Below are 57,671 nucleotides of genomic sequence, written 5' to 3' on the forward strand. Positions count from 1 at the left end.
ATTTTGATGCTGTGATAAAGCAAGCATATTAATATTGTGGTGCTATAAGTGTGTTTTTTCTCTAAAATCGCTCAGATAGACTATTGATTTTATTGAATTTTTGCCTCCAATCAAATCAAACGGTTATAGTTGACTGTGGTGTTGTTTGAGTTGTGATTTTAGCGGCTTTTGCATTGGTTTTATCTCTTTCGAGGTAGAAAATAGTGTATATTAGGTTTAAATTGATTATAACCATTTTGAACCAAGAAATAATGAATATAAAAAAAACGCTCGCTATTTGTGGTTACAGTGGTAGTGGTAAAACTACCTTGTTGGCAAAGGTTATTCCGCTACTTGTTGAGCAGGGCTTTAAGGTGGCGACTTTAAAACATACGCATCACGATGTTGAATTTGATATTCCAGGAAAAGATAGCTATAAATTGCGTAAAGCTGGATCGTTACAAACAATTGTGGCTTGTGATAACCGTTACGCTTTAATTTGTGAAACACCCAATAAACCTGCCAATTTGCAGACTTTAATTAATCAATTTTCTGATGTTGATATTATTTTAGTTGAGGGCTTTAAAGATGAGCAAATTCCTAAAATTATTTGTCACCGAAGCTCCGTTAAAAAACCGTTTTTTATTGATGATTTTACTTTGGCTATTGCTAGTGATGAGCCGTTAGATGCTTTTTTACCCATTTTGGATATAAACAACCCACTTCAACTTGTTGAATTTATAAAAAGTTATTTATTTAATCAATAATATATCGTATCTTATTTGCTAATTTTTTACGTTATTTTATCTAAATCAGCATGAAGCCCTTATTCAGAAAATTTTTAAACATAACTAAAAAAGCGATAATTGGATTTATGCTATTATCTATCTTTTCGACCTTAGTAATGCGTTGGGTGAATCCACCTTTCGGTTCTATGTTAATGATAGAACGTAAGATAATGCATTGGAATACACCACAACAACGAATCTGGAAAGACTTGGACGAAATTTCAGATAATATAAAAATTGCGGTAATCGCTTCAGAAGATCAAAATTTTCCTGTGCACTGGGGATTTGATTTTAACGCTATCCGCCTAGCGCTAAATCATAATCAAAATAGCAAAAATATTAAAGGTGCTAGCACAATTACTCAGCAAGTCGCTAAAAATATCTTTTTATGGCCAACTCGTAGTTGGATTCGCAAAGGAATGGAGTCTTGGTTTACATTATGGATAGAACTTTTTTGGTCAAAAGAGCGTATTCTTGAGGTCTATTTAAACTGTGCAGAATGGGGAGAAGGTATTTTTGGCATTGAAGCTGCTTCTCAGTATTATTTTAATGTAAGTGCCAATCAATTAACTTCACAGCAAGCAAGTTTACTTGCGGCAGTATTACCTAATCCTAGACGCTGGAGCCCAATTAAACCAAGTGAACGAGTAAAAAAGAGAACCAAATGGATTCATGCCCAAATGAGTAATTTAGGCAACAAAAATTATCTTAAACAACTAAAGTAGCAATTTGCTTTAGATGAATTTTTTGATAAATTCAGGAACAATTTTACTTGCTGGTCCGTAAATTTTGGTTTGAAACAGACTTTCACCTAAGCTGGGCTCTAAATTAAGTTCAACCGTTTTAGCACTTGTTTGGTTAGCGATTTGTACAAAACCAGCAGCAGGATAGACATTACCTGATGTGCCAATGGATATAAAATAATCAGCTTGTGAAAGCGCATCATAAATTTGTTCCATTTGTAGCGGAATTTCACCAAACCAGACTATATGTGGGCGAATGAATTTGTTTTGTTGATAATCCACATCGTTAAAGCAATCAATTATCTGTCCTGTTTTTTCATTACGCACTTTTAATAATTCACCATGCATGTGAATAATATTTTTAGATCCAGCTTGTTCATGTAAGTTATCCACATTTTGTGTCACAATTAAGAGGTTATCACTACCTAATTTCTGTTCTAATTCAGCTAGCGCAAAGTGGGCTGCATTAGGCTTAACATCTGGATTTTGTAATTTACGGCGTAACATATTATAAAAATCATGTACCGCTGTTGGGTTGCGTATATAGCCTTCGTAAGTTGCTACATCATTAACATCATAACCTTCCCATAATCCATTTTGGGCACGAAAGGTTGATAAACCCGATTCAGCCGAAATACCGGCACCGGTTAGAATAACTATTTTTGGTATCTTCATAATTGGTATATGCTCTTTTTTCAGATTTTCGCCAAAATAAATATTAAGCAGTATTCACCTTATATAACTTAATTTCATTTTTGTGTGACAATATTCAACCATTGGCGGAATGTCGATGAACTTGATTATAATAGATTTCAATATATTCAAATAGCGCTTTATTTGCTTATTCTCGTTTGTGTCAATGTTGATTTCTATTCCGGCTTTGTGTTTATGGCATGATTGGCTTATCAAAAGATGATTATACGACATTATTTGTAATGTCTTGTATTATTGGGTGGTGTGCTCATTGGATTGAAGAACTCAATTTTGATGATTGTCAGTTATTCGCCATGCCTATAAAGATATCGTTGAATTCGTGCTGTTTACACCTTAAGAAGATCGTTAAACCAAACATTCGCCAGTATTTGCTGTCGGTATCAATAAAATTAAGTTTATTAAAAAAGCATGGTTATTTAAAGTAATAGTTTGTAGACTATGCTTCATTATCAGTTTTAGGCTGTATACTTTGTATATAATTTGAATATGAATCTTTTAAAATCTTTAGCTACTGTCAGCTCAATGACGATGGTGTCTCGTGTATTAGGTTTTGTGCGTGATGCCATTATTGCACGCTTTTTTGGCGCAGGTATGGCCACCGACGCATTTTTTGTTGCTTTTAAACTTCCTAATTTACTCCGCCGTATTTTTGCAGAAGGCGCTTTTTCACAAGCGTTTGTACCAATTTTGGCTGAATATAAAAATCAACAAGGAACTGAGGCAACTCGCACATTTATTGCTTATATTGCTGGATTATTAACTTTAGTCTTGGCGTTGGTCACGCTAATTGGAGTTATCACTGCGCCTTTTATCATTATGCTAACTGCGCCTGGATTTATGCAAGAATCAACTGAAAAATTTGAACTTGCAACTACCATGCTACGCATAACCTTTCCTTATATCTTTTTTATATCGTTGGCATCACTTGTTGGAGCCATCCTTAATACATGGAATCGGTTTTCTGTCCCTGCTTTTGTTCCAACACTACTCAATGTGAGTATGATTGTATTTACCCTATTTTTAACGCCTTACTTTAATCCACCAGTATTGGCACTTGCTGTATCTGTTGGTGTTGGTGGGATTTTACAATTGCTTTACCAGCTACCTTATTTAAAGAAAATTGGCATGCTAGTATTACCGCGTATTAGCTTAAAAGATAGCGGTGTTTGGCGGGTTTTAAAACAAATGGGACCAGCAATTTTAGGGGTGTCTGTAGGGCAAATATCTTTAATTATTAATACTATTTTTGCTTCATTTCTAGTTTCAGGCTCGGTTTCGTGGATGTATTATGCTGATCGCTTAATGGAGTTTCCTGCTGGAGTGCTTGGTGTAGCATTAGGCACCATTTTACTGCCATCATTAGCAAAAAGCTTTTCTAAAGGTGATCATAAACAATATTGTGAATTGTTAGATTGGGGATTACGCCTTTGTTTTTTATTGGCTCTACCGAGTACAATTGCATTAGGGGTTATTTCTCGCCCACTTATATCAACGCTATTTGAATATGGACAATTTACCTTAAATGATACCTTAATGACACAGCGAGCCTTAGTTGCTTATTCTATAGGTCTACTTGGATTGATTTTGATTAAAGTGCTAGCTCCAGCCTTTTATTCGCGTCAGGATATTAAAACACCAGTTAAAATTGCAATTATTACATTAATTTTAACACAGCTAATGAATCTTGCTTTTATTGGTCCATTACAACATGCTGGTCTTTCGCTATCAATTGGCTTAGCCGCTTGCTTTAATGCTGGATTATTATATTGGCAGTTGCGTAAAAAACAGCTTTATCAACCCCAACCTGGTTGGCGTTGCTTTTTGAGTAAAATCGTCATTGCGGTAATTCTAATGTCTGCAATATTGTGGTTCGGTTCACAGTTATTACCTGATTGGTCAACTGGTTCAATGTTGATTCGTATCGGGCGATTATTTTTATTGGTTATTGTGGGTATTTTAGTCTATTTTGCATCATTGATTGCCATGGGATTTAAGATAAAACACTTTATTAAACGAATTGATTAATAATAAGCATTGGATAAAAATAAATTGACTTTTTGTCAAAAAGTTTCAGGTTACTATGTGTTTTAGTAAAAAATTAATAAAGATATAAGATAAAAGTCTCTTTCTTTACTCTATTCATTATAGGTAGTCTAATTTAATCTACTCATAGTTTAGTGGTAAAGACTTTAGTGAGTTTAATTCTGTTTGGATTTTGTTGTATCACTTTAAACTGTTAATCTGTTATCAAGAAGATTTATCAACTTTACCTATTCAGTCAGTTTAAGTATATAATAGTCGCCTTGCTGATAAAATAGTCAAATGGAGGTTGTAATGATCACCCATATTAGCCCATTAGGATCAATGGATCTACTTGCTCAGGCAGAAGTCGATATTCTGAAAAAATCGGCCAATAGCGAACTTTATAAATTATATAGAAATTGTTCGTTAGCAACACTAAATGCAGGTAGTAAAACCGATAATACGAAAGATCTATTAGATAGATTCCAGTCTTTCGAAATTAATGTGATTAGTAAAGAGCGAGGCGTCAAGTTAGAGTTGGTTAATGCTCCAGAAAGCGCTTTTGTTGATGGTCGGATTATTCGTTCAATTCAAGCTAATTTGTTTGCAGTATTACGCGATATCCTTTTTTTGAATAGTCAAATCAGTGCAGTTAAAGAGCTTATTTCCGATTTCAAATTTGAACGGGATCATTCGTTTTATATTACAAACCTTGTTTTTTCTATTTTACGCAATGCCAATGCGCTCCATGTGGGTGAAGAGCCAAATTTGGTTGTCTGCTGGGGTGGACATTCGATTAATGAAAATGAATACTATTATGCTCGTCAAGTCGGTATGCAACTTGGTTTGCGTGAACTTAACATTTGTACTGGTTGTGGTCCAGGTGTTATGGAAGCACCAATGAAAGGTGCTGCTGTCGGTCATGCGCAACAACGTTATAAAGAAAGCCGTTTTATTGGCATGACCGAACCGTCAATTATTGCAGCAGAACCGCCTAATGCATTAGTCAATGAATTGATTATTATGCCCGATATCGAAAAACGCCTTGAAGCGTTTGTACGAATGGCTCATGGTATTATTATCTTCCCTGGTGGACCAGGCACCGCTGAGGAGTTGCTTTATATTCTGGGTATTTTATTAAACCCTGCAAATAAACACCAAACCCTACCTCTTATTCTGACTGGACCTAAAGAATGCGAAGATTATTTTGCTTCAATAGATAATTTTATTCGTAGCACATTAGGCGATGAGGCAACTAAACTTTATCAAATTATTATCGATTCACCTGAACAAGTAGCTCGTATTATGAAAGAGGGTGTTAAACATGTTAAAGCTTCACGCTTAAAAACAGGCGATGCTTATGGGTTTAATTGGCTATTAAAAATCGATGAATCGTTACAACATACTTTCGAACCTACTCACGCTAATATGGCTTCATTAAATCTTCATCGTGAGCAACCTGTCGAGCTGTTAGCCGCTGATTTGCGTCGTGCGTTTTCTGGTATTGTTGCAGGAAATGTTAAAGAATTTGGTATGAAGCAAATTGCCGAAAATGGTCGATACAAATTACAAGGTGATATTGAAATTATGCAGCAACTTGATAATTTATTGCGTAGTTTTGTTAAACAAAACCGAATGAAATTGCCAGGAGGAAGCGCTTATCAACCTTGTTATGAAATTTGTTATTAAACAATAATATTAACCCATTTAATAAAATTGAATCCAACTTTAATCCGCCGATAATCTTATTGGCGGATTAATTTTAACTATTACTATTTTATCTGGTTTTTAAAAATCACCTAAAATATCTAGTGCTTCTGACACTTTTTTAACTGCAAAAATCTGCATATTTTCGGGCTTCTTCTTCGGCATATTGGCAATAGGTACAATTGCTTTTTTAAAACCATGTTTAGCCGCTTCAGAGATTCGTTCTTGTCCGCTTGGTACTGGTCGAATTTCGCCACCAAGACCAATTTCACCAAAAATAACGATATCTTGTGGCAACGGGCGATTGCGAAAACTTGATACAAGTGCTGCAATCAATGCCAAATCAGCACTTGTTTCGGTAACTTTTACACCACCAACAACGTTAACAAAAATATCTTGATCGGCCATTTGCAATCCCCCGTGCCTATGCAATACTGCAAGCAATAATGCAAGCCGATTTTGATCTAATCCTACAGTCACACGTCTTGGATTACCATACATCGAGTGATCGACTAGTGCTTGGATTTCGACCAGTAATGGGCGAGTACCTTCCCACAATACCATTACCGAACTACCCGGTAGCATTTCATCTCCACGGCTTAAAAAGATTGCTGATGGGTTGCTAACCTCTTTTAAACCTTGTTCTGTCATAGCAAATACACCCAGCTCATTTACTGCTCCAAAACGGTTTTTATGGCTGCGTAGAGTTCTAAAACGAGAATCAGCATCACCATCTAATAAAATTGAACAGTCAATACAGTGCTCAAGTACTTTTGGACCAGCAAGAGAGCCATCTTTAGTAACATGCCCAACCATAATAATGGCAATACCTTTTGTTTTGGCAAAACGAGTTAAATAAGCCGCTGTTTCGCGTACTTGTGCAACACTACCAGGCGAAGATTGGATATCAGTAAGGTGCATCACTTGGATAGAGTCAATCACCATTAATTTAGGCTGGGACTGATCAGCCAATAAACAGATTTGCTCAATACTGGTTTCGGACAACATATTAATATTATCCGCAGGTAACCCTAATCGATGGGCACGCATTGCAACTTGTTGGAGTGATTCTTCACCAGTAACATAAAGTGTATTCATTTGTGATGAGAGTTTACTCATGGTTTGCAGTAATAACGTACTTTTACCTGCTCCGGGATTCCCTCCTATGAGAATGGCACTCCCTGGTACAACACCACCACCAAGCACACGATCAAATTCTGAAAAACCGGTTGAAAATCTTGGCAGTGCCTCTAAACTGATTTCGGACAATTTTTGAATTTTGGCTTGCCCAATCCCGCTACCTGCATAACCCGTTAATCTGTCGTTACGTGAAGAGGTGCTTGCAAGCCTAACTTCGGTAATGGTGTTCCAAGCATGGCATGAGCTACATTGCCCTTGCCAACGTGGGTAATCTGCTCCACAATCATTACAAACATAAGCACGTTTTACTGCTTTTGCCAATTTAATCTCCTAACCTTCACTTAATAAACTAGTGGATAAAATACACCATAAACCTGTTAAATCTGCATAATTAATACTAATTCGTGCTTTTTCGACAACTTTAGGTTTACCATGATAAGCAACACCTAGACCAGCAATACGAATCATCATCAAATCATTGGCTCCATCACCAATTGCGACAGTTTGTTCAATGGGAATTTCCAACGATGCTGCTAGTTGTTGTAATGTCCTTGCTTTATATTTTGCATCAACAATTTGACCAGAAACTTTACCAGTTAATTTTCCATGTTTGATTTCTAATTCATTAGCATAAACGTCAACTAATTTTAACTTTTGCTTTAAATGATCCGCAAAATAGGTAAAACCGCCTGAGGCAATAGCTACATGCCAATTTTTTTTATGCAGTTCTTTTACTAAATAAGTAAGCCCAGGAGTAAGTGGTAAATTATCTTTAACTTGATCTAAAATAGCTTGATGTGCGCCTTTTAAGGTTGCCACACGTTTTCGCAAACTTGTGGCAAAATCAAGTTCACCACGCATAGCTTGTTCAGTTACCGCTGCAACTTGCTGCCCTACACCATGCAATTTGGCCAGTTCATCAATACATTCAATGCCAATCGCTGTCGAATCCATGTCCATAACAAGTAACCCCGGGGAGCGTAGCGTGGGTAAATTATCGATTGGGGCAACATCAATACCTAATGCTAATGATATCGATTTAGCTTTTTTAGGTATCACCCCTGCAATACGAACAATCTGATAAGTTTTGATTTTCCATGATGAAACAATCACCATTGGCATAGCAAGTTGATCTTGGAATTTTGATAAGACTGTTTTATTTAACTTTTTACCATAAATAATCCAGCCTGTTTTACCTGCATTATAATCTAAAGGAACCACTTCACAGCCATTTAATGACAGCGGTAAACCTTGCCAATGTTGGATATTTTCAGGTAAATCATTGTAGGTGAGAGTATAAGCCATATCTGAACATCTTTATAAGATAAAACAAGCCCAAAATTTATCACAACTACTAAAGATTGTCCAAATTAGGATTGTGTGATTTTTTTAGTTTTTTATACTTAAACACATAGTTACCTGAAACTTTTTAACAAAAATAAAAGGGCAAATTATACTTTCTTTAATACTGCATAAAAGAAACCATCACCACCATTTTCAGTAGGTAAAAATTGTTTAAGTTCACCTTGTAATTTGGCACTGGTGTTTTCATGCAAAAAACGCTCAATTTGTAATTTATTTTCGTCTGGTAGGATTGAACAAGTGGCATAAACCAAAGTACCACCAGTTTTTAAATAAACCCAGATTTTAGTTAAAATAGCGTATTGTAATTCGGTCAACTGCATGATATCACTATCTCGGCGTAACCATTTTATATCTGGATGACGGCGGATAACGCCTGTTGCTGAACAAGGCGCATCAAGTAAAATGCGATCAAATTGTTGCCCTTCACACCATAGTTCTGGGGTTAATCCATCACCAACTTTAACTTCGGCATGTAAGTTTAATCGAGTTAAATTTTCGTGAATGCGCTTCACTCGGCTAGGCTCAATATCCACCGCTAAAACTTGTGCTTTTGGAGCAACTTCTAAAATATGTGTGGTTTTACCACCAGGTGCTGCGCACATATCCAAAATGAGCTCGCCATTTTGCGGTGCTAACAAATAAGCGGCATATTGAGCAGACAGATCTTGTACCGTGACAGCACCCTCATCAAAATAGGGTAATTTATTTACATTGACAGGCGACAATAATCGCAGAGCACTAGGTAACTCTGGAAAGCTATCAGATTCAATTTGTCGTTCAGCAAGTAGTTGTTGGTAATCACTTACTGAATATTGGTTAAGATTAACTCGCAACCACATTGGTGGCTTTTGATTATTAGCATGAACAATAGCTTGCCACTGCTCTGGATAGGCCTGCTTAAGGCGTGTTAATAACCAACTTGGGTGTAATGTCTGCTGGTTTTGTTGCTTGCTGTCTTGCATAAATTGTTGCTGTAATGATGTTTGTTGGCGCAAAAACTTACGCAATACACCATTTACAACCCCTTTAAGCTGTGTTTTTTTGAGAGTATTGACCGCATTAACTGTCTCACCAACTGCAGCATGTGCAGGAATACGGGTATAAAGAATCTGGTAAATACCCACTAACAATAGGTCATGTAAAATTCTATTTTTACCCGTTAACACTTTACTCATCAAGGTATGAATATAAAAGTTGAGTTCTGGTAATACTCGCATCACACCAAAACAGATTTCTTGTACTAACGCCTTATCTTTATCGGCTATTTTGTGGTTTAAAGTTGTCAATGTAGCGCCTAATGACTGTCCTTCTTCTAGCACATTAAAAATAGCTTGCGCACAAATAGCTCTAATATTTTGGGATGATTTTTTATTCATAATGAATAACGACCTTAATTCATTTAATTGGATTAACTTATAAAATTAACGAGCCAACCCAACCAGCAATAAATAATGGAATATTAAAATGGGTAAATGTTGGAATAACACTATCACGAATATGATCATGTTGCCCATCACTATTTAGCCCAGAAGAGGTCGCTAAAATAGTATCTGATGGTGGCGATCCCGCATCACCAATTGCACCTGATGCACCAATTAAGCATACGGTGGCAATTGGTGAAAAACCGAGTTGTACACAAAGTGGGACATATACTGCAGCAATGATAGGAACTGTCGAAAATGAAGATCCAATACCTAATGTAATAACCAGCCCAATTAGCATCATCACAAAAGCGGCAATCACTTTATTACCAGCAAATAATGCTGCACTGTTGTTAACCAAAGGTTCTATTTCATGAGTCTGTTTTAACACTTCGGCAAAACCTTGCGCTGAAATCATTACAAACCCAATCATAGCCATCATTTTGATGCCGTCCGTAAAAACGCCATCAGCTTCGCCCCATTTAATCGAACCCGATACAATAAAGCAAATAAAACCAATTAAGGCACCTAAAATCATTGAACCAGTATAAAGTTGAACAGTAAAAGATAGAATAATCGCCAATAATGAAACAATAAGAGAGCGCTTACTCACATCTTTTAAAGCATCTTGATTTGCCTCTCCACGAATAATTTTATATTCTCTAGGCTTACGATAACTAACAAAAATAGCCCATAATAGACCAGCAAACATGCCTAATGCAGGAATTGCCATTGCATGCATTACATTTACATGGCTAACATCCATTCCTGATGCGGTAATATTTTTTAATAAAATTTGATTTAAAAAGATATTCCCAAATCCTACTGGTAAAAACATATAAGGCGTAATTAATCCAAATGTCATAATACAAGCAATCATTCTTCTATCAAGCTGTAAGCGGGACATCACGTATAAAAGCGGTGGAATTAAAAGCGGAATAAAAGCAATATGAATAGGAATAACATTTTGCGATGAAATACTTACTAACCCAATAATAACAATCAAAATCCACTTGATACGTTTTTTTGCATCGCTTGATGTAAGTTGCTTAATAGCTTTATCAGCCAATAATTCGGGTAAGCCAGATTTTGATATTGCCACTGCAAACGCACCTAACATAGCATAAGAAAGTGCAATATTAGCTCCATTGCTGATCCCAGTATTAAATGCATCAATGGTTTCTTTTAACGATAAATGGCTAAATAGTCCACCAACAAATGCGCCAATTATTAAGCTAATAACGACATGAACACGGCAAAGAGATAAAATTAACATGCAAATTACCGCAACTACAACCGCATTTATTGAAGAAAACAAATCAAGCACTGTATTCATAAAATAAATTCTTATTTAAGAAGAAAACTTATTATTTTAGGCGATAGATGTTGAAAGTGCAATCGATAGTGTATACTCACTCTTTCATCTATATATAAATATATATAAAATTAAAAATGTGTTAATAAAAAATTCTAAAAATAGAACCCTTAACTAAACTGTAGGGCTATTGTGGAGAGTTGTTAATGAGAAATAATATCGACGGACATTTTTTATTGATTGGTTTAATGGCTTACCCTATTCGCCATAGCTTATCCCCTCAAATGCAAAATACCATTTATTCTAAATTAAAGGTACCTTATGTTTATTTAGCATTTGAAGTTGACCAAAAAAAACTCCCTGACGCAATTAAAGGAATTCGAGCATTAGGATTACGCGGCAGTGCCGTGTCCATGCCCAACAAGCAACTAGTCTGCCAATACCTTGATAAGTTAACACCTGCTGTGGAAATGAGTGGTGCGTGTAATACTATTTCAAACGATAATGGTGTTTTAACAGGCTATAACACAGATGGAATGGGCTACATGCGCATGCTCAAAGAAGCCAACATTGATGTGATAGGCAAAAAAATAACCATCCTAGGCGCTGGAGGGGCTGCAACAGCCATTGTTGTGCAAGCTGCTCTTGATGGCGTAAAAGAGATCACTGTCTTTAATCAAAAGGATGAGTGCTATACAAAAATAGAAGCTATTGCGAAAAAATTAAATCAAAATACTCAATGTTATGTACGCGTTATCGATCTGGCCGATAAAGATAAGCTACGCAAAGAAATTTCAGATAGTGTCGTACTTTGCAATGCTACAGGTGTAGGAATGAAACCATTAGAAGGAAAAAGCTTAATTACAGATCCAACAATGTTACCCCCCGATCTTGTTGTTACAGATTGTATTTATAGTCCGCGTAAAACAAAACTACTTGAAATAGCTGAGCAACAAGGTTGTAAAATATTAAATGGTATTGGCATGATGTTATGGCAAGGTGCAGCTCAAATAAAAATTTGGACAGGTGAAGATGCCCCTATTGAATATGTGAAAGAGCAAATGGGTTTTAATGATTAATAAATAATTTCTTATGCTAATGACTTCATTCTACTGTTTTATTTAATACAAAATTAAAACCAGATAAAATTATGGTCTATTAACGGAATTTTTAGCTAACAGGATACAAAATGAAAACACTTACCATCAAAAAACTTGAAATCGGTTCAGGCGCACCCAAAATTATTGTGCCAATTATCGGTAAAACTGAGGCAGAATTAATTGATGAAGTACAGTTTTTACAATCAATTGATTTTGACGTTTTAGAGTGGCGTGTTGATCACTTTATCCACGTTGATAATCTTAATACTGTAAAGTTAGTCGCTAAAAAAATAGCAGATTTACTACCAAATAAACCTATTTTATTCACTTTTAGAACCGCAAACGAAGGTGGAGCTAAGCCATGGCCATTAACATCTTATATCCAATTGAATAAAGAAATGGCTTGTAGTGGGCTTATCGATCTGATTGATGTTGAGATGTTTATTGGTGATGACTATGTAAAAGATATTATCGATGTCGCACACAAACATCAGATATTTGTTGTGGTATCAAATCATGATTTTGAAAAAACGCCATCTAAGAGCGATATCGTCTATCGACTAAAAAAAATGCAAGAACTTGGCGCAGACATTCCCAAAATTGCAGTTATGCCCAACACCGAGGATGATGTATTAACCTTACTAGCTGCCACCACAGAAATGAACAAAAAACACTCAACCACGCCGATTATTACCATGTCAATGGCTGGGCTTGGAACTGTTAGTCGTATTTCTGGTTCGACATTTGGTTCAGCAATGACTTTTGGAGCGGCTAAGAATGCATCGGCACCAGGTCAATTAGATGTTAAACAATTACGATATATTTTAGATGCATTATACCAAAGTCGTAGTTAATTCAACTGAAACTATTTTATTAATCAATTAGCTAAAGAAGGCAAAAAACAGAGAGAGCCATGTAGTTGATATCAATAAACCTTTATATTAGACTTGGATATTGTTATATAAGTTGTTTTTATCAGCTAATTACATGGACTAAAGATTGTGCAAATTTACTAACAGATAAGCAGTAAGAAGTATATACTGCATTAACTATTAAATGCTTTTGCAGACTAAAAACAAAACTGCTTTAAATTTTTAATTTAAACATTCATTTCTCAGTTTAGTTAGAAAGTGCAGAATCTAAGTTAGTTAAATGGATAATTAATAAAAACGTATGAGGTTTATTTTTTTATGTTTTCTTGGTGGACTAAAGTTTATTTTTTTCTAATCCAAATTTTGGTGAAGCTTTTTGTTAAAAGCAAACCAATTCCTACCGATCCAATAACAGAATTAGACCTCGATACCAACAAGCCAATTTTATACGTACTTCCTTATAACTCTCAAATTGATTTGATGGTGGTTCGATCTCTTTGTTTGCAATATAGTTTACCTGATCCATTAGTTGGCATAGATATTAATGGTAAAGTTATTCCAGCTTATATCTATATTGATAAAGGACCTGGTATTTTTGCATCCAATCAACAAAAAAATAAAGCGATTGAAATTTTAAGGGATTATATTTCTGCACATCAACAAAATCATGATCTTGATATTCAGATGCTACCTATTTCGGTCATGTTTGGTCGCCGCCCTGATAAAGAAGGAGAAAAAAAACTTTCACTGCAAGTACTTGGTGCACCTAGTAAATTATTAAAAATAATGACATCAGGCAGAGACTGTTATACACGCTTTTCTCGTACTGTTTCGTTTAAAGATATTCATGTCGATAAACAAGATCTTTCAGTGTTAGCACATAAATTGGCTCGCGTTGCGCGTATTCATTTTGCAAAGCAAAGGATAGCTTCTGTCGGCCCCAAACTGCCCATTCGCCAAGAAATGCTTAATAAATTATTAAATAATCCTGGACTGTCAGAAGCAATACAAGAAGAGGCTAAAAGCAAAAATATTGATATTGACAAAGCGAAAAAAAATGCTTTAGCAATGCTAAACGAAATTGCCGCAAATTTTTCTTATCGTATGTTAAGAATAACTGATTTTGTTCTCACTTGGGCATGGAATAGGCTCTATCAAGGTCTTAAAGTGACAAACGCAGATCCAGTTCGTGAGCTTGCGCAAAACGGACACGAAATTGTGTATGCTCCTTGTCATCGTAGTCATATGGATTACCTTTTATTATCCTATGTGCTTTATCGACAAGGTTTAGTTCCTCCTCATATTGCTGCTGGCATTAATTTAAACTTTTGGCCAGCAGGTCCTATTTTTAGGCGATTAGGTGCATTTTTTATTCGCCGCTCATTTAGAGGAAATAAGCTCTATACTGCCGTTTTTCGTGAATATTTGGCTGAACTATTTATCCGTGGTTATTCTGTTGAGTATTTTATTGAAGGTGGACGCTCACGCACAGGCCGGTTACTCGATCCTAAAACAGGCATGTTGATGATGACAATCCAAACATTATTGCGTGGTGATGCACGCCCAATTACTGTTGTTCCTGTTTATATTGGTTATGAACATGTTTTAGAAGTTGCAACTTATGCCAATGAACTCCGTGGTGCAAAAAAAGAAAAAGAGAGTTTAGGACGCACAATTAAAGCATTTTTCAAATTAAAAAAATTAGGGTTTGGCTATGTTAATTTTGGCCAACCTATACCTTTGAATCAATTTTTAAACCAACAAGTTCCTGATTGGCGAAATGAAATAGAACCAACTGGTACACAGCGCCCTAGTTGGTTAACACCAACAACCAATTTACTTGCTAAACAAATTATGGAGCATATTAACTCTTCAGCTGCAATTAATGCGATGAACTTATGCTGTTCAATATTATTGGCCGCAGACCAACGCGCACTAACCAAAGTAAGGTTACTGGAACATATCGATTATTTTTTAAAATTATTAAAAAATATTCCTTATTCAGATTTGATAACTATTCCAGATCAAACACCTGAAGAATTATTTGAACACGCCAAACAAATGGGTAAATTCATTATTACTACCGATGAAGTTGGTGAAATGGTTGGACTTACAACTGAACAAGCAGTATTAATGACCTATTACCGAAATAATATTCAGCATTTACTGATTATTCCTGCAATCGTAGCTAGAATTGTGCTCAAATATAACCAAATATCATCTGGCGAAATATTAGAACAAGTAAGACGATTTTTCCCTTTAATAAAATCAGAACTATTCCTTTATCATAATAACGAACAGCTAACTGTATATGTACAACAAATCATAGCAACTTATGCCAAATTGAATTTAATTAGCGACTCGACAGATAAATTGACAGTAAATTCTTTAAAAATTTCGGGATTACAATTAATTGCTTCATCTTCTAAAGATACTTTACAACGTTATGCTATTGCGTTTTCTTTATTGCAAAAAGATCCAACTATTAGCCGTGCAAAACTAGAAAAAGAGGCGCGTCTCATTGCTGAACGGTTATCTGTTTTGCATGGTATTAATGCTCCAGAATTCTTCGACAAAGGTGTATTTTCAACATTAGTCGCATCACTACGAGAGCAAGGTTATTTAGATGATCAGAATGATACCAACTTAGGAAAAATTGAAACCATGAATACAATACTTAAGCCTCTAATTACAGCACGAGTAATGCAAACTATCGACGAAATCAATTTATAACTCAAATAATAAAAAGTCCATAATGAAGCTATTAAACAAAAAAATAATAAGTCATGCTTTTTAGTTAATATGGTTTGGGTGAAAAGAAAAAACAGATGGTATTGAAACTCGAAGAAACACAACAACAATTAACTGATGAAGAACTCAACGAATTTAGTCAATTCGTTGGGAATAAAATTCCCGATGATTTTATCAACTTTTACCGCCAATTTAACGGAGGAACTTTTATACAACTTGATAGTAAAATGAGTAATTATGTTGATGACAAGTTTTTGATTAATTTTTTTAGCATAAAATATGGCATTACAATAGAAAATATTTATGCGCAGTTTAAACGAGATTTCCCGCAGCTACAAGATATGCTCCCTTTTGCTTCTGATCTATACTTGAATTGTTACCTGCTTTCATTAAGGCCTCAAGATAATGGTTGTGTTTACTACTGGTCAGTCGTAGAGCAAAAATTAACACTGCAATTTGAATCATTTAACTGTTTTATTTTATTTTTGGATGAGGTATTACAATCTCTTGACAAAAAATATAAGAAAGATCGCCAGCTAGATATTCTTATATGGGTTTGGGTTATTGCTTCAATTGCGCTCTACATTTATTTCAAAAAATAATCGTTTGTGATAATTATATTTTTGCTAAATAGATAATTAGCATTATAGCGTTCATTTAACTATGAGCTTAATAGAGGCATAGCAACATTATGTGTATATCTTTTTTGCGTAATGAGGTCATCAATTTTTTAAGTTATCATGCGTTATTTAGTTTAAGCTTACAAGCTAGAACAACATATTTGTTTGAAAATGGCATAATAAACCAGCAATCTTGCGAGCATGCTAAACAAGCAATATTTAATAATGATATTTTTGATAATTATAAACCCTCACCGTTATTAAAAAATCGTTATCTCGAAACAAAAATAGAGCAAATTACCGGTAATAAAATAAAGATTATAGATCACCCAGATAGTGGAATATCAGGGGTAGCTTGTACTTGTTGCCAATTTGTGGTGTTTGAAAATGCTGAAGATGCTATTTTTGAAATATGCCCTGTTTGCAATTGGCAGACGGATACATTGGATAAAAATGGTTATAGCAAATTAAACAAAAGTTACTTAACAGATTATAAAAATAATATCGTCACAAAAGAATTGATTGAGCAATACAGTGATGTATTTATAAGAAGGTATTCACCTACCAGCTTAAAATTGAAGCAAGTGTAATTTTCTATATAAATTTTCCTATCACAATGAAAGTATGTAAAATCTGATTTTTTAAACAAAAAACAATCTTTATGGCTAAATAAAATTTGATAATTTATTATTAAGAAGGCCATTAAATAAATTGGTAAACACATTAAAAAATAACAGAATAACAAATGACTAAATAGGAATCTAAAAATGCTACATTCGACAGTTAATGTCAAAATTTATTGGCGATCCATACAACAAGGTGGAAAAAAAACGCTTCCTATAAATACAAAATATTATCCGATCACTGAACCGCTTAAAGATAAGCAGGGTGATATGACAAGTTGGTCATTGGTAATAAATGTTAAAAATAATGAGAACATTAATACTCATGAAAGAATAGGTTTTGGTGAAGCCCATTTTTTAATGAAAAATGCGCCCAGTTACTTACTCAATAAAGGGTTTAAAATAATTATTTATGAGGGACCTAAACAAGTGGCAACTGTTGAAGTACTTTAATTACTGTCTTAAAATACAATTACAAGCTAAAAACATCTACCAACTAGAAAAATAAAGGTAAAATCACATTGAATAAATGGGAGTTTAATCATCAACTCAATCAATTAATTGCTATATTGACTTCCAAAGGTTTTGTTACCAAAGGCTGTAATGACCAACAATTGGCTCAACTTGAACACCAATATGGTCGGCTTCCTGTATATTATAAAATTTTTTTGTCAAAACTAGGCATTAATGCAGGTGATTTTAAACTTGGTACAGCTATATTATTTCATGAAATTGATGATATAAACCAAGGCTCTTTAGTTTTACTGGTCGAGAACAATATTTCTATTCCCACTAATTTCCTTGCTTTTTTATTACATCAAGGTTATTCAAGTCTATTCTTTATGGATAGACATGATGATCCTATGGTCTATTGTTATACAGAAGGTGACGTAATAAAAAATTTAAATTGCAAATTTAGCCAATGCATATCGGCTGAAATAGCATTGTATAAAACGTATCAGACTGAGTAAATGATTTGTTTTTATGCTTTAGTGCATGACAAACCTATTAGGCTCTAAAATCATATTGAATAAAAAGGTTATGGTTATATGAAATATACTAAAAATGAATATATTCGATTAGGGCGAACATTACAAACAACAATTATTGATGATCTTCCCAATAATGCTTCACAATTTACTACTATTGCTATAAATTTTAAAAATAAAAAGTATAGGGTTCTTTACGAAGTTATAAAACTAGTCGATGGTGTGGATTTTTTCGACGAACATGAAACGATTATTGATGAAATTCATGAATTCAATTTGTATCAACAAATGATAGATTATTTAGGCTCTATTGGTATTGATATAGATCAATTGGGGCCAGCAAAAGGATCAAAGATAATATTTTGATTTGGGAAAAGTGTTAAGGTTATTAATTCATTTTTTATATCAAATCATTCATTTCACGAAATAATGCATCAATATCATACAATCACAAACCAAGATAATTATAGGATAATACAACTGAATTTTAGTGATCTTATGCATCTGGATGTTCTGTTATTATGTCCCCTAATTATGCGATCACTCACTAGTCACAATCAAACATGGAAAAAACAATGAAATATTACGCAAAGCTAGTTGCTATAGATCCATATATTGAGGAGCAGGCTACTTTTGATTTTGGTCAATATCAACTTTGCTGTTTTATCAATTCTTCCGCTTGTGCGCTAAATCAGGACAATATTTATCTATTAGAACTTAATTTGTGTTTTATTGACAAGATAAAGCCTGAACTATCTGGAGATAAGCATTTTTCTATTATGCAACAAGCTGATACTTTTGTTCATCATATTAATGGTTATCTATTTGAAAATAGATTAATACTATCGAATCTTGTTTTTCAAGATGATTTATTTTATGATTTTGCTTACTTAAGTGGTAATTTTATTAAGTTTAGTGTTGATAGGCTTTCTATTGATATTTTAAATAACATTTTTTAGATTAAGTATGATAAAAATGATATCCAATGTTGTAGTAAAGCGATTACCTCTCAGGAAACCTGGCAAAATCTATTCACTTGTTGAAGTTGATGGTGTTTGCTGTAATGAAAAACTGAAAGGGGGCTATTTAGAAGCGGCTTTTAGTTATAATGATGATTATATCTTACTTTTTTTGTCACAAAATGGTGACGCTTGGGAAGAGATTTTATCTATTTATTTACTTGATTTAAAAAGGAATAAAATTGTCGAGCGAGCTAGAATTGGTGGTGGCTACTCTTCTTGGTTTGCTGGGAATGGTATTGATGATATTAAAATTTTATCCGATAATACGATAAGTTTTGAATTTATGTCGTTTAAGGATTCTGATGGTTGGTTACTCGAACTTTTTAACAAACCTATAAAAACCTTTCCGTTTGCACTTAGATATCTACCTTACATTTCCCGTCCAATTTCTTCCAAACGCTATTTTTTGATTAAAAAGAATAAAATATCACTTAACTAAAATCTTTGTATTGAAATACTAGATAGTTGTTAAGATGAAAAATTGTTTATAATAAATTATCTATATATTTTTTGAATATTGGTAATCAATATAGCGATGATCGTTGTTGCGAGTTAGGATTTATCTTTAAATAACAATTATATTTACCTTACAATATTACTAAAGAGGCGAAATGGTAGCTAAAATCATTCTGCAAGATACGTTCAATGAGCAAGATTTTCTACGGTTTGCCGAAAATTGGCAGCAAAATGCATCGATCATCATTGAATCAATATTACAACACAACGACGCAAAAAATCGTATTTTTAACTTTGTCTTAAATCATATTCCAGATTCATTTGCCGAAGCAGTGATTGATATTTTTCTGGAAGATAGTGATTTTATTATTAGTGATGAGGATCTGCTAAAATGTGTAAGGCAAGGCTCCATCGGTTTAAAACAGAGCATACGTTATCGAAAAAAGACACCTCAATATATTCTTAATTTATGTAACCAAGAATAATCAACGCATTACCAATATCAAGGAATATAAAAGATGCTAGATTTTTCCTACTTATCAGATCAAAAAGACAGTAAGCCATCTCTTGTGTTAAGTGATAAAAAAGTGCAATTACTTGAGCAAGCTTTTATCGATTTAAAGCGGAAAACAGGCATCATGATTGATGTCTATGGTCGAAACAGAATCTATCCCGATCATCAAAAAATATTAATCAACTTGTTACAAAAACATAACGACAGCGAAATCCAAAAACTAATTATGCTACTTAAGCAAGCTGTGAGTGAAGACGAAGTGATTATTGCCGATGGTGATTAAATGAATACATTGCTTATTGAAATATACTGACAATCATTTAATATGCCATTATACTGATGTCTGAATATTGAAAGTATCTTAACCTTTTAATTTTTTTTGAAAATGATGAATTTTATTACTATACGAGATATGCTTTCTAACATAGAAGACATGCCATACAGTTTTTTTTATCTTCCCGCTGATCACTCATCTTGGACACTTGATACCCAAGGAGTTTTTAGTCTTGAGGATGAAGATATTTTAGATGATGATGATTCAAACCTGCCTAAACAAGCTATAGAAGAAGGTTGGATACCAACGCTAGAAAAAGCCGAAATTGAAGATATTATTAGCGTGGCTAACAATGAATTAGATAATCCAACATTAGAGGATTTATTTAGCTCTTTTGTCTTTTATTTTAAAAACGATGCTTTTTTACAGTATGATGATTTATAACAATAAAAAAACAGTTGACTTGATATCAAACTTATCTGATAAACTCAATCAATTAGGTATTTTATTACAATCGAATATTGCTAGGCAGTTTAAATTAACTGATATGGCTAGTTATATACATGTTAATATCTTGAAACAACAAATTTATCTGCGTTTCAAATTATCAATTAACAGTATGGAACTATTTGATAATGATATTGTTAATATTCGCATCACAAACGATATGATACATATAACTTGCCTTGTCTATTCAAATTATGGAGTGGATAAAGTAATGGAATATCAAGATAATCTTAATAATTTTGAATTATCTATTTTCGACAACATTGCTCTTAAACTACTGTTATGTTTTAAATCACATATTAATTTTATAGCATAATACCATGTTGCAACCAGAATTGATTAAATAGGATAGCAAAAATGAAAGAAATATGGGTATTTAATGGTGAAGGAGCAAACTTTCCTGCTGGTATATTCACCTCGTTAACTGAAGCTAAAACTTGGATTGAAAAACATCAATTATCTGGTGTATTAACCCGTTATCCTGTGAATACTGGGGTGTATGATTGGGCCATTGCTAATGATTTGTTTACTGCCAAACAAACGTGGCATACAAAACCTGCCTTTATTGAATCTTTTACCTGTGCCTCAATGGAACACTACCATTTTGAAGCAGGACAACAGCAATAGCACTAAAACATTACTAATCATTAAAACTATTCTGTATAGAAAAAAGCCAAGTTATGTACACAACAATCCATTAACGCATTGACAAAAAAGGAAATAAGTGGTGGAAGAATTTTTCATATTACTTAAAAAAAAGGGAATAAATTATTTTATTAAAAACAATAAAATAACCATTAATGGTAATGTGGACTTATATCATACAAATATTAAGACACTTCCTAATAATTTATCAATTAGTGGGCATCTAAATTTAGCTCATTCACATATAGAAGAATTACCTCAAAATTTAACGATTGGTGGCAATCTAAATTTAAATTATACCCATATCCAGACATTGCCTGATAATCTATCAGTTGGTGGTAATTTATATTTAGCTTACAGCGATATTAAAACATTACCTAACACTTTTTTTTGTGGAGGAAATTTAGATTTAGACTCATCAAAAATAGAATCGTTACCTGATAACTTAACCGTACTTGGTAACTTAATTTTGCAATATACTAAGATAAAAGCATTACCTGAACATATCACAGTTAAGGGAAATTTAAATTTATACGATACTCAAATTGAAGTATTACCAACATATTTATCAATTGGTGGGGGATTAGATTTAAGCTATACAAATATCACAAGTTTACCAGAAAAGTTCTCTATTAATGGTAATTTAGCATTAAGTGGCACTAAATTAACAAACCTGCCTGAAGGCCTTTCTGTTTCTGGAAGTTTAGAACTTGAATATACTGAGATTCAAACATTGCCACGTAATCTTACTATAGGTGGTAATTTAGATTTATTTCACACGCAAATCAATAAATTATCAGAAAATTTATCAGTTGGAGGTTATCTAAGTTTACAAAATCAAAAAATTAACACCTTGCCCGAAAATTTATCCGTAAACGGAACTTTATACATTGATGAGACAGAGATTAAACGATTACCAGAAAGTTTACAGGTAAATCATGTACTGATTTTAGATATCGAAAAAATCGAAAATATTGTTTATTATAAAAATCTTGAAGGGTTTGCTTCAACAATTTTCTCTTGTTGGATCAATAATGAATTTACTATTGTTGCCGCTCGTTTTTTAGGTGCACTTAAAACATTTGAAGAATATGTTGATAAAAATGAATCCTATGAAAATGCAATCAATTACAAAATCGCAGCTAGAGAATGTGTAGAAAAATTAGCTAAAAAACTGAATAAACCTTTTTTATCTAACAGCCTCTAATCTGTCTGATAATTATGGTAAAAACAAAGATATTAATCCAGTAATCTTGTAAATATGTAAGATAATATCTTACTATTCATTACCTAATAGGTATTTAAATTTATGGCGCTAGATTTTATTATCAACTTTGACAATCAGCAATCAGAAATATTTACCATGAGCGAAGATCTTCATGGAAAAATATTTAGTACATCAACCTGCTGGAAAAGTCTTAAACAATTAAAAAGAATTCGTGACTATTACACCGTTAATGTTGTGTTTAATGCTAGCAATTTGGCAATATTGATAACTGATTTAACGCAAATTATGTCACAAATTGAAAATTTTATTCCTGAACTGCAACGGATCATCATCACGCTCAAACAAAAAAATATTAAACAATTACGTGTTACTGGTGATTAACTATTTAGTTATTGAATAATGGATATCAAATACTTAGCCATACGTTTTAGTAATAAAACTTATTATGATAGGGATAACACCACTCAATGTCAGCCGAGTTTAGATTAGTGTTTATAAATCACACATGGTATCAGCAAAATGCCTGTGATATTGCCAATAAAATTTTATCATTACCCACTTATATTGCTAAAAATAACGCATACTGTTTATCTGGCTCACCATATTGGGATAATAGTAAGAGTAGATTGTTCGATGTCAGACTATTTTTGGAAGATACTCAAATTTTTATTGAAATAAGTGCTCATCCGCCTAGGATCGAAAAAGATTTAGCGCAGTTATTTACATGGATAAGAAGTCAGACTGAGATTAAAATATTAGACGACGATGGGCAAACGTCAGGGTGGTAAGTCATGATCGCATTGAATGCTAACATTATTAGCTATAAATCAATAGGAAACATTCAAATTGGTGATAACATTCTCACTTATTTGGATGAAATGTACCAACGTTTTGATGTTAAATGTCAAGAATGTGAATTGTATTCTCCACCTGGTGAGCAAAATAGATGGTGCTTCTATTCGTTAAACGATGGCACATTGACAATCACTACCACTTTTGACGGAGACATTATTGGAATAGGATGTAACCAAAATTACCAAGGCAAATATATAAATAAATATCAAAACGAGTTATATGCTGGCATTACCATGGAAGAGTTGTGCTATCTAACTAAGTTTCGAGCTATCTTACTTGGCATGCTGATTGTTGATGATGATTATGGTCTATCTTTCACACTACCTTCACCTTACGATGAAATATCTGACAATATAAAAGACATCCCCTATGATTTAAAACTTAATGAACTTTATGTCACGGATTATTCTCAATGGAAGCCCAAAGCATATAAAAAGAAAACGCCGAAAAAACGCCGTATACCTAAACCTTATTCTTATTTTTAGTGTTAATTTAAAACATAAGCTATAAACGCCCTCTTCCTAAATTTTGTGTATTTTAAAGTTAAAGGTGACGGATGCTCAGTCAATTATTCATTTAATGCAGTTTCAATTACCTGTTTATTCATAAAACCCGTTAATTTACCTAAATCCTCCTGCATTTTTATGCTGTTAGCCAGCTAGCTACCATTCTTCTTAGTTTTTGTTCATCCATTTTAAGTTGTTGCATTAGCTCTAGTATTTGGCTTGTTCTTTTTTAAATTATTTTTAATCTTTTTAGAAAGAAATACCACAACGCTAATTAAAATAAAATTAATAACAAAATCAAAAATGAACGTACCTGCCGATGTTAATATGCTTTTTTTGTAAATGGAAAAAATAAGAAAACTAACTAATGTAATTATCCACGTTATCCTTATTATTGAAAAACATTATATATCATTCGCCCATCCCATTGATTAATTAAAATATATAAATTAAACACGCAATTAACTTAACTTGTTACTTTTTAAAAATTTTTGAAAGATTATAACGATCAGTAAGGTTAATTGTGATAGATAAAACCTATTATAATATATTTTATTGATCTGCGAAACCGATCATAATACAATAGTCAATCTTTTTAACTTAACCTTTACTTTACTTTTAATAAATTTTTATAGATAAGGAGAAAATGATGCTTGGTAGAATTTTGAACGGTTATTATTCTGATCTTGACGGAGATTATTATATTACAACGAATCCTTTAGTTAGAGATGGTATAGCTTTGCTTTATTGGATTGGGTTTACTTTAATTATTTTTGATAAATTTTTGGGACTAGATAATCCTATTAAAGTTTTTATGGCACTTTACGATATGTTTCATAATTTAGGCGGTTTACAAGGGTTTGGGATTTTGATTATTTACTTTTTCTTTACTAGCTTTATTTTTGGTTGGCTTCCAAGCATGTTTACATTAAGAATTTTAAAAATTTTAGAAAACTTATCTGGTAAATAAATAACTATTTAAATAATGAGGCTTATTTGTGTTAATTACAAGGAATAAAATAATGAAAAAAATAATTAGTTTTGTGTGTGTTAGTGTTTTAGGTTTTGTTTTGGTGGGATGTGGTGATAAAAACACAATTATTTATGATTTAAAAACAGGTAAAGCAACAGCAAGTGGTTTTGATTCTCAAGCTCCAGATTTAACTGGAGTTGGTTATATGAAAATAATGAATGAGATTAGTAAAAATTGTAATCTTGATACTGTAACACTTGCTATAAATTTAAATACTGATGGTAAATACACAACAAAAGTTTGTAAAAACGGCATTACTTACAAATTAATTAATGCTAAGTAAAAAAGAAAGGGGTTAAATAATGAAAAAAATAATTAGTTTTTTTTGTATTAGTGTTTTAAGCATGATGTTGGTTGGTTGTGGTGATGATGAGTTTGTAAAATTTGCTAAAGAAGCAATAAAAGATCAAAAAGAATGGGCTATGCTTTATGATTTTAAAAATAACAAATTCTATCAGTATCATACTTATTCAATTCGTAAAAATCAAGAACCATCTTTTATAATTGATCGTGAATTGAAAAATTGCTCAGTTTCAAAAGAAGAAATAAATAAAGTAATATTATCTGACGATTCAATTAATTTAACTTGTGATTCATACTTTGTTGGTGATTTAAAAGTAAAAGTGAAAATTGTTGGTAAAAAATCATCATATGATCAAAATATTCTTGATAATGATTTTAATTATCTATTTAACTTTAACACTAACAAAGTATATTATAAAATTTCAGGTGATACAGATGAGCAAATGAAAAAAAATGCAGAAAAAACAAAAAGTTCATGTCACTCAAAAGATAAAGAAATTTATGACGATTGCGGTCTCTTTAATTCAAGAGAGAAAATAATTGGTTTATAAGTAATAATAAAAAGAGGGGATTCCCTCTTTTTATAAAATTGTTGGGAGTTTTACCTTTTTATTTTGTATATGTTGTATATCTTCTTCTTTTTCAATTTTAAACTTATTTAATAAATACTCTTTTTCTTTCAAATTACATTTTTTAGTAATTTCACTTCTGCTAAAATATAAAAAATAACTTATTTTATAATAAGTTAGCTTTAATTTTTTATTTTTATTAAATAATGTAATTATGTTATTTTTTAAGGTATTAATGATGTTAAAAAAGGGTTTTGAAAGGAAAAATGGTCGGCGAGAGAGGATTCGAACCTCCGACCCACTGGTCCCAAACCAGTTGCGCTACCAAGCTGCGCTACTCGCCGTTGGAAGCGCATAATACTGCGCTTCCTAAAAAGTGTCAATACCTACGATAAAAATTTATATCTGCTATGTCTTTATTTCGATAAAGGTGCTGGTGTTTTACCAATTCGTTGATAAAATTCAATGACAAAATTTTCGTAACGTTTATTCGCAACAGCTTCACGAATTTCAGCCATTAAACGTTGATAATAACGTAAATTGTGGATGGTATTTAGTCGTGCACCTAAAATCTCACCACACTTATCTAAATGATGAAGATATGATTTAGTATAATTTTTGCAAGTATAACAATCACAATGAGAATCAAGCGGAGTAGTGTCGTCTTTATATTTTGCATTACGAATTTTAATTACACCATTTGTGACAAATAAGTGACCATTACGTGCATTACGGGTTGGCATCACACAGTCAAACATATCAATACCTCGACGTACACCTTCAACTAAATCTTCAGGTTTACCCACGCCCATTAGGTAACGAGGTTTATCGGCTGGTAATTGTGGGCAAGTACCCTCCAAAATGCGATGCATATCAGCTTTAGGCTCTCCAACAGCTAATCCACCAACAGCATAGCCATCAAAGCCTATTTCGGTCAATCCTTTAATTGAGATATCACGTAATTCTTGATGTATTCCGCCTTGCACAATACCAAAGAGTGCATTTTTGTTGCCTAATTCATCAAAACGCTTTCGGCTACGTTTAGCCCAACGTAAAGACATTTCCATTGATTTTTTGACATAATCCCAATCAGCAGGAAACGGGGCGCATTCATCAAAAATCATCACAATATCAGAACCAAGATCATATTGAATTTCCATTGAAACCTCAGGTGATAAGAAAATCGAATCACCATTAATCGGATTACGGAAATAGACACCTTCCTCTTTGATTTTGCGGATATCACCTAAACTAAAGACTTGAAACCCTCCCGAATCGGTCAAAATTGGGCCATGCCACTGCATAAAATCATGTAAATCACCATGTTTTCGCATGATTTCTTGTCCAGGCCTTAACCATAAATGGAATGTGTTGCCTAGTAATATTTGAGCTCCAGTTGCAGTAACCTCTTCAGGGGTCATACCTTTTACCGTGCCATAAGTACCAACAGGCATAAATGCTGGTGTTTCAACGGTATATTCAACTCCACGACGATCGAATTTCATACGTCCTCGACGAGCAAGCCCATCGGTATTGTCTAGTTCAAATTTCATTTTTTTGTTAACCTCTTGCGACCAAATAAACAGTTTGGCGCGAATTATTGTTATAATACGTCACCGTATCATTAATTTTCGGTGTTAGTTTATCGTGCTAGGCATCAATAAACAATATTTGAAAGGATTTAAGACATTTGAAGCATATTAATTTATTTTTAATATCATGTTTTTCAATTAGTTTATTAGTTGGTTGTCAAAACTTCAATAATGAAGTTGCGCTAATTATTACATCAGACAAAATTAAACATTTATCTGAACAAGACATCGAGGCTATTGGAGCACAAGCGTGTGCTGACTCAGATAAACGATCTGTTATTGCTAATGAAAGTAGTTGGCTTACCCAAAAACTTGAAAAACTAACTCAAACGTTGCCTAAAAAGATTAATGATATTGAAGTAAATTACAAAGTTTATTTAAATACTGATCCTAATGCATGGGCAACAGCTAATGGTTGTATTCGCATAAATAGTGGATTAATAAAATTATTAAACGATAATGAATTACAGGCAGTTTTAGCTCATGAACAAGCTCATATTGCTCTTAAGCATGCTATAAAATCATTTAAACTAGCCCCTTATGTTGGGATAACCAATAAAGAGGTAATAGTTCTTGTTAAAGAAGATATTGCTCAACAATATGAGTTTGAAGCCGATCATTATGCCTTGGAATTATTAATGAGCAGTAATATTAACCCAATCGGGCTTGTAACTATGTTAAAAAAAATGCCGATTCATTCAAAAACAAAAACATCGCATCCATCAAATACAAAACGTATTGATCGTATTTTAGATCAATTAGGCAATAAATAAGTATTTATATAGATAAGCTTAATATAGCCATAAAGTTTGAACTTAGCTTAATTACATTGGATATTTATTTGATATTTATTAATATTTATTACTTTTCGCTGTAATAAACATAGCATCACCATAACTAAAAAATCGATAGTTTTCTTTAACAGCATGTTGGTAAGCTTTCATGGTGTTTTCATAACCAGCAAAGGCAGAAACAAGCATAATCAAAGTTGATTCAGGTAAATGAAAATTAGTTATGAGCGAATCAATGACCTTAAATTGATACCCCGGATAAATAAAAATTTGGGTATCGGCAAAAAAAGGAGCTATTTTTCCTGTGTTTTGTGCTGCACTTTCTAAAGCTCGAACAGAAGTTGTTCCCACAGCGATAACTTTTTTGTTTCGTGCTTTACATGCTAACACCGCTTCCACAACAGTTTCTGGCACTTCAGCATATTCAGAGTGCATAATATGGTTTTCAATGTTTTCAACCCTAACTGGTTGGAATGTTCCTGCTCCAACGTGTAAAGTGACAAATGCCATTTCGACGCCTTTCTGTTTTAGTTTTTCTAATAAAGGTTTATCGAAATGAAGACCCGCCGTGGGTGCAGCAACGGCTCCTGGCACTTTACTATACACTGTTTGATAAACTTCACGATCTTGTTCATTATCTGGGCGATCAATATATGGCGGTAATGGAATATGACCTATCTTATTTAAAACACTAAGCACATCGTCAGGAAATTGCAATTCAAATAAAGCATCGTGGCGTGTTAGCATGGTAACCTTAATAGGGTCATTTTCACCTAATATTAGTTCAGCACCTGCTTTGGGTGATTTTGAAGCTCTAATATGCGCTAGAGCTCGGTTATTATCTAAGATTCTTTCAATTAATATTTCAATTTTTCCACCTGAAGCTTTTTTTCCATATAAGCGAGCAGGAATAACTTTAGTATTGTTGAAAATAAGTAAATCACCCGGATTGATTTTATCGATAATATCAGTAAATACATTATCTTCAACTTTACCTGTATGGCTATCAAGAGATAAAAGTCGGCATGCACTTCTGTTTTTTGAAGGATGTTTGGCAATTAGTTCTTTAGGAAGATAAAAATCAAAATCGGATAGTTGCATAATCGTGTTCCTCAAAAATGAGGCATTAGTCTAAAGCCCGGATATTGTCTAATCAAGCAATTATTTGTTGATTATTATAAAAGTTACGTTAAAATTTAAATTGTCTAAAGAAATTAGGCATTTGACATTTATATTAATATAAGGAAAAGAGTATGAATAAACATCAAAAAACATTGTTAGTTGCACTACCTCTAGTTGCAGCAATGTCACTCGTTGGTTGTAAAAATATGAGCGCAGATGACTTAACTAGCCTTGGCATGAAAAGTTTGCAAGCTGCTACTCTAAGTGATAATGATGTTAAAGCATTAAGTCAACAATCATGTGCTGAAATGGATGCTCAATCAAGAATTGCTCCAGCAAAAAGCGCTTATACTAAACGATTAAATAAAATTGCAAAAACACTTGGTAATAATCTAAACGGTACACCAATCAACTATAAAGTATACATCACAAAAGATGTTAATGCATGGGCAATGGCTAATGGTTGTGTTCGTGTATATAGTGGTCTAATGGATATGATGACTGATAACGAAATTCAAGGTGTTTTAGGTCACGAATTAGGTCACGTAGCTTTAGGTCATAGTAAAAAAGCAATGCAAGTTGCTTATGCGACTGAAATTGCACGTGATGCAGCAGCAGCATCTGGTAATGCAAAAATTGCCGCTCTATCTAAATCTAGCTTAGGCGCTTTAGCATCTGCAGTGATTAATTCTCAATTTTCACAAAAACAAGAACAAGATGCGGATAACTATTCTTTCGATTTCTTAGTTAAGAAAAAAATTAATCCAGTAGGTCTTGCAACTGCATTTGATAAATTAGGTGGCGGTGACGCTTCAATCTTAAGTAGCCATCCATCTTCAACAGATCGTGCAAATAATATTCGTAAAAAAATCGCTGAACTTAAAAAATAAGCACAGTAATTTTTAATCAAAAGCGCTATTAATGGCGCTTTTTTTATTTGTTACCAATAAAATAAAATTTGAAGACGAAGCTAAGATTTAAAAGTTTCAAGGCGATTATTGATAATACATTGATCTTTAACCATTTCAAATGAAACCAAAACCCCTTCCAAATTAATACCTAGAGTAATCAAAATGTTATCGAAAACATAATAGTAACGCATGTGCTCTTCATAGATATGATCTTTAAATCTATAATTATGATTAAACTGATTGGTTAACTCAAACGGCTGACCAATTTTAAAGTCAAAACCAAGAAAATCTAAAATTTGATTTGCTTTATCACATAAGAAAGTGTTGTCTATAACTTCATCAATTGATAATGCCTCAACATTATCCGAAATATAAAAAAAGAGAATTTGATAACCACAGACTTTTCCTATTCCTGAAATATCACCATAACCGAAGTCTTCGATAATACGATACTCATCTAAATTAAAAAAAAGATCGATATCAAGTGTGGCGAATCTTGTTATTTGATACATACCAGCTAACTTACTATTAAATTTTTAGTTTTGAATGTTACTGAAAAAAGTTATTAACTCTTTACAAAGTTGCAAGTAATTTTCTTTTTAAAATAAGTCGAAGATCATCGCCCACCATAGCAATCGATTCAAATTGAAATTGTGGTGCTAATGAAAGCTTTTGCAGATTTGGCAATATACACATATCTAACGCATTATGACCAAGTAATTTTGGTGCATAATAAATAATTAATTCATCCACTAAATCTTGTTCTATTAGAGCTCCAGCCAGATGAGCACCAGCTTCAACCCAAACCGAATTTATTTGTTTTTCGGCTAATAATGCAAACAATTTAGATAAATCTATTTGTTTACAACTAGATGATTCTATAATTAATTTGGTATTTTGTTTTGCAATAAGGTTATCTTTTTTTCGTACTATCCATGTTTCACCTGGCTGATTGAAAATATTTTCAGTACCTGTTAGCTGAGCTTGACTATCAATAATTACACGAATAGGTTGCCGGATTTTTTCTGGTAGGTAGATTTTTTTTATTTCATCAGGTAATTCGTTATATCTAACTGTTAAACTTGCATTATCAGCTTGCACAGTCGCACGAGTACTTAAAATACAGCTTGCTTGAGCTCGGAACTGTTGCACATCTTCTCTTGCCTTATTTGATGTTATCCATTTGCTTTCACCAGATGCCATGGCAATTTTACCATCTAATGAGGCGGCTAGTTTAAGTTGAATATAAGGCAAACCTGTTCGCATGAGTTTTAAAAAGCCTTTATTAATAGCTTCTGCTTGCTCAGTTAAAACGCCAATGGTGACATCTATTCCTGCTTCTTTTAAGCGTTTAATACCATTACCTGCAACATTAGGGTTAGGATCTTGCATCGCAATTACTACACGAATGATGCCAGCTTTAATAAGCGCATCAGCACAAGGAGGTGTTCGACCAAAATGACTACAAGGCTCTAATGTCACATAAGCTGTTGCGCCGATTGCCTCATCACCAGCCATTTTTAGTGCATGAACTTCGGCATGAGGCTCACCAGCTTTTTGGTGATAACCTTTGCCAATTATTTGATCATCTTTAACAATGACACAGCCAACATTAGGATTTGGTGTTGTTGTAAAACGACCAAGCTTAGCCAAATCAATGGCTTGTTGCATATAGAAGTGATCTTTATTGCAAATTGCAGTCATATTGTTGATTATTTTTGTTGTAACTTAGCAATTTCATTACTAAATTGTTCGATATCGTCAAAACTAAAATAAACCGAAGCAAAACGAATATAAGCAATTTTATCTAGATTTTTAAGTTCTTCAATCACATAGTCACCAATTAATTTTGCTGGGACTTCACGTTCACCTGTTGCTCTTAGTTTAGATTTTATACGTGTAATCGCATCTTCAATGGCATCAAAACTCACTGGACGTTTTTCAAGAGCCCTTTTCATACCATTACGTAATTTATCTTCATTGAATGGTTCGCGAACTTTATTGCTTTTAATGACATTAGGCATAATTAATTCAGCAACTTCAAATGTAGTAAATCTTTCATTACATTCAACACATTGCCGTCTACGTCGGACTTGAAATCCTTCACCAACAAGACGTGAATCGATCACCTTTGTATCATCTGCATTACAAAAAGGACAGTGCATAAATGTATCCTTATGGCAACAAAATAATCATTACAATATCTGAAAATTTTGATTTAAACAAGGGTCTAATTGTTATGACGTTAATCATTATACTAGAAAAATAGGTATGGTTTATTCACCTTAAATGTTAGTTTTATCATCGATAGTATTAAAATACATGATGATGAAGATTCACCAAACATTCAAAAATTAGCCACCTATTTGGTGGCATAAAACACTTACCAATTTAATTTAATGAGAAAATCTCTTAATTTAGCAAAATCATCAGGCATACAATGAGAAAGCAATGTCATATCAGCTCGCTCTGCTAACTCTTTAGGCAATGGAACTGATTTACCTAAAATATCTTCAACCACTTCTTTAAATTTAGCAGGATGTGCCGTACCTAAAAATAGTCCATATTCACCCTCTTGTAACTGATCACACAGTGCTCGATAAGCAATTGCACCATGAGGTTCAGATAAGTAACCTTTTTGATCAAGTTCACAAACAGTTTGCTTAGCAACTTCATCCGAAACAGTAGCATGACCGAGTGATTTAAGATCCCATCCCTCACGCTTATAAATCTCTTCGATACGTGGCCAGTTATTTGGTTGGCTTACATCCATTGCATTCGATAATGTTGCAATGGTTGCGTGAGGTTCCCACTTACCAGTTTCTAAATAACGAGGTACTGTATCATTGGCATTCGTTGCGGCAATAAAGCGTTTAATAGGTAATCCCATTGTTTTCGCAAGTAGACCTGCTGTTAAGTCACCAAAATTGCCACTCGGCACAGAAATAACCAGCTGTTCACGTTGGGTTGATGTGAGTTGTGCAAAAGCTTCAAAATAGTAACAGATTTGTGCTAATAATCGGCTAATATTAATTGAGTTAGCGGAGTTTAAACCGATTGTTTTTTTCAAATCTTCATCATCAAATGCTTTTTTAACTAAGGCTTGACACGCATCAAAGTCACTTTGAATAGCAATTGTATGTATATTATCACCTAAAGTACAAAATAACTTTTCTTGTAATGGACTAATTTTACCTTCTGGGTATAAAATCACGACGCGAATATTTGGTAAATGATAAAACGCATGAGCAACGGCCGCACCAGTATCGCCAGAAGTAGCAGTCAAAATAGTAATTTTTTTGTCAGCAGCGACTTGCACTAAAGCTTGCGCCATAAAGCGTCCACCAAAATCTTTAAATGCTAATGTTGGTCCATGATATAGTTCTAATGAACCAATGTCTGCTTCCACAGAAGTTACTGGAGCAGGGAATTGAAATGCATTTTTAACAAGTCTATGCATATCATCACAGCTAATCTCATCACCAATAAAAGCAGATAAGATCTTGGCACTTCGAGTAATAAAATCAAGTTTTAATAACGACTCAATTTCGGATGATGAAAATTTAGGTAATTGTTGAGGAAAGAATAAACCTTGCCCTCTTCCTAATCCTTGTTGAACTGCTTGTGCAAAGCTAACTTGCTGGGAATGATCTTTTAAGTTATATAATTTCATAATATTTTCCGGTTATCTTTATGCTGTAATATTTCACTCTTCGTAATATCAACTTGTTCAATAATAGTTGGCATTTTTGTTATATTTAACTCTACTTTTTATAGTAAACATTAAATAACTCTTGTTCCTTGAGTATCAATTTTACAAATATGAGTAAAACCTTCATCATTTTGCAAATAATATTTTTTAAGTAATAATTCAATTTGCTGAGCTGTTTCAAGTTTATCTGCAATCACAAATATTGTTGGCCCTGAACCTGAAATACCCGATGACAAAGCACCAAGTTGCTTAACCCGTTTTTGAGTTTCATCAAAATTAGGTAATAATTGTTTACGATAAGGCTCAGCAATATTATCAAAAAGCATTGTGGCAGCCAGCTTAGGTTGTTTGGTATAACAAGCATGCAAAAATCCCCCCACATAGCGACCATGTGCTACACAATCAGACCTTTGATATTGAGCAGGTAAAATTGCACGTGCTTCAGCCGTTGATACCTTTATACCTGGATAAGCCATCACCCAATACCAATCATCAAAATGCGGAATCGACTCACTAATAATACCCATCTCATTAAGAATAAGTTGCATCCCACCTAAATAGCATGGCGCAACATTATCATAATGCACACTGCCCGAAATACGACCTTCAAGTTCTCCCATCATGGATAACATTTCAAATTCATTAAAAGGTTTATCAAAAAACTCATTTAATGCAACCAATGCACCAACTACTGAGCACGCACTTGAACCTAAACCAGAGCCAATTGGCATATTTTTTTCAAGAGTCATACTAACAGGTAAAGTTTTACCCATTGCTTGACAAAATCGCTGCCAACATTGAAATACAATATTATATTTTGGATCACGTGGTAGCTTTTTGACAAATTGACCTTTGCTAGTAAGGGAAAATTCGTTAGCAGATTCAACTGTAATACAGTCACCAAGCATAGCGCCACTAATCGGGCTAATTGCTGCGCCCAATATATCAAAACCAACGCTAATATTAGCCATTGATGCAGGCGCATAAACGGTTAAAGATTTATGACTCATTTAACCTCCGATTTTACCTGATGTTGTACGTAAAATATCAGCAAAAACACCTGCTGCAGTAACATCATTACCAGCACCATAACCACGTAATACAAGAGGAATAGGTTGATAATAACGAGTATAAAAAGCTAAGGCATTTTCGCCATTTTTGACTTTATAAAGAGGATCTTCGCTATCGACAGCTTCAATTCTAACACTGCATTGATGGTTTTCTATGCTACCCACATAACGTAGAACTTTACCTTCTTTTGCTACTTGTTCAGATTTTGCTTTAAAATGTGCATCTAACTGCGGTAATTTGGCCATGAAATCATCAATGCTACCTTGTGCATATTCAGGAGGTAATACGGATTCGACATTGATTTGATCCAATTCTAATTGTAAACCTGATTCTCTAGCTAAAATAAGTAACTTTCTAGCTACATCGGTTCCAGATAGATCGTCTCGAGGATCAGGTTCAGTAAAACCTTTCTCTTTAGCCAATTTAGTTGCTTCAGACAGTGACATGCCTTCATCAAGTTTACCAAATATAAAAGAAAGCGATCCAGATAGAATTCCCGAAAACTTGATTAACTCATCACCTGCATTAAGTAGATTTTGAAGATTTTCAATTACCGGTAACCCTGCCCCTACATTGGTATCATATTGGAATTTACGCTTACTTTTTGCAGCTTCTTGGCGTAAGCGTAAATAGTAGGCCATTGAGCTGGTATTTGCTTTTTTATTTGGTGTAACGACATGAAAGCCATTAGCTAAAAAATCAGCGTATTTGTCAGATACTTCGCTACTAGAAGTACAATCAACAAGAATCGGATTAAGTAATCGATTAGATTTGGCAAACTCAATAATACTATCTAATGAATATTTAGTATCACTCTGTTTGATTTGATCACGCCAATTACTAAGATCAATACCGTCTCTATTGGTTATGCTGTGTTTAGAGTTAAACAAACCACATACTCGCAAATCAATCTGTTTGTTTTTAAGCCATTTCTGTTGACGTCCAATTTGGTCGACAAGCGCACCACCGACCCCACCAACACCAATAACAAAGACATCAAGCATTTTATCAGTACCAAATAACATCTGATGCGCAACACGAACGCCCATTACAGCAACATCATTATCAACTACAACTGAAATTGAGCGTTCAGATGAACCTTGTGCTATAGCAACAATATTAATATTAGCTCTGGCTAATGCTGTAAAGAAATTAGCTGATAAACCTCGTAAGGTACGCATACCATCGCCCACTACAGAGATAATAGCAAGCCTTTCCATCACCTCGATCGGTTCAAGTAATCCATCTTTTAATTCTAAGAAAAATTCATCACTTAAAGCTTCTTCTGCACGATAAAGTTCTGTTTGTGGCACACAAAAACTAATGCTGTATTCAGATGATGATTGAGTAATAAGTACAACTGAAATGCCAGCATAAGACATTGCAGAAAACACACGTGCCGACATACCAACCATACCTTTTAACCCTGGACCTGAAACATTGATCATTGCCATGTTATTTAAATTGGTAATACCTTTTACAGGTGTGGTTGAGTCAACAATATTAGCACCAATTAATGTGCCTGGTGCATCAGGGTTATTTGTATTTTTGATTAAACAAGGAATCTGAAATTGGGCAATAGGTAAAATAGTTCTTGGATGAAGTACTTTTGCTCCAAAATATGAAAGTTCCATCGCCTCTTGATAAGACATTGTTTTTAGTAATTTGGCATCTGGTACAATACGGGGATCACAAGTATAAACTCCATCAACATCGGTCCATATTTCACAGCTATTTGCTCTTAAACAAGCTGCTAATACGGCTGCAGAATAATCAGAACCATTTCGTCCAAGCACAACTAATTCACCTTTTTCATTACCAGCGGTAAAACCGGGCATTAGAATAAAATTGTCTTGTGGAATGTGCATTTCAGCAATTCGATGAGCCGATTCAGGTATATTAACAGTCGATTCTAAATAACCACCTTCTGCAATAAGCATAGCAACAGGATCTATTACCGTGATCGTATGGCCTCTTGCTTTGAGAAGTTCTTGCATAATAGCAATTGATAGCTTTTCTCCACGACAAATAATTGATGCATTGATACTATCAGGACATTGACCGAGTAAACGGATACCTTCAAGTAATTGCTTAACATGCTTTAATTCATTAAGAGCAAAATGCTTCATCTTTTCATAAGCAAAATTAGGGTGAGCTTTTGCAAGACCTGCTAATAGATCTGCAAATATCTTTTCAGCATCATAAATGTTACTTTTGATATCTTGCCCAGCAACCGTTTTTTCAACCATGGCTACTAAATGGTTGGTAATTTTAGCAGGTGCCGATAAAACAGTGGCGGTTTGCTCTTGTTTAGCATTATTTTCAATAATTTCTGCAACTCGCAAAAAGCGTTCTGCGTTAGCAACAGATGTTCCTCCAAATTTTAAAACTTTCATATCACACCTTACTTATTATCTTAGTTTATGCCCATTACTATCTATAATTATAGTTTTTAGAACTTATTTATAGGTATTAAAAATCTTGTAGTCTTATCATGCTAATTCTGTTTTTAATTTTTTTGCACAGGTTAACTACTTTATTTCCATGCAAAATAAAAAACCCGCCTTTAGGGGGCGGGTTTTTTAATATTTATTGAAAAAATCAACCCGCCCTAGATAGCATAATAGTACCTAAGGTGCTAATAATTCCTGTCATACTAACTAAAATTATCATGATTTTCCCTAAAAAATATTTAATTAAACTAAAAACAAAACAGCCCAACATTTTCATGTCAGGCTGTAATTTTAAAAAACCTTTTTGCTATTTTCGTATTCATTAACAACTTTATTCAATGCTTGATATATGCACTTTTCATCTTGTTTTTTTAATGCTTCATCTAAAATATTAAGATACGATAACATTAGCTTTTGATTATCTTCGGCAAATTGCGGCGATACTTCTTGATCTTCATATAACATAACATACGTACGAGCAAATCCAAAAATCAAAAAATAAACCGATGCATTTTTTGGATCTTCTTGAATTAATGCTCTCATTGCCTTTCTTAACTTTACATAACTATCAGTACCAGGCAAACTTGTCGCAAATGTTTTCGTTACTTCAGAAAATGTCATTGCCATAAACCTCAATCAAAATCACAAGAAGAAAGAATAACAACCCATTAGCATAAGTGCAAGTCTATTTTGTTTGCCAAACAAATTTTTTTAATTTTCGCTAAAAATCAGCAAAAAAACTTAATAATGGAAGTTATATTATTTAGCCTCTTTACAAACAGACAATCCTGCCGATGCTTGTGCAACAGGCATTATTTCAATTGAGTTAACATTAAAATGATTTGGTGTATTAATTAACCAAGAGACAGTATTAGCTATATCTTCGGGAGTAATAAATTCAACACCTTGATAAACCTGTGCGGCTTTCTGGTTATCGCCATGAAAGCGAACATTTGAAAACTCTGTACCACCACATAATCCCGGTTCGATATTAGTAACTCTAACCTTTTTCCCTAATAAATCGGTACGCAAATTAGCACTAAATTGTTTAACAAAAGCTTTAGATGCACCATAAACATTTCCGCCTTTATAAGCATAAGTACCAGCCACAGATCCAAGATTAATAATATAACCAAAATTGCGCTCAACCATTTCTGGTAAAATTTGTCGAGTTAGGTTTACTAGCCCAATAATGTTAGTTTCAATCATTGTTTCCCAATCGTTATAATCTGCTTCATAAGCAGGTTCTAAACCTAATGCTAGACCTGCATTATTTATTAAAATATCTATGGGCTTAAATTCATTTGGTAATTGCAATAAAATAGTATTTACTGCATCTTTTTTAGTTATATCTAATGGTAATGAAAGAAAATTAGCACCTAACTCATCTGCAATGTTTTGCAGTTTATCTGCACGTCTAGCTAAGCCTACAACTTTATAACCATCTGCTATAAGTTTACGGCAGATAGCTTGCCCAAATCCAGAGGATGCACCAGTAACCAAAGCTATATTCATATTAAATCCCCTTATAAACTAAGTTAAAATTGGAGTATATTTCGATAAACGACTATATGCATAAACAAAAAGTAGTACATAAAAATATACTGAAACACATAGTTACCTGAAAGTTTTTTACAAAAAACTATCTAATATCTATAAAAAACCCGCTAATTAAGCGGGTTGATATTTAATACTTCATTTAGCAGGTTCTTCTGCTGGTTCTTCATCTTTTAGCGGAACAATCAAGGTATCAATATGTGTATTATTGATAAGTTGACGAGCAGAAGACATCAACTTACTCCAAAAGTCTTGATGATGACCACACACGACAAGATCAGCGCCATATTCATGAATTGCTTCGATTAATACTTGGTCAAATTCACCATTCCCAGAAAGAGTATGAGCTATAGGATATCCCGCATCATTGGCTAGTTTATTTAATGCAATATGCGCATCTTCAGTAATTCGGTCTTTCATATCATTCATATTAATATCAACTAAACCAGTATAAAGATCAGAATAATTAATACCAACATGAATCAAAGATATTTGAGCATTATATGGCCTAGCCATAGAAACTGCTTTTTCGACAAGAACTTCACTTTCAGGTGATAAATCTACTGCAACTAATATGTGTTTATAAGCCATGATACATTACTCCTTCCAATTTAACGGTCAGATAAAACTACAAAATTGATACTCTCTTTTTACTACTAAATCAATTTTTGAGCAAGCCAAAAAAGTGACCCAGATAACAAAATTGAAATTGGAAGTGTTAAAATCCAAGTTAACGCAATATTTTTAATGGTCTTACTTTGAACGCCACCACCATCAACAATCATTGTACCTGCCACAGATGAAGAAAGAACTTGAGTTGTTGAAACAGGCATACCAGTATAACTTGCAATCCCAATTGATAAAGCCGTAGTGATTTGTGCAGACACGCCCTGTGCGTAAGTCATCCCTTTTTTACCAATTTTTTCACCAATAGTAATAGCTACACGACGCCATCCTATCATTGTTCCAATTGCTAGTGCTGAAGCTACCGAAATAATGATCCAAATCGGCGCATATTCAACAGTTTTAAGTAAATCGTTATTCAAAGATTTCAGATATTGTTTTTCCTCTGCTGTTACATTAGCTTGTTTAGCAACATGCGAAACAGTATCCGATAAACATAATAATATGCGTCTAGCTTGTGAACGTTGTTCAACAGTGAGTGATTCATAATTATTCATTTTATTAAATAAATTATGAGCAATACCCAGTGTGATAAATGAATGTGAATAGTCACAATGATACTTATTCAAATCGCCTTCTGGAATACTTGTGTCTAATGCAGGTTGTTTACCTATTATCGTAGTTAGATCATCATTGTGAGTAACAAAGTACTCCTGAATATTATCAATAGCATTACGAGTGTTAGTAATATCATAGGTAGACGCATTCATATTAACAATAAAGCCAGCAGGAGCGATACCCATCAATACTAACATTAATAAACCAATACCTTTTTGTCCATCATTAGCACCATGAGAAAAACTCACACCTGCAGCAGAAATAATAAGCATTATTCGGATCCAAAAAGGTGGCTTTTTCTTACCATAAAGTTTTTCTCGCTGCTCTGGAGTCATAAAGATGCGTTCTCTTTTTTTACTACTCTTTTTACTTTGCCCTTTACGTGTCCAATACTTACGCAGACAAAAAATCATTAATCCAGCAATAACAAGACCAACTATTGGTGAAACAATCAAGGATAAAAAGATTTGAATCATCTTAGGAATATTAAGCGCATCAATAATTGATGTATCCATAACCAATGCATTTGCAAGTGCTACGCCAATAATAGAACCAATTAAAGTATGTGAACTTGATGCAGGAATACCAACAAACCAAGTACCTAAATTCCAAATGATTGCTGCAAATAAAATAGAAAATACCATAGCAAGCCCATGAGTAGAGCTTACATTAAGTAATAAATCAGTTGGTAACAAATGCACAATGGCATAAGCCACACTAAGCCCACCAAGTAGTACGCCAAAGAAATTAAATACTCCGGCCATAAAAACGGCAAGTTGTTCTTTCAATGCCCTTGTATAAATAACAGTGGCAACAGCATTAGCAGTATCATGAAATCCATTAATAGCCTCATAAAAGAGTACAAAAAGTAAAGCTAAGACTAATAATATAATGGTTGAAAATTCTAAATCAGCAAATAGATGAAACATAATATATCTTTCTGTTGTTAATTAGCGCCACTATTATCCTTGAGAATAAGCTAATGAGCAAAACAATTTTTTACATTTTTCGTTTAGCATAACGTGCCGCCAAAAAAGCACAAATCATTAATTGGATTTGATGAAAGATCATTAAAGGTAGGATCAAAATACCCATCATCGACATGGGGAAGATAACACTTGCCATTGGAATACCGCTTGCTAGGCTCTTTTTTGAACCACAAAATACAATTGTGATTTCATCTTGTTTGCTAAAACCAAAAAATCTTGCACTATAAGTGGTAATAAATAAAACTATAACTAACAGAATAATTGAGAAAAATATAATATTTAACAAAGATAAAAAACCGACTTGCGACCATATACCATTAACAACTGCATCACTAAACGCGACATAAACCACTAATAAAATCGACAAACGATCTGTTTTAGAAATAATATTTTTATACTTATCTACCCATTGACCAATAAAACGTCTAGATAAATGCCCGACAACAAATGGCAACATCAGTTTCAGCATAATAGAGGTAATGGCATCAATTATGTTCATTGATGCCGAGGTTTGAGTATGTATTAACAATCCAACTAAAAGCGGGGTAATAAACACCCCCAATAACGTTGATGCTGAGGCACTGCAAATAGCTGCTGCCACATTACCTTTAGCTATTGAAGTAAATGCTATTGCAGACTGCACTGTTGCTGGTAAAACACAAAGATAAACAAAACCTAAATAAATATCATGTGATAAAAAAGTGGGCACTAATAACTGCATCATCATGCCTAAAACTGGGAATATTACAAATGTAGTTGTAAATATTAACAAATGTAATCGCCAATTTTTTATACCAGAGACAATTGCTTGAAAAGAAAGTTTTGCGCCATGCATAAAAAATAGCAAGCCAATAGCAAAAGTTGTAAGGTATTCAAAAACCGTTTTAGCCTGTCCTTCACAAGGAAAAAAGCTAGCTGTAATCACAACACAAATTAGAATCAATAAGAATGAATCAATCTTAACACGTTGAAATATATTCATGATTTTTAATATCTTTGATTAACAAGAATAAAAAAATCGCCACAAAAGTGGCGATATACAAGAAAGATAAAATTTATTCTAAGAAACTACGAAGCACATCAGATCGACTTGGATGACGTAATTTTCTCAGCGCCTTAGCCTCAATTTGACGAATACGTTCACGAGTTACATCAAATTGCTTACCAACTTCTTCTAGCGTATGATCTGTATTCATATCAATACCAAATCGCATACGTAACACTTTCGCTTCTCTAGGCGTTAATCCTGATAAAATATCGCGAGTTGCGCTACGTAAACTCTCAGAAGTCGCCGCATCTAGCGGTTGCTCAAGAGCTGTATCTTCAATAAAATCACCTAAATGCGAATCCTCGTCATCACCAACTGGTGTTTCCATCGAAATTGGCTCTTTAGCAATTTTAAGCACTTTACGAATTTTATCTTCAGGCATTTGCATGCGTTCAGATAACTCTTCAGGTGTTGGTTCACGACCGATTTCCTGTAACATTTGACGAGAAATACGATTTAACTTATTAATTGTTTCAATCATATGTACCGGAATACGAATTGTCCTTGCTTGGTCAGCTATAGAACGAGTAATCGCTTGTCTTATCCACCAAGTTGCATAAGTTGAGAATTTATAACCACGACGATATTCAAATTTATCAACTGCTTTCATCAAGCCAATATTACCTTCTTGGATAAGATCTAAGAATTGTAATCCTCGGTTGGTGTATTTTTTCGCAATAGAAATAACTAGTCGTAAGTTAGCTTCTACCATTTCTTTCTTAGCTCGACGTGCTTTAGCTTCGCCAATAGACATACGTCGATTAATATCTTTGATTTGCTCAATAGAAAGACTTGTTTCAGTTTCAATTTGTTGTAACAAATCAACTTGAGCTGCAATTTGAGTTTCAAAATCTTTTAGATTATCCGCAAACGCACCTTTCGATGATAAAGCTTTCTTAAACCAATCCATGCTATTTTCATTGCCTGTAAAATAAGTCATAAATAGTTTTTTCGGCATTTTGCATTTTTCAACACAAATCCTCATAATAACACGTTCATGAGTTCTAACACGCTCCATCATGCTTCTCATGTTATTAACAAGAATATCAAACTGCTTAGCAACTAAACGGAATTGTTTAAATATTTCTGATAGATTTTCGATCTCTTTTTGTGCTTTTTTATGAGCACGGCCATATTTTTTAATAGCATCAGACGTTTTATCATGTTGCTCTTTTAATTCGGCAAATTTAGCTTTAGCAACTTCGGGATCGATAGAAACATCATCATCAGTTGATGCCTCGTTTTCGTCATCCTCACTATCATCATCGCTATCATCGATTTCAATTTCGGTTTCACTAACTTCTAAATCTTCAGGTAACTCTTCAACAACTTCTTCAGCATTTGGATCAACAAAACCTGTAATTAAATCAGATAAACGAACTTGTCCACTTTCGATTAAATTATATTGCTCTAAAAGATAAGTTATAGCTTCTGGATATTCGGATACCGAAGTTTGAACTTGATTAATACCATCTTCAATACGCTTAGCAATATCGATTTCGCCTTCACGCGTTAACAGTTCAACCGCTCCCATTTCACGCATATACATACGAACAGGATCAGTTGTTCTACCAATTTCTGACTCAACATTAGATAATACTAATGCTGTTGCAGCTTCAACAGCTTCTTCATCAGGGACATTATCTGAAAGTAATAACTCATCAGAATCAGGGGCTTCTTCAAGAACTTGAATCCCCATATCATTAATCATTTGGATAATATCTTCAATCTGATCTGAATCAATAATCTCTTCAGGCAAGTGATCGTTGACATCAGCATAGGTCAGGTATCCTAGCTCCTTACCTCGAATGATTAGGAGTTTTAACTGTGATTGAGAATTTTGCTCCATAAAGGTATCCATTTTAGTTATTTGGTCATTTATATTATGCATGTAGAACAATATCTGGAATCTACACGTACTCTATATATTTAGTCTTTTTTTGATAAAACAAGTATTAAAGTCGCCAATTCTTTTTTCTCTGCGGTGCTTAAGCCGGAGACTCTCTCTTTTGCGATTAGTTCATCTTGCCTTTGGGCGAGTATATTATCATATAACTCTTTTAAAGTATGTGAAAAAATTGAGCCTATTTCGCCATCTTGATAATGACACTCCCAGGTGGATAAACGATTCAACTGCTTATAAAACGGTCTATCCATACACTCTATTAATATTTGTGCAGTAGTTATATTGGGATAACGTTGACATAGTTCAAGTAATTCAACAAAAATCTCGATCCCGGCCATTTTAACCTGGCGAATCACATTTATATCAGAAACTTGCTCAGCAAGATTAGGATATTGAAGTAATAAACCAATTAAAACTCGCATCGTTGTTAATTTCATTTGTGATGTAGGCGCTTTTTCATTTGCCTTTTCATCACGTTGGGAACGATTTTCTTGAATTAATTGTTCTAATTGAGATACATCAAGTAAACCTAAATAATTACCGAGCTTCTGCAGTAAATTTAATCTAAAGGCTTTTGCCTTAATTTGATCAAGTAGCGGTAAAGCTAGCGAACTCAATTTTGCTTTTCCTTCAGCCGTTTTTAAATCAACCTGTTTCAAAAGTTCATCAAATAAAAATTTCGACAAATTTGAAGATTCATTTAAATATTTTTCAAAATTATCCTTACCGACTTTACGCACAAAACTATCAGGATCTTCATCTTGAGGTAAAAAAGCAAAAGTTATTTTCTTACCATCGATTAAGCAAGGTAATAAAACATTAAGTGCCCGCCAAGCAGCGCTTCGTCCAGCATTATCGCCGTCATAACAAAATATTACCGAATCTGTTGCTCTAAATAATAATTTAATATGCTCCTCTGATGTAGCCGTACCTAAAGCAGCAACAGCATAATCAATGCCATATTGAGCAAGCGAAACCACATCCATATAACCTTCAACCACCATCAGTTGCTGAGGATTACGATTGACTTCTAGCGTTTCATAAAGTCCGTAAAGTTGAAAGCCTTTATGAAAAATGGGGGTTTCTGGTGAATTAATATATTTTGCAGAATCATTAATGATAGTTCGTCCACCAAACGCGATAACATTGCCTTGTCTATCGCGAATAGGAAACATGATTCTTCCACGAAAACGGTCATATTGATTACCCCTATCGTGGCTGACTTGCATGCCGGCTTGTTCATAAAGTGCTTCTTCAGCTTTTGTTTTAACCACACTTTGTGAAGTTAAATGCCACTCATTAGGCGCAAAACCAATTCTATACCGTGCTATAATTTCTGCATTGAGTCCCCGTTGCTCAAGATATTTTTGAGCATCAGTAGATGTAGATAATGCTAATTGTTGCTGATAAAAATCAGTGATTTTGCCCATCAAAGTATATAGATCTCGACGTACATTTCTAGATTCAATGTGCTTTGATTGATCAATTTGATTTTTATCGTTATCAATATAAGGGACACGAATCCCTTGCAAGCTAGCTAACTCCTCAATAGCTTCAGGAAAAGATAACCGCTCATATTGCATTAGAAAATTAACAACAGATCCTGATGCGCCACATCCAAAACAATAAAAGATCTGTTTTTTTTCATTAAGAGAAAACGAAGCTGTTTTTTCATCATGAAAAGGGCAACAACCAAAATAATTATTCCCCTTTTTTTTCATTTTAACGCGTTTACCAATCACATCAAGAATGTTAGTTCGAGCAGTTAAATCCAAGATGAAATCGCGAGGAATAAGACCTTTCATGATAAAACTTTAACCAGTTATGGTGTTATAAAAAGACAACAAGCCGTATCAAAATACGGCTTGTTAGAATTCTTTATATCAAAAAGATAATAAATTGATTTTTAATATCAATTTTAGTTTTCAGTATAAATAATCTTAAAATATTAATATAAGCGAGTGCGACGAGCGTTTTCTCTTTCTAATTTTTTAGCATGGCGTTTAACAGCTGCTGCTTTAGCTCGTTTACGAATAGTAGTTGGTTTTTCGTAAAATTCACGATTACGAACTTCAGCTAAAACTCCTGCTTTTTCACAAGAACGTTTGAAACGACGTAACGCTACATCGAAAGGTTCATTTTCACGTACTTTAATTACTGGCATGTGCCTCTCACCTCAAATTTGTTTAATATCACAAGGGATTAAAATTAGTGCGCAATTTTACCCTCAATCGATATATGTTGTAAAGTAAAAAATAGAATTATTACAAGATAACAAATTAATTTGCTAATCAGCATATAGAGTCAGATAATAAATCAAATCTAATTGAGAATAAACAGGAGTATTTCATGCCATCATTAATTACTGGTCAATATCCAAAGCGCCGCCTACGCCGTAATCGTGCCCATGACTTTAGTCGTCGTATGGTTGCAGAACATAGTTTGACGGCCAACGATCTAATTTATCCGGTTTTTATTGTTGAAGGAAATAATATTACTGAATCAATTACCTCGATGCCAAACGTTAATCGAATGAGTATTGACGTATTGTTAAAAGAAGCGGAACAAGTAGCTAAATTAGGAATTCCTGTTCTTTCACTATTTCCCGCTATTGAACCATCAAAAAAAACCTCATTAGCACAAGAAGCATATAACGAAAATGGGTTAGTACCAAAAGCTGTTCGAGCATTAAAAAAAGAAATTCCAGAGCTCGGTGTATTAACTGATGTCGCACTTGATCCATATACCACGCATGGACAAGATGGCATTATTGATGAACAAGGGTATGTACAAAATGATATCTCTGTTGAAACGCTTGTTAAACAAGCATTAATGCAAGCTCAAGCAGGTGTGGATATTATCGCACCAAGTGACATGATGGATGGACGCATTGGAGCAATACGTAACGAACTCGAAAAGCATGGTTTTTTTAACACACAAATTATGGCTTATTCCGCAAAATACGCATCAAGTTTTTATGGACCTTTTCGTGATGCTGTCGGCTCTGCGAAAAATATTAAAGGTGGTAATAAAAAAACTTATCAACTCGATCCTGCTAATAGTAATGAAGCATTACAAGAAATCTATCAAGATTTAAGTGAAGGCGCAGATATGGTCATGGTTAAACCTGGTATGCCTTATCTTGATATTGTTCGAAGAGTGAAAGAAACTTTTGCCGTCCCAACTTTTGCTTATCAAGTTTCTGGTGAATATGCTATGTTAACAGCGGCAATTCAAAATGGTTGGTTAGATGAAAAATCAGCAATTATGGAATCTTTACTTTGCTTTAAACGTGCTGGTGCCGATGGAATATTAACCTATTTTGCCAAACAAGTAGCCGAATGGTTGCATCAACAAAAATAATATTTTTTGAAATACTGCTCTTTTCAAATTGGAAGGAGCATTTAATTACCTATCTAGTATCTCATATTCATCAAATCACATTATTAATCATATTATTTAATAGCACTTTTTCACTTCTTTTTAATTCACCAGTATAAGAAATTGATAGATAAACATTAATTATCATATTTATACTTGGACAATTATTGTACTTTACTAGAAAATGTAAAAAAGTTTCAGGAAAGCTATATGTTTATGTAAAAATCTGATAATATTTACGGGGATAAGTGATAAGGGAATAAAAAATGATTTATGAACTCGTACCAAACGAATTACATGATGAATTTAAAGCTTTTCATCATGACCTAGAAGAAATAACATCGCAACATGTGCAATCTTGTCCCTTCTGTAAAAAAACTGAATTTTATATAATTCGTTCAAAACCTAATAAAACATATCGTTGTAAAGACTGTCATAAATATTTTACCGTTTCAACCAATACTCCTTTCTATCGTTTAATGCCCTATAATTGGTTAGAGTTTATTTTTACCAACCGAATAAATAAAATGGGCTATAAAGAAATTGCGGACAGACTCGAAACATCGCTCGAAAAAGTTATACGACGAGATCGAGCTATTATTAACTATCTTCAAAGCTATTATCCATCATTACATAACTGGTATACACATCAAAAACAAACAAAACTAATGCCATCTTTAGTGGAACAATACAATACCATTAAAGATAAAGTAACTGCCTTATTGAATGAACAAAATCCAACTTGTAAACACTGTGGTTCTAACGAAACAACCAAAATTGGTTCTCGCACTTGCTATCGCTGCAAACGGTGTCGACATAGCTTTAGTCTTTTAAGCAACACTAGTTTAAACCGTATACCCAAACCTGAATTGTGGTTACAATTCATTGAGTTACTTGTTTCTGGGGCTAATAACTCACAAATAGGAAAAGCTTTAAATTTACACAATGATACAGTACGTAAATGGCGCTCTGCTTGGTACTATATGATGAAAGATTGGCAATGTGAAGCACTTGCAGTATGGTGCAAAAATAAATAAGAAAACAGGATAAAAGGAAAATAGAACTATGAGAAAAAATAATTTATTTTTATATACGTGCATAATTAGCAGTACAATACTAATTAACGGTTGCGATGATAAAAAAACATCTGACAAAAAATCCTTACCACAACTACCAACAGCAGTTATTAATAGCTACCTTTTCCATACTGAGCCAGAGCTCTTACCATTTAGTAAAATGATTAAACAACAGCATATTCAAGGCTCATCAACTAAGATAATTAACTACAATGACAAAGGCTTTGTAGCTAATTATGATTTAGAAGGGCTACATGGCGAAATTAACTACGACACAGCTAAATATAGCTACGGCATGGGCGATACCAGAAACGTTTACGATATTACTTTTGATTCTTCACAAAATATACTAGGTATGAAAAACAATGAAAATGATATCGTCGCAAGTTCAGAGTTCGATGAACAAGATCGTTTAGTTGAAACAACTCTATCGCATTTTGCAGAAAATAATATCATTTTTAACAGCAAAATTATTTATGACAACAATCGTGTAGAACTCGTGTTATATAATGCCTATATTCCTGTAGATGAAAAAACAAAATTCCCTGTGTTGGCTCAAGAAAAAGAATTTGTATATAACGCAAACAATCAATTAGAAAAAACTATTATCAAAACCTTTAAATTATCATCAAATGGAGACATCATCATTAATGATAAAAACGAACAAGAGGTAGAACTAATAGAAACTTGTACTTATTCAGATTATAATCCAAACAGTGATTGGACTAAAGCTGTGTGTATTACAACAGGTGACGAATCAAAAACAGTTAATCTAACAAGAACAATTCAATATAATTAGTCATTGCCATGTTCATCATATTCGCGGCAAAGTATAATTGTATCCTCAATTAAGCGTCTAGCAATGGTGCCATACTCAGGAATTTTAGGTAACTCTGTATAATGGTACCAATTTGCTTCAATGAGTTCGTTTTTATCTACCACTATTTCACCGCTATCATAATCAGCTAAATAAGCCATCATTAATGAATTTGGAAATGGCCAAGGTTGCGAACCAACATAACGAATATTTTTAATTTTTATTTTTGATTCTTCAAATACTTCTCGTTCAACGGCTGTTTCCATTGTTTCACCGATTTCAGTAAAACCAGCTAAAACGGTATATAAGTTATCTTGATTATGCCTAACATGCTTTGCTAATAAAATTTTATTATTATGACGAATTGCCACAATAATAGATGGCGAAATTTGTGGATAATAACGCTCTTTACAATGATCGCATAGACAACACCATTCTGTGCTACTAATATACATCTCATGCCCACAATATCCACAATATTTATGGGAACGATAAAATTCAGAAAGTTGCACAGCCCGACCAGCTAAATTAAATAATGATTGATCTGTTCTATCAAGTAATGAACGAACTGGACTCATCGCATTTTTCATTTCATCACAAATCAGCCAAGCTGTTTGCCCATTCCATTCACCTATTGGTTGAGCAAGTTTATTGGTAAAACCAAATTCATCAGCACACCCAACAGGAACTTCACCATTAGGCAGCCATAATCGTCCATTAGCACTTACAAACCAATAACCGTTTTCATTACCTATTAAATTAAATTGTTGCTGTATATTCATATTATTAACACCAAAGATAAAAACAAAAAAGGAGGATTACTCCTCCTTTTAATCGATACTATTTCTTTTTCTTCTCGTGAAGTCCCTTTTTCTCAAGTTCCCAGTAAATAATTCGTTGCTGAGCAATTGTGAATAAGTTACTGACGATATAATATAAAACCAAGCCTGATGGGAACCATAAGAAGAACAACGTAAAAATTAATGGCATATAAGTCATTAATTTTTGTTGTAGTGGATCGGTAACAGGTGTTGGTGACATTTTCTGAATTAAAAACATACTGACACCCATTAATAAAGGCAAAATATAGTATGGATCTTGCGCTGATAAATCATAAATCCAAAGCGCAAATGGCGCATGTCGTAGTTCAACTGTACTACTTAACATATAGAACAATGATAAAAAAATCGGCATTTGGATAATTAATGGCAGACAACCACCTAATGGATTCACTTTTTCTTGCTTGTAAAGCGCCATTGTTTCTACACTAATTTTTTGCCTATTATCACCATAACGCTCTTTTAAAGCTTGTATGCGAGGCTGTAACAACTTCATTTTCGCCATTGAACGATACTGAGCACGAGTTAATGGGAATAAAATACCTCGAACAATAAATGTGATAACAATAATTGAGAAGCCCCAGTTACCAACAAACCTCTGAATAAACTTCAACAAATAAAACAACGGTTGTGATAAAAACCATAACCATCCATAGTCAACAACTAAATCAAGATGATTGGCTGTTTCTTTCAATTGGCTTTGAATTTCTGGTCCTAACCATAATTTTGCACCAATAATTTGTGAACTCCCCGCAGGAATAACTGCTGATTCACTTTTGAAACCAATTGTTGCTTGAGAATTATTAGTCGTTGCACGAGAATAAAATAGATTATTTTTATCCTGTGCGGGTACCCATGCGGAAGCAAAATAGTGTTGCAACATCGCAATCCAACCCGTTTGAGTCTCAACCGATAAAGCTTTATCTTTGATATCATCAAAACTGTATTTACTATAATTAGAACTAGAACTAGAGTAAGCTGTACCACGGAATGCGCTTTGTCCTAATCCACTACCACCTTCGGTTGGAATATCATCAGGTAATTTAATTGTTTGTTTTAATTGACCATACATGGCAACATCAACAGGTGCACTGCTTTGGTTATTAATATCATACTGAACATCAATAGAATAACTACCACGGTGTAATATATAGTATTTAGTATAACTTACACCATTAACTTGATAAGTAAGAGGAACACGCAATTCATCTTGCCCATCAGCTAAAACATATTCTGACTTTTCAGTTTGATAGACTGGGCGTTTTGATCCTTGATTTGCATTATCAGGACCATCCTTACCTGTTAATCCGCTTTCAGCAACATAAACAAAATCTGGACGAGATGTTAATAATTGGAAAGGCGTACCAGAATGAAGCGTTTGCTCATATTTCAATAATTGTGCAGCCTGAACATCCCCACCATAAGTATTAATAGTGAGTGACAGCACATCTGATTTTACAGTAATTGTTTTACCTACTGCGCCAGCTATTGAGCCATCATCACTTTGTTGTGTTAATTGGTTTTCGATCGGGGGTTTAGGTGTGTGATCTTCTTCCCACGCTTTCCAAATAAAAAAAGATACAAAAAGTAAAGCAATGACTAAAATATTACGTTGAGATCCCATTAGTGTTTTTCTCTATTGGTTTTAATTTTTGGAGGAACAAAATCTTCTCCTCCTTCATGTAAAGGATGACATTTTAATACACGTTTAACGGTTAGCCAACCACCTTTTATTAATCCAAAGCGTCTCAGTGCAATTATTGCATACTGTGAACATGTCGGTGTAAAGCGACATTTAGGACCTAATAAAGGACTAATAAAACGTTGATAAACACGAATAAAAAACACAAAAACATTAACTATCATATAGTTAAATGCATAAATATGCTGTTTAATAATCAATTTAAATTTATTCAAGCCTCGTATTTGGCTATGATTCGTTGGCATAATTTATTCAGTGTTTCAACGAGTTGCTGATTATCTAAGTCGATAACTGGCTGTTTGGCCATCACAATAAAATCAATATTAGGAAATTGATGTTGATGAAGCCGAAAATACTCTTTAGCCAGTCGCCTTATACGATTACGCTCATGAGCTCGTTTCACTTGTTTTTTAGCTATAGCAAACCCTAACCGCATATGATTGTAGTTATTTTTTCGTGCAACTAAAGTTAAAAACGGAGAACCAGCCCGAATGGACTCTTGGAAGACATGATTGAAATCAAAGGGAGTTAACAACCGCAACTCCCGAGGAAAAGTGAACTTAATCACCCAACTTTAAATCAGCTAGCAACAGTTAAACGAACACGGCCTTTAGCACGACGGCGAGCAAGAACTTGACGACCGTTTTTAGTTGCCATACGAGCACGGAAACCGTGAGTTCTATTGCGTTTTAATACTGATGGTTGAAATGTGCGTTTCATGACGATTTATATCCAAATCTAATTATCAACAGGTTGCAGAGTAAAAACTCCACAGCATTAATTAAAGAGGTCGGAATTATAGTGCCTATTTTATTTTTCGTCAATGAGATTTTTACAGATAAATCCCATTAACCCTTAATTACCATACGATAAAATAAAATAGAATAAATAGATTATAAAATAATAAGTTATAATTAAAAAAACAATTAACTAATTCCAAAAAGTAAGTACTTGTTTACTTTTCTCACCACCGATTTCGCGCGCTAATTTAGGCACTAAATAACCAGATACTTGCTCGGCAAGCTGTTTCATTATTAATTTAGCTGAGTTATCATCAACTAGAAAATGAGCAGCTCCTTGTACTTTATCTAATAAATGAATGTAATAAGGCAAAATGCCAATATCAAAAAGTTTATTACTTAACTGAGCCAAAACATTGGCATTATCATTAATATTTTTCAGTAATACACTTTGATTTAGCACAATCACGTCACTCTTTTTTAAAAGCCCCACTGCGCCAGCAACTGCATTATCAATTTCATTTGAATGATTAATGTGAGTAATTACTACAATTTGCAACCTACTTTCAACAAATAACCGACAAAGTTCAGCCGTTACTCGTGAAGGAATAACAACAGCCAAACGCGTATGAATCCGTAAACGCTTAACATGAGGTATTTTTTCAAGTGCATTAATCAAAAAAGCTATTTCATGATCTTTTGCCATTAACGGATCACCTCCTGATAAAATAATTTCATCAAGTTCAGGATGATTTGCAATATATTCAAGCGCAATGGCAAGATTCTTCTTAGATCCTTGATTATCATGATAAGGGAAATGCCGTCTAAAACAGTAACGGCAGTTAATTGCACAAGCGGTCTTAGTGATCAATAATGCCCGATTGTGATACTTATGCAATAATCCAGGAATGGCATTATCTTGCTCTTGTAATGGGTCATGACTATACCCTTCAACTTTTAATAACTCCCTATCATCACAAAGCACCTGTAACAAAAGTGGGTCATTACTATTACCCTTTTCCATTCGATTAATAAAAGCCCTAGGAACTCGAAGCGGAAACGCCTTTTTTGCTTGTTGCATGCGGATTGAAATGGTATTGGGATCTAGTCCTAAATAGGAGTATAAAACGTTGATATCTGTCACAACATTGGTCAGATCAAAAATCCACTCATCTTTATTATTTGGTAGTTCAACTTTTTGCTGTATAATACGACTCATTTTTTGTAATTCAGAATTTTAGTTGGAGCTTTTATGGCATCTTATAGTACTAATGAGTTTAAAGCTGGTCTTAAAATAATGCAAGACGGCGAACCGTGTGTCATTGTTGAAAATGAGTTTTATAAACCAGGTAAAGGTCAATCTATTAATCGTGTAAAAATTAAAAAATTACTTTCAGGCAAAACTGTCGACAAAACATTCAAATCAGGCGAATCAGTTGAAGCCGCTGACGTTGTTGATATGAATTTAACTTATCTTTATACCGATGGTGAATTTTGGCATTTTATGAATAACGATACATTTGAGCAACTTTCGGCTGACGCCAAAGCGGTTGGCGACAATGCAAAATGGTTAGTTGATCAAGCGGAATGTATTTTAACTTTATGGAACGGCCAACCGATTGCAGTAACACCACCAAATTTTGTTGAACTTGAAGTAATCGAAACTGATCCAGGTTTAAAAGGCGACACAGCAGGAACAGGTGGTAAACCAGCAACATTATCAACAGGTGCAGTTGTTCGCGTGCCTTTATTTGTACAAATTGGCGAGATCCTTAAAGTAGATACCCGTTCAGGTGAATACGTATCACGCGTAAAATAAATTAACATTTATCGCAGAAAAAGAGAGGTTGCACTAACCTCTCTTTTTCATCTAAACAGCATAAATTTAATCTTACTGTTTTACGCCAATCCAATGATTAAAACCTTTTAAAATCTATCCAAATTTAATTATCAACACAATTTTTACATACCCAGTAAAAAGTATAGTTTTAAGACAGCAACTAAATAAAATATCATTACTTTTCAAATATGTTAAAATTCAAATAAAATAAGATAAGGAAATAGAATGATAACAATTAATATGTTAACTCAGAATAAAAAGCTATCTGATTTTGAGGATGTAATAGAAATCTTTGATAAAATTTATGAATATATACCTTGCGAATCTGATCTAAGCACAAAGCTGGATCGCGATGCCTTTTATGCTTTTGTTGTCATTCATACCATCAGCCACTGGCAAAGTGATGGTTGGTGTAATCTTTTATGGAATTATGCTACAGCAAAATATATCGTACCCGCAATGAAAGCGGTAAATTTACCACAAATTGCAGATGCTTTTGAACAAGTAGAACAAACTTATCCCTTTTCCTATTCAGAATGTGAAAATGAAAAAGAATTATGTAGTTTAGCCAATTTTATTGAAAACCCACGGCAAAAGCGCAAATATATTTCTTCAGAAAGATTATTAGCCATTTCGGAAGAACAACGTCAAACCTACTCAAAAAATTTTATCACTAAATTAAAAATATTAGATGATCTGGTTACACCTTTATGGGATTATCAAGCACCAGAACAGGAAGTCTGGCGACCTGTCATTCATTTTATAAATCAACATATACAAAAGTAATCTATAACGATCTAATCCCAAAAAAGTAAGGGGGGGCACAACCGACCATCTTAATTAATCTTTAATGGACAATATTTTGTGGTAAATTTGAACACATTCCCGAATATCCAAACTAAAATTATTTTACCTTTTCAGCGCTACACACTAATTTAGCAAGTGTTCCTTGTTGCTGATCTTGGGTATAAATTGCCCAACAAGTTTTCAGCGAGGCATCAATAGGCTTTATCAGTTGTACTTTGTTATTATAGCTATAATTGCAGCTAGCCCAAAAGCTCAATTTATTGGTATCATTACTACCATCTAACAACCAAACTGCCTTATATTTTTTCCCATTTATTGTCGCTGGCTTAGGTTTTATTTGTTTTGCGGAATCGGCTGATTTTCCTGAATATACTTCTACTTGATTTAGTCGACGTAAAGAAGTACTGTGAGCAATATCTTCTGGCAAAATTAAACTATCAATTTTTTTCATATCATAGCCTTCTTCAGACACTTCCCAACCGTCAGGTACAACTTCTAAATCAGGTTTAGAATATTTTATTGTTACCGATTCGGGACAAACTATCTCTTCATTTGCGTTAACTGAATCACAAAAACTTGCCCCTATTATGGCTATTGTTGCTAAATTTAAAATTTTATTTTTCACGTTTTCTATTCCTAATTAATCGTATAAAAATAAGATGATTTTGACTAATTAACATCATCTTATTAAAAAAAATGCATTGACTATTAGCTATCCAAGCCAAGGTTATTTTTACTGTCTAATTTACTCACTGTGGAAACTTAAACTAACTTTATCATCACGTTTAATAAAAAGATTGTGGACCTTCATGTATTTTTTTATCGCAATTTAGTTTTACTTTCATTTTACCTTTTGCATCTTTTGAAGTTATTACCCAACAAGTTTTCATGGTCGAATCGATACGTTTTATCAGGCGAACTCGATTAAATGAATAAGAACAATTAAACCAGTAGCCAGTATCATTGGATGTATTATAACTAGTATCAACATGCCATGAATGTTTATATTTTTTACCGTTAATAGTAATTGTAAAAGGTATCATCTGTCCTAAATTCACTGGTTTACCAGAATATACTTCACCATCATCAACCTGCAAAAACTGATTTTTTTGTTCGAATATTTGCCACCCTTCAGGCAATATTTCTAGTTCCGTCGGAATGGATTTTACTTGAACTGAATCGGGGCAAGTTATCTCATAAATTGCGTTAACCGAAAAGGACATGCCAAACCCAGCTAATAATATTACTGTAATAGTAAAAATTTTATCTTTCATGTTAACTATTCCTTTTTAATCATAAAACATAATTTTTATTGGAAGATAATATAACTTTTTTAATAAGTTAATTCATTAATTAACTACATTATCTAATCGATTATTGATTAAGTATTATTACAAACCTAAGTTGTATTTTTAGTTTATTCTAGGGATTTTTAGTATTGTTATATTAGCAAACAAGATAATATCCTATCGTTAGAAAACTTTTCTTTGCTAGCTTAATTTAAATATAATCGCCTTCATCAATTAAGAAAGACAACGATAGTTAAGTGAACTAATTTAAGCTAACTAATAGTATTTATAGAATATGAGTTGTGACTATCAAGGCAGAAAATTACTTAAAAAAATAAGCGATATATCTTACTTGTTGATAGATAATAAATGCACAAATTCAAGGCTCTATTCACACTAAACAGAGCCTAGAGACACTAATCAACAATCACTCGCCCATTCAAAGGTTGAGTTGGGCGATTATTGTTGTGATGCATGATTGAGTGGAATTTTTCGATTTGTTCAGCAGATGCACTACTTTCTTGTTCTAACACAATCCATCGAACGCCTTCAGTACAAGGTGGAGTTGTTAGTGAACCGCTAAAGCGGTAAAAATCCAATCTATTTGGCAATAAAGCCTTAATATCGACTGATTGAGATAATGTGGCGGTACTGCCTTCGTCTTCTGGCATTTGTTGCCAAGCTTTCGCTAATTCAGGATTAGGTTTTCCTTTATTAAACATCAA

Annotated in this window: 63 protein-coding genes, 1 tRNA gene and 1 pseudogene (1 of these 65 running past the window's edge); 34 read left to right on the forward strand and 31 right to left on the reverse strand. The window is 33.6% G+C overall.

Annotated elements, in window-relative coordinates:
* The first annotated feature begins 251 nt into the window (after nucleotides 1-251).
* Together mobB and mtgA are read left to right on the forward strand one after the other, a co-directional pair.
* Nucleotides 252-746: a molybdopterin-guanine dinucleotide biosynthesis protein B gene (gene mobB / locus J6569_RS05030; protein ID WP_296300411.1), complete on the forward strand. Its 495-nt coding sequence runs from the start codon at nucleotides 252-254 to the stop codon at nucleotides 744-746.
* Between the two features lie 50 nt (nucleotides 747-796).
* On the forward strand, nucleotides 797-1,492 hold the full coding sequence (mtgA, locus tag J6569_RS05035) for a monofunctional biosynthetic peptidoglycan transglycosylase (RefSeq protein WP_296300412.1): 696 nt from the start codon (nucleotides 797-799) through the stop codon (nucleotides 1,490-1,492).
* 9 nt (nucleotides 1,493-1,501) lie between these two features.
* Here mtgA and cobB read toward each other — a convergent pair whose 3' ends face one another.
* On the reverse strand, nucleotides 1,502-2,185 hold the full coding sequence (gene cobB, locus J6569_RS05040; RefSeq protein ID WP_296317920.1) for a Sir2 family NAD+-dependent deacetylase: 684 nt from the start codon (nucleotides 2,183-2,185) through the stop codon (nucleotides 1,502-1,504).
* 183 nt (nucleotides 2,186-2,368) lie between these two features.
* On the opposite strand from cobB, the pseudogene J6569_RS11245 reads away from it, so the two are divergent.
* From J6569_RS11245 to ppnN, 3 genes and pseudogenes are all read left to right on the forward strand, one after another.
* Nucleotides 2,369-2,561: pseudogene (locus tag J6569_RS11245) on the forward strand (citrate/2-methylcitrate synthase); the annotation flags it as partial.
* A gap of 149 nt (nucleotides 2,562-2,710) precedes the next feature.
* Nucleotides 2,711-4,249 carry a murein biosynthesis integral membrane protein MurJ gene (gene murJ, locus J6569_RS05045; RefSeq protein ID WP_085164982.1) on the forward strand — a complete coding sequence of 513 codons (1,539 nt, stop codon included), beginning with the start codon at nucleotides 2,711-2,713 and terminating at the stop codon, nucleotides 4,247-4,249.
* 309 nt (nucleotides 4,250-4,558) lie between these two features.
* Entirely contained in the window at nucleotides 4,559-5,935 is a 1,377-nt protein-coding gene (gene ppnN, locus J6569_RS05050; RefSeq protein WP_034913512.1) for a nucleotide 5'-monophosphate nucleosidase PpnN, read from the forward strand.
* A 99-nt stretch (nucleotides 5,936-6,034) separates the two neighbouring features.
* Here the strand turns inward: ppnN and radA are convergent, their stop codons facing one another.
* The 4 genes from radA to J6569_RS05070 all read right to left on the reverse strand — a co-directional run bounded on the left by radA (nucleotide 6,035) and on the right by J6569_RS05070 (nucleotide 11,215).
* The gene (gene radA, locus J6569_RS05055) at nucleotides 6,035-7,414 is read right to left on the reverse strand and encodes a DNA repair protein RadA (protein WP_065626240.1); all 1,380 of its coding nucleotides are present in this window, start codon (nucleotides 7,412-7,414) and stop codon (nucleotides 6,035-6,037) included.
* Nucleotides 7,415-7,423: 9 nt separating this feature from the next.
* Nucleotides 7,424-8,398 carry a phosphoserine phosphatase gene (gene serB / locus J6569_RS05060; RefSeq protein ID WP_065560868.1) on the reverse strand — a complete coding sequence of 325 codons (975 nt, stop codon included), beginning with the start codon at nucleotides 8,396-8,398 and terminating at the stop codon, nucleotides 7,424-7,426.
* Between the two features lie 146 nt (nucleotides 8,399-8,544).
* A complete protein-coding gene (gene rsmB, locus J6569_RS05065) occupies nucleotides 8,545-9,834 on the reverse strand; it encodes a 16S rRNA (cytosine(967)-C(5))-methyltransferase RsmB (RefSeq protein ID WP_296317922.1) in 1,290 nt (429 codons plus the stop codon).
* 37 nt (nucleotides 9,835-9,871) lie between these two features.
* Nucleotides 9,872-11,215, reverse strand: coding sequence for a Na+/H+ antiporter family protein (locus tag J6569_RS05070; RefSeq protein WP_085164986.1), 1,344 nt, complete (start codon nucleotides 11,213-11,215; stop codon nucleotides 9,872-9,874).
* Between the two features lie 185 nt (nucleotides 11,216-11,400).
* Here J6569_RS05070 and J6569_RS05075 point away from each other — a divergent pair, with 185 nt between their 5' ends.
* From J6569_RS05075 to J6569_RS05180, 22 genes are all read left to right on the forward strand, one after another.
* Entirely contained in the window at nucleotides 11,401-12,273 is an 873-nt protein-coding gene (locus J6569_RS05075) for a shikimate dehydrogenase (RefSeq protein WP_174798926.1), read from the forward strand.
* Nucleotides 12,274-12,383: 110 nt separating this feature from the next.
* A complete protein-coding gene (gene aroD, locus J6569_RS05080; protein WP_085164990.1) occupies nucleotides 12,384-13,148 on the forward strand; it encodes a type I 3-dehydroquinate dehydratase in 765 nt (254 codons plus the stop codon).
* Between the two features lie 336 nt (nucleotides 13,149-13,484).
* The gene (gene plsB / locus J6569_RS05085; protein ID WP_296300418.1) at nucleotides 13,485-15,899 is read left to right on the forward strand and encodes a glycerol-3-phosphate 1-O-acyltransferase PlsB; all 2,415 of its coding nucleotides are present in this window, start codon (nucleotides 13,485-13,487) and stop codon (nucleotides 15,897-15,899) included.
* Nucleotides 15,900-15,994: 95 nt separating this feature from the next.
* Nucleotides 15,995-16,519: an SMI1/KNR4 family protein gene (locus J6569_RS05090; RefSeq protein WP_296317925.1), complete on the forward strand. Its 525-nt coding sequence runs from the start codon at nucleotides 15,995-15,997 to the stop codon at nucleotides 16,517-16,519.
* Between the two features lie 89 nt (nucleotides 16,520-16,608).
* Nucleotides 16,609-17,127: a CPCC family cysteine-rich protein gene (locus tag J6569_RS05095; RefSeq protein WP_174798923.1), complete on the forward strand. Its 519-nt coding sequence runs from the start codon at nucleotides 16,609-16,611 to the stop codon at nucleotides 17,125-17,127.
* Between the two features lie 177 nt (nucleotides 17,128-17,304).
* On the forward strand, nucleotides 17,305-17,613 hold the full coding sequence (locus J6569_RS05100; protein ID WP_194240446.1) for a hypothetical protein: 309 nt from the start codon (nucleotides 17,305-17,307) through the stop codon (nucleotides 17,611-17,613).
* Between the two features lie 68 nt (nucleotides 17,614-17,681).
* Nucleotides 17,682-18,131, forward strand: coding sequence for a hypothetical protein (locus tag J6569_RS05105; RefSeq protein ID WP_296317929.1), 450 nt, complete (start codon nucleotides 17,682-17,684; stop codon nucleotides 18,129-18,131).
* 78 nt (nucleotides 18,132-18,209) lie between these two features.
* Nucleotides 18,210-18,515, forward strand: a complete 306-nt coding sequence (locus J6569_RS05110; protein ID WP_085164997.1) for a hypothetical protein — start codon at nucleotides 18,210-18,212, stop codon at nucleotides 18,513-18,515.
* 209 nt (nucleotides 18,516-18,724) lie between these two features.
* The gene (locus tag J6569_RS05115; protein ID WP_296300421.1) at nucleotides 18,725-19,108 is read left to right on the forward strand and encodes a hypothetical protein; all 384 of its coding nucleotides are present in this window, start codon (nucleotides 18,725-18,727) and stop codon (nucleotides 19,106-19,108) included.
* A 16-nt stretch (nucleotides 19,109-19,124) separates the two neighbouring features.
* Entirely contained in the window at nucleotides 19,125-19,610 is a 486-nt protein-coding gene (locus tag J6569_RS05120) for a hypothetical protein (RefSeq protein WP_296317931.1), read from the forward strand.
* A 172-nt stretch (nucleotides 19,611-19,782) separates the two neighbouring features.
* Nucleotides 19,783-20,112, forward strand: a complete 330-nt coding sequence (locus tag J6569_RS05125; protein WP_085165003.1) for a hypothetical protein — start codon at nucleotides 19,783-19,785, stop codon at nucleotides 20,110-20,112.
* 33 nt (nucleotides 20,113-20,145) lie between these two features.
* Complete coding sequence (locus J6569_RS05130) at nucleotides 20,146-20,424, forward strand: hypothetical protein (protein ID WP_065575069.1); 279 nt, start codon at nucleotides 20,146-20,148, stop codon at nucleotides 20,422-20,424.
* Nucleotides 20,425-20,553: 129 nt separating this feature from the next.
* A complete protein-coding gene (locus J6569_RS05135; RefSeq protein ID WP_143422073.1) occupies nucleotides 20,554-20,859 on the forward strand; it encodes a hypothetical protein in 306 nt (101 codons plus the stop codon).
* Complete coding sequence (locus J6569_RS05140) at nucleotides 20,846-21,238, forward strand: hypothetical protein (RefSeq protein WP_296317933.1); 393 nt, start codon at nucleotides 20,846-20,848, stop codon at nucleotides 21,236-21,238. Before J6569_RS05135 ends, J6569_RS05140 begins: the two co-directional genes overlap by 14 nt.
* A gap of 41 nt (nucleotides 21,239-21,279) precedes the next feature.
* Nucleotides 21,280-21,549 (forward strand): hypothetical protein, encoded by a 270-nt coding sequence (locus J6569_RS05145; RefSeq protein WP_085165008.1) that lies wholly within the window; start codon nucleotides 21,280-21,282, stop codon nucleotides 21,547-21,549.
* Nucleotides 21,550-21,646: 97 nt separating this feature from the next.
* Nucleotides 21,647-22,774, forward strand: a complete 1,128-nt coding sequence (locus J6569_RS05150) for a hypothetical protein (RefSeq protein ID WP_296317935.1) — start codon at nucleotides 21,647-21,649, stop codon at nucleotides 22,772-22,774.
* Nucleotides 22,775-22,876: 102 nt separating this feature from the next.
* Entirely contained in the window at nucleotides 22,877-23,176 is a 300-nt protein-coding gene (locus tag J6569_RS05155) for a hypothetical protein (protein WP_296302156.1), read from the forward strand.
* Nucleotides 23,177-23,262: 86 nt separating this feature from the next.
* Nucleotides 23,263-23,583, forward strand: coding sequence for a hypothetical protein (locus J6569_RS05160; protein WP_296302157.1), 321 nt, complete (start codon nucleotides 23,263-23,265; stop codon nucleotides 23,581-23,583).
* Between the two features lie 3 nt (nucleotides 23,584-23,586).
* The gene (locus J6569_RS05165) at nucleotides 23,587-24,135 is read left to right on the forward strand and encodes a hypothetical protein (protein ID WP_296317937.1); all 549 of its coding nucleotides are present in this window, start codon (nucleotides 23,587-23,589) and stop codon (nucleotides 24,133-24,135) included.
* 667 nt (nucleotides 24,136-24,802) lie between these two features.
* Nucleotides 24,803-25,126 carry a hypothetical protein gene (locus J6569_RS05170; protein ID WP_143421966.1) on the forward strand — a complete coding sequence of 108 codons (324 nt, stop codon included), beginning with the start codon at nucleotides 24,803-24,805 and terminating at the stop codon, nucleotides 25,124-25,126.
* Nucleotides 25,127-25,178: 52 nt separating this feature from the next.
* On the forward strand, nucleotides 25,179-25,472 hold the full coding sequence (locus J6569_RS05175; RefSeq protein WP_065589874.1) for a hypothetical protein: 294 nt from the start codon (nucleotides 25,179-25,181) through the stop codon (nucleotides 25,470-25,472).
* A 19-nt stretch (nucleotides 25,473-25,491) separates the two neighbouring features.
* Nucleotides 25,492-26,043 carry a hypothetical protein gene (locus tag J6569_RS05180; protein ID WP_065589873.1) on the forward strand — a complete coding sequence of 184 codons (552 nt, stop codon included), beginning with the start codon at nucleotides 25,492-25,494 and terminating at the stop codon, nucleotides 26,041-26,043.
* A 285-nt stretch (nucleotides 26,044-26,328) separates the two neighbouring features.
* Here J6569_RS05180 and J6569_RS05185 read toward each other — a convergent pair.
* Both J6569_RS05185 and tgt read right to left on the reverse strand, forming a co-directional pair.
* A tRNA-Pro gene (locus J6569_RS05185) sits at nucleotides 26,329-26,405 on the reverse strand.
* A gap of 72 nt (nucleotides 26,406-26,477) precedes the next feature.
* Nucleotides 26,478-27,614, reverse strand: coding sequence for a tRNA guanosine(34) transglycosylase Tgt (gene tgt / locus J6569_RS05190; RefSeq protein WP_296317939.1), 1,137 nt, complete (start codon nucleotides 27,612-27,614; stop codon nucleotides 26,478-26,480).
* 137 nt (nucleotides 27,615-27,751) lie between these two features.
* Here tgt and J6569_RS05195 point away from each other — a divergent pair, with 137 nt between their 5' ends.
* Complete coding sequence (locus J6569_RS05195) at nucleotides 27,752-28,426, forward strand: M48 family metalloprotease (protein ID WP_174798918.1); 675 nt, start codon at nucleotides 27,752-27,754, stop codon at nucleotides 28,424-28,426.
* Between the two features lie 78 nt (nucleotides 28,427-28,504).
* Here J6569_RS05195 and queA read toward each other — a convergent pair whose 3' ends face one another.
* Complete coding sequence (gene queA / locus J6569_RS05200; RefSeq protein WP_174798917.1) at nucleotides 28,505-29,545, reverse strand: tRNA preQ1(34) S-adenosylmethionine ribosyltransferase-isomerase QueA; 1,041 nt, start codon at nucleotides 29,543-29,545, stop codon at nucleotides 28,505-28,507.
* Nucleotides 29,546-29,697: 152 nt separating this feature from the next.
* Between queA and J6569_RS05205 the strand changes: the two genes are divergently transcribed.
* Nucleotides 29,698-30,456 carry a M48 family metallopeptidase gene (locus J6569_RS05205; protein WP_174798916.1) on the forward strand — a complete coding sequence of 253 codons (759 nt, stop codon included), beginning with the start codon at nucleotides 29,698-29,700 and terminating at the stop codon, nucleotides 30,454-30,456.
* An 80-nt stretch (nucleotides 30,457-30,536) separates the two neighbouring features.
* Here the strand turns inward: J6569_RS05205 and J6569_RS05210 are convergent, their stop codons facing one another.
* From J6569_RS05210 to rpsU, 14 genes are all read right to left on the reverse strand, one after another.
* A complete protein-coding gene (locus J6569_RS05210; RefSeq protein WP_174798915.1) occupies nucleotides 30,537-30,989 on the reverse strand; it encodes a hypothetical protein in 453 nt (150 codons plus the stop codon).
* 61 nt (nucleotides 30,990-31,050) lie between these two features.
* A complete protein-coding gene (gene ribD / locus J6569_RS05215) occupies nucleotides 31,051-32,181 on the reverse strand; it encodes a bifunctional diaminohydroxyphosphoribosylaminopyrimidine deaminase/5-amino-6-(5-phosphoribosylamino)uracil reductase RibD (RefSeq protein WP_174798914.1) in 1,131 nt (376 codons plus the stop codon).
* A gap of 8 nt (nucleotides 32,182-32,189) precedes the next feature.
* Entirely contained in the window at nucleotides 32,190-32,642 is a 453-nt protein-coding gene (nrdR, locus tag J6569_RS05220) for a transcriptional regulator NrdR (protein ID WP_065560389.1), read from the reverse strand.
* Between the two features lie 218 nt (nucleotides 32,643-32,860).
* Entirely contained in the window at nucleotides 32,861-34,150 is a 1,290-nt protein-coding gene (thrC, locus tag J6569_RS05225; RefSeq protein ID WP_085163716.1) for a threonine synthase, read from the reverse strand.
* Nucleotides 34,151-34,260: 110 nt separating this feature from the next.
* The gene (gene thrB / locus J6569_RS05230; RefSeq protein ID WP_065589866.1) at nucleotides 34,261-35,199 is read right to left on the reverse strand and encodes a homoserine kinase; all 939 of its coding nucleotides are present in this window, start codon (nucleotides 35,197-35,199) and stop codon (nucleotides 34,261-34,263) included.
* Nucleotides 35,200-37,656 (reverse strand): bifunctional aspartate kinase/homoserine dehydrogenase I, encoded by a 2,457-nt coding sequence (thrA, locus tag J6569_RS05235; RefSeq protein ID WP_296317943.1) that lies wholly within the window; start codon nucleotides 37,654-37,656, stop codon nucleotides 35,200-35,202.
* Between the two features lie 348 nt (nucleotides 37,657-38,004).
* Nucleotides 38,005-38,334 (reverse strand): hypothetical protein, encoded by a 330-nt coding sequence (locus J6569_RS05240; RefSeq protein WP_034914101.1) that lies wholly within the window; start codon nucleotides 38,332-38,334, stop codon nucleotides 38,005-38,007.
* Between the two features lie 138 nt (nucleotides 38,335-38,472).
* Nucleotides 38,473-39,228 carry an SDR family oxidoreductase gene (locus J6569_RS05245; RefSeq protein WP_085163721.1) on the reverse strand — a complete coding sequence of 252 codons (756 nt, stop codon included), beginning with the start codon at nucleotides 39,226-39,228 and terminating at the stop codon, nucleotides 38,473-38,475.
* A 180-nt stretch (nucleotides 39,229-39,408) separates the two neighbouring features.
* Nucleotides 39,409-39,861 (reverse strand): universal stress protein UspA, encoded by a 453-nt coding sequence (uspA, locus tag J6569_RS05250; protein WP_065589863.1) that lies wholly within the window; start codon nucleotides 39,859-39,861, stop codon nucleotides 39,409-39,411.
* 65 nt (nucleotides 39,862-39,926) lie between these two features.
* Entirely contained in the window at nucleotides 39,927-41,441 is a 1,515-nt protein-coding gene (gene pitA / locus J6569_RS05255) for an inorganic phosphate transporter PitA (RefSeq protein ID WP_065589862.1), read from the reverse strand.
* Between the two features lie 70 nt (nucleotides 41,442-41,511).
* Nucleotides 41,512-42,483, reverse strand: a complete 972-nt coding sequence (locus tag J6569_RS05260; RefSeq protein ID WP_034914119.1) for a bile acid:sodium symporter family protein — start codon at nucleotides 42,481-42,483, stop codon at nucleotides 41,512-41,514.
* Nucleotides 42,484-42,556: 73 nt separating this feature from the next.
* Complete coding sequence (rpoD, locus tag J6569_RS05265) at nucleotides 42,557-44,410, reverse strand: RNA polymerase sigma factor RpoD (protein WP_085163738.1); 1,854 nt, start codon at nucleotides 44,408-44,410, stop codon at nucleotides 42,557-42,559.
* A 68-nt stretch (nucleotides 44,411-44,478) separates the two neighbouring features.
* Nucleotides 44,479-46,260, reverse strand: a complete 1,782-nt coding sequence (gene dnaG / locus J6569_RS05270; RefSeq protein ID WP_296317948.1) for a DNA primase — start codon at nucleotides 46,258-46,260, stop codon at nucleotides 44,479-44,481.
* A 143-nt stretch (nucleotides 46,261-46,403) separates the two neighbouring features.
* On the reverse strand, nucleotides 46,404-46,619 hold the full coding sequence (gene rpsU, locus J6569_RS05275; protein WP_034882800.1) for a 30S ribosomal protein S21: 216 nt from the start codon (nucleotides 46,617-46,619) through the stop codon (nucleotides 46,404-46,406).
* Between the two features lie 185 nt (nucleotides 46,620-46,804).
* Here rpsU and hemB point away from each other — a divergent pair, with 185 nt between their 5' ends.
* The 3 genes from hemB to J6569_RS05290 all read left to right on the forward strand — a co-directional run bounded on the left by hemB (nucleotide 46,805) and on the right by J6569_RS05290 (nucleotide 49,711).
* Complete coding sequence (gene hemB / locus J6569_RS05280; RefSeq protein WP_296317949.1) at nucleotides 46,805-47,818, forward strand: porphobilinogen synthase; 1,014 nt, start codon at nucleotides 46,805-46,807, stop codon at nucleotides 47,816-47,818.
* 284 nt (nucleotides 47,819-48,102) lie between these two features.
* A complete protein-coding gene (locus tag J6569_RS05285; protein ID WP_174798909.1) occupies nucleotides 48,103-48,873 on the forward strand; it encodes an IS1 family transposase in 771 nt (256 codons plus the stop codon).
* A 28-nt stretch (nucleotides 48,874-48,901) separates the two neighbouring features.
* Nucleotides 48,902-49,711 carry a hypothetical protein gene (locus J6569_RS05290; RefSeq protein ID WP_174798908.1) on the forward strand — a complete coding sequence of 270 codons (810 nt, stop codon included), beginning with the start codon at nucleotides 48,902-48,904 and terminating at the stop codon, nucleotides 49,709-49,711.
* Here J6569_RS05290 and nudC read toward each other — a convergent pair.
* The 6 genes from nudC to epmB all read right to left on the reverse strand — a co-directional run bounded on the left by nudC (nucleotide 49,708) and on the right by epmB (nucleotide 54,229).
* Complete coding sequence (gene nudC, locus J6569_RS05295; protein WP_296317951.1) at nucleotides 49,708-50,511, reverse strand: NAD(+) diphosphatase; 804 nt, start codon at nucleotides 50,509-50,511, stop codon at nucleotides 49,708-49,710. The genes J6569_RS05290 and nudC overlap by 4 nt on opposite strands.
* Before the next feature lie 58 nt (nucleotides 50,512-50,569).
* Nucleotides 50,570-52,192 (reverse strand): membrane protein insertase YidC, encoded by a 1,623-nt coding sequence (yidC, locus tag J6569_RS05300; RefSeq protein WP_296317953.1) that lies wholly within the window; start codon nucleotides 52,190-52,192, stop codon nucleotides 50,570-50,572.
* Nucleotides 52,192-52,434, reverse strand: coding sequence for a membrane protein insertion efficiency factor YidD (yidD, locus tag J6569_RS05305; RefSeq protein ID WP_296302165.1), 243 nt, complete (start codon nucleotides 52,432-52,434; stop codon nucleotides 52,192-52,194). Before yidD ends, yidC begins: the two co-directional genes overlap by 1 nt.
* A 47-nt stretch (nucleotides 52,435-52,481) precedes the next feature.
* Nucleotides 52,482-52,838: a ribonuclease P protein component gene (gene rnpA, locus J6569_RS05310; protein ID WP_080702383.1), complete on the reverse strand. Its 357-nt coding sequence runs from the start codon at nucleotides 52,836-52,838 to the stop codon at nucleotides 52,482-52,484.
* Between the two features lie 11 nt (nucleotides 52,839-52,849).
* Complete coding sequence (rpmH, locus tag J6569_RS05315) at nucleotides 52,850-52,990, reverse strand: 50S ribosomal protein L34 (protein ID WP_025314679.1); 141 nt, start codon at nucleotides 52,988-52,990, stop codon at nucleotides 52,850-52,852.
* 210 nt (nucleotides 52,991-53,200) lie between these two features.
* Nucleotides 53,201-54,229, reverse strand: a complete 1,029-nt coding sequence (epmB, locus tag J6569_RS05320; protein WP_296317955.1) for an EF-P beta-lysylation protein EpmB — start codon at nucleotides 54,227-54,229, stop codon at nucleotides 53,201-53,203.
* 33 nt (nucleotides 54,230-54,262) lie between these two features.
* Here epmB and efp point away from each other — a divergent pair, with 33 nt between their 5' ends.
* Together efp and J6569_RS05330 are read left to right on the forward strand one after the other, a co-directional pair.
* Nucleotides 54,263-54,829, forward strand: coding sequence for an elongation factor P (efp, locus tag J6569_RS05325; RefSeq protein WP_034914965.1), 567 nt, complete (start codon nucleotides 54,263-54,265; stop codon nucleotides 54,827-54,829).
* Nucleotides 54,830-55,075: 246 nt separating this feature from the next.
* Nucleotides 55,076-55,636 carry a hypothetical protein gene (locus tag J6569_RS05330; protein WP_065589853.1) on the forward strand — a complete coding sequence of 187 codons (561 nt, stop codon included), beginning with the start codon at nucleotides 55,076-55,078 and terminating at the stop codon, nucleotides 55,634-55,636.
* Nucleotides 55,637-55,754: 118 nt separating this feature from the next.
* Here the strand turns inward: J6569_RS05330 and J6569_RS05335 are convergent, their stop codons facing one another.
* The 3 genes from J6569_RS05335 to J6569_RS05345 form a co-directional block, all read right to left on the reverse strand.
* Nucleotides 55,755-56,282: an STY0301 family protein gene (locus J6569_RS05335; RefSeq protein WP_085163730.1), complete on the reverse strand. Its 528-nt coding sequence runs from the start codon at nucleotides 56,280-56,282 to the stop codon at nucleotides 55,755-55,757.
* Between the two features lie 160 nt (nucleotides 56,283-56,442).
* Nucleotides 56,443-56,931 (reverse strand): STY0301 family protein, encoded by a 489-nt coding sequence (locus tag J6569_RS05340; protein WP_034914955.1) that lies wholly within the window; start codon nucleotides 56,929-56,931, stop codon nucleotides 56,443-56,445.
* Between the two features lie 431 nt (nucleotides 56,932-57,362).
* A protein-coding gene (locus tag J6569_RS05345) for a carbonic anhydrase (RefSeq protein ID WP_034914950.1) crosses the window boundary here: on the reverse strand, nucleotides 57,363-57,671 show its end. Its footprint extends 429 nt past the window's final position; only the last 309 of its 738 coding nucleotides appear in the window; its start codon lies off the right edge, out of view — the gene reads right to left on this strand; its stop codon occupies nucleotides 57,363-57,365.

Source organism: Gilliamella sp. (genome assembly GCF_024104075.1).
GTDB classification, from domain to species: Bacteria; Pseudomonadota; Gammaproteobacteria; order Enterobacterales; family Orbaceae; genus Gilliamella; species Gilliamella bombi.

Coding starts and splice junctions, on each gene's coding strand:
- mobB (WP_296300411.1), top strand. CDS start 252: ATGAATATAAAAAAAACGCTCGCTATTTGTGGTTACAGTGGTAGTGGT.
- mtgA (WP_296300412.1), top strand. CDS start 797: ATGAAGCCCTTATTCAGAAAATTTTTAAACATAACTAAAAAAGCGATA.
- cobB (WP_296317920.1), bottom strand. CDS start 2,185: ATGAAGATACCAAAAATAGTTATTCTAACCGGTGCCGGTATTTCGGCT.
- murJ (WP_085164982.1), top strand. CDS start 2,711: ATGAATCTTTTAAAATCTTTAGCTACTGTCAGCTCAATGACGATGGTG.
- ppnN (WP_034913512.1), top strand. CDS start 4,559: ATGATCACCCATATTAGCCCATTAGGATCAATGGATCTACTTGCTCAG.
- serB (WP_065560868.1), bottom strand. CDS start 8,398: ATGGCTTATACTCTCACCTACAATGATTTACCTGAAAATATCCAACAT.
- rsmB (WP_296317922.1), bottom strand. CDS start 9,834: ATGAATAAAAAATCATCCCAAAATATTAGAGCTATTTGTGCGCAAGCT.
- J6569_RS05070 (WP_085164986.1), bottom strand. CDS start 11,215: ATGAATACAGTGCTTGATTTGTTTTCTTCAATAAATGCGGTTGTAGTT.
- J6569_RS05075 (WP_174798926.1), top strand. CDS start 11,401: ATGAGAAATAATATCGACGGACATTTTTTATTGATTGGTTTAATGGCT.
- aroD (WP_085164990.1), top strand. CDS start 12,384: ATGAAAACACTTACCATCAAAAAACTTGAAATCGGTTCAGGCGCACCC.
- plsB (WP_296300418.1), top strand. CDS start 13,485: ATGTTTTCTTGGTGGACTAAAGTTTATTTTTTTCTAATCCAAATTTTG.
- J6569_RS05090 (WP_296317925.1), top strand. CDS start 15,995: ATGGTATTGAAACTCGAAGAAACACAACAACAATTAACTGATGAAGAA.
- J6569_RS05095 (WP_174798923.1), top strand. CDS start 16,609: ATGTGTATATCTTTTTTGCGTAATGAGGTCATCAATTTTTTAAGTTAT.
- J6569_RS05100 (WP_194240446.1), top strand. CDS start 17,305: ATGCTACATTCGACAGTTAATGTCAAAATTTATTGGCGATCCATACAA.
- J6569_RS05110 (WP_085164997.1), top strand. CDS start 18,210: ATGAAATATACTAAAAATGAATATATTCGATTAGGGCGAACATTACAA.
- J6569_RS05115 (WP_296300421.1), top strand. CDS start 18,725: ATGAAATATTACGCAAAGCTAGTTGCTATAGATCCATATATTGAGGAG.
- J6569_RS05120 (WP_296317931.1), top strand. CDS start 19,125: ATGATATCCAATGTTGTAGTAAAGCGATTACCTCTCAGGAAACCTGGC.
- J6569_RS05125 (WP_085165003.1), top strand. CDS start 19,783: ATGGTAGCTAAAATCATTCTGCAAGATACGTTCAATGAGCAAGATTTT.
- J6569_RS05130 (WP_065575069.1), top strand. CDS start 20,146: ATGCTAGATTTTTCCTACTTATCAGATCAAAAAGACAGTAAGCCATCT.
- J6569_RS05135 (WP_143422073.1), top strand. CDS start 20,554: ATGCTTTCTAACATAGAAGACATGCCATACAGTTTTTTTTATCTTCCC.
- J6569_RS05140 (WP_296317933.1), top strand. CDS start 20,846: ATGATGATTTATAACAATAAAAAAACAGTTGACTTGATATCAAACTTA.
- J6569_RS05145 (WP_085165008.1), top strand. CDS start 21,280: ATGAAAGAAATATGGGTATTTAATGGTGAAGGAGCAAACTTTCCTGCT.
- J6569_RS05155 (WP_296302156.1), top strand. CDS start 22,877: ATGGCGCTAGATTTTATTATCAACTTTGACAATCAGCAATCAGAAATA.
- J6569_RS05160 (WP_296302157.1), top strand. CDS start 23,263: ATGTCAGCCGAGTTTAGATTAGTGTTTATAAATCACACATGGTATCAG.
- J6569_RS05165 (WP_296317937.1), top strand. CDS start 23,587: ATGATCGCATTGAATGCTAACATTATTAGCTATAAATCAATAGGAAAC.
- J6569_RS05170 (WP_143421966.1), top strand. CDS start 24,803: ATGATGCTTGGTAGAATTTTGAACGGTTATTATTCTGATCTTGACGGA.
- J6569_RS05175 (WP_065589874.1), top strand. CDS start 25,179: ATGAAAAAAATAATTAGTTTTGTGTGTGTTAGTGTTTTAGGTTTTGTT.
- J6569_RS05180 (WP_065589873.1), top strand. CDS start 25,492: ATGAAAAAAATAATTAGTTTTTTTTGTATTAGTGTTTTAAGCATGATG.
- tgt (WP_296317939.1), bottom strand. CDS start 27,614: ATGAAATTTGAACTAGACAATACCGATGGGCTTGCTCGTCGAGGACGT.
- queA (WP_174798917.1), bottom strand. CDS start 29,545: ATGCAACTATCCGATTTTGATTTTTATCTTCCTAAAGAACTAATTGCC.
- J6569_RS05205 (WP_174798916.1), top strand. CDS start 29,698: ATGAATAAACATCAAAAAACATTGTTAGTTGCACTACCTCTAGTTGCA.
- J6569_RS05210 (WP_174798915.1), bottom strand. CDS start 30,989: ATGTATCAAATAACAAGATTCGCCACACTTGATATCGATCTTTTTTTT.
- ribD (WP_174798914.1), bottom strand. CDS start 32,181: ATGACTGCAATTTGCAATAAAGATCACTTCTATATGCAACAAGCCATT.
- nrdR (WP_065560389.1), bottom strand. CDS start 32,642: ATGCACTGTCCTTTTTGTAATGCAGATGATACAAAGGTGATCGATTCA.
- thrC (WP_085163716.1), bottom strand. CDS start 34,150: ATGAAATTATATAACTTAAAAGATCATTCCCAGCAAGTTAGCTTTGCA.
- thrB (WP_065589866.1), bottom strand. CDS start 35,199: ATGAGTCATAAATCTTTAACCGTTTATGCGCCTGCATCAATGGCTAAT.
- thrA (WP_296317943.1), bottom strand. CDS start 37,656: ATGAAAGTTTTAAAATTTGGAGGAACATCTGTTGCTAACGCAGAACGC.
- J6569_RS05240 (WP_034914101.1), bottom strand. CDS start 38,334: ATGACATTTTCTGAAGTAACGAAAACATTTGCGACAAGTTTGCCTGGT.
- J6569_RS05245 (WP_085163721.1), bottom strand. CDS start 39,228: ATGAATATAGCTTTGGTTACTGGTGCATCCTCTGGATTTGGGCAAGCT.
- uspA (WP_065589863.1), bottom strand. CDS start 39,861: ATGGCTTATAAACACATATTAGTTGCAGTAGATTTATCACCTGAAAGT.
- pitA (WP_065589862.1), bottom strand. CDS start 41,441: ATGTTTCATCTATTTGCTGATTTAGAATTTTCAACCATTATATTATTA.
- J6569_RS05260 (WP_034914119.1), bottom strand. CDS start 42,483: ATGAATATATTTCAACGTGTTAAGATTGATTCATTCTTATTGATTCTA.
- rpoD (WP_085163738.1), bottom strand. CDS start 44,410: ATGGATACCTTTATGGAGCAAAATTCTCAATCACAGTTAAAACTCCTA.
- dnaG (WP_296317948.1), bottom strand. CDS start 46,260: ATGAAAGGTCTTATTCCTCGCGATTTCATCTTGGATTTAACTGCTCGA.
- rpsU (WP_034882800.1), bottom strand. CDS start 46,619: ATGCCAGTAATTAAAGTACGTGAAAATGAACCTTTCGATGTAGCGTTA.
- hemB (WP_296317949.1), top strand. CDS start 46,805: ATGCCATCATTAATTACTGGTCAATATCCAAAGCGCCGCCTACGCCGT.
- J6569_RS05285 (WP_174798909.1), top strand. CDS start 48,103: ATGATTTATGAACTCGTACCAAACGAATTACATGATGAATTTAAAGCT.
- J6569_RS05290 (WP_174798908.1), top strand. CDS start 48,902: ATGAGAAAAAATAATTTATTTTTATATACGTGCATAATTAGCAGTACA.
- nudC (WP_296317951.1), bottom strand. CDS start 50,511: ATGAATATACAGCAACAATTTAATTTAATAGGTAATGAAAACGGTTAT.
- yidC (WP_296317953.1), bottom strand. CDS start 52,192: ATGGGATCTCAACGTAATATTTTAGTCATTGCTTTACTTTTTGTATCT.
- yidD (WP_296302165.1), bottom strand. CDS start 52,434: ATGATAGTTAATGTTTTTGTGTTTTTTATTCGTGTTTATCAACGTTTT.
- rpmH (WP_025314679.1), bottom strand. CDS start 52,990: ATGAAACGCACATTTCAACCATCAGTATTAAAACGCAATAGAACTCAC.
- epmB (WP_296317955.1), bottom strand. CDS start 54,229: ATGAGTCGTATTATACAGCAAAAAGTTGAACTACCAAATAATAAAGAT.
- efp (WP_034914965.1), top strand. CDS start 54,263: ATGGCATCTTATAGTACTAATGAGTTTAAAGCTGGTCTTAAAATAATG.
- J6569_RS05330 (WP_065589853.1), top strand. CDS start 55,076: ATGATAACAATTAATATGTTAACTCAGAATAAAAAGCTATCTGATTTT.
- J6569_RS05340 (WP_034914955.1), bottom strand. CDS start 56,931: ATGAAAGATAAAATTTTTACTATTACAGTAATATTATTAGCTGGGTTT.